Raw genomic sequence first — 41,937 nt, 5'->3', positions numbered from 1 at the left:
AGCGTGAGCCGGGGGCGGGGGGCGTCCGTCCGCCCACGGGCCGCACGGACGCCCCCCGCCCCCGGCTCACGCTGGACGTGTGAGAGGCGGCAGCCTCAGCCGAAGGCGGAGGTGTCGAGGGCGAACGCGAACGGCTCGGGGAGGTCGAGCTCCTTGCCGAACAGCACCCGGACGTCCTGGCGGTAGTCCTCGGCGTCCGGCTCGCTGTACAGGGTGACCGTGCCCTCGGTGCGGTCCACCAGCAGGTAGAACGGGATGCCGGCGGCGGCGTAGCCGCGTCGCTTCGGGCCGCGGTCCTTGTCCGGGCGGGAGGACTTCACCTCGACGGTCATCACGACGCCGTCCGCATCTGCCCACGAGTCGAGACCGCGGAAGAAGCGCCGGGGGGCCACGGATGCGTCGGGGACGAAGCGGCCGAGCGGGGTGATCAGCCCCTTCGTACCCACGCCGTACAGTTCTGCGGCGGACTTCCTGGCGATCTGCCAGAGCAGTTCGCCGACGGCGTCCTCGTGGTCTCCGTCGGGCGGCGGGGTCACGACGATCTCCCCCTCGATCAGCTCGGCGCGGTACCCCTCGGGCACCGTGAGGTCGAGGAAGGCGGCGAGCACGGCGTCGCCGCCGGGGCCCGAGCGTTCGGTCGCGGGCAGTGCCATCTCGCGTACCTCCTCGATCGTCGTGGTTCCGCTCCGATGTGGTCAGGTTATGCCCCGCCGGGTGGCGCGGGCGTACATCCTGCCGACGATCACCGGAGGAGGGCGGTCACGCCGTGGGGCCGGCGGACCGCGCGAACTCCGTCCCCGCGTCGTGCAGCCGCGCGTGCAGGCCCTCGAAGACGGCGGCGGCGCGGCCGCCGGGCCAGTCGGGCGGGAGGAGGGCGGGCGCCAGGCCCGGGTCGGCGTAGGGGAGGCGGCGCCAGGAGTCGAGGGCGCGCAGGTAGTCCGCGAAGGCCTCCTGCGGCGGGGTCGCCTCCCGGGCGGCCCAGGCGCGCAGCACGGGCTCGTGGGCGTCGAGGAAGGCGTGGTGGCGCTTGGCGACGGCGTCGAGGTCCCACCAGCGGCGCACGGCCGCGGCCGTCGGTTCGAAGCCGAGGTGGGTGCCGGTGAAGAGGTCGACGTAGGTGTCCAGGCCGAGCCGGCGCAGGGTGTGCAGGGCCTCCTCGTGGAGGCGGGCGGGCGCGATCCACACGCCCGGGGCGGCGGTGCCGAAGCCCAGCCGGGCCAGGCGCGAGCGGAGCAGGTGCCGCTTGTGGCGCTCGCTCTCCGGCACGGAGAAGACCGCGAGCACCCACTCCTGGTCGCCGGCTCCGCCGGCCGGGTGACCGTAGATGCGGCGATCGCCGTCGGCGAGCAGCTGCCGGGCGTCCTCGGACAGGGCGTAGCCCGCGGCGCCGGCGACGCGGTCCGGCTCCAGCAGCCCGCGGCGCTTGAGCCGGGAGACCGCCGAGCGTACCGACTGCGGGTCCACGTCCACGGCGCCCATCAGCCGGATCAGCCCGGCGACGGGTATCCGCCCGTCCCAGGCCTCGGCCCGGCCGTAGGCGCCGAAGAAGGTCACGATCAGCGAACTGGGGGTGTGCTCGGTCACGCGATCACTGTAGGTCGCGCAGCCGGAAGCGCTGCAGTTTCCCGGTGGGAGTGCGGGGCAGGGCGTCGAGGAAGGCGATCTCGCGCGGGCACTTGTAGCTCGCGATCTCCTCCCGGGTGAAGGCGCGCAGCGCCTCGACCGTGTGCTCGTCGCGCGGAGGGCCGTCCCGCAACACGACGAAGGCCCGGACGATCTGGCCGCGCTGGTCGTCCGGCACGCCGATGACCGCGGCCTCCCGTACGTCGGGGTGGCGCAGCAGCGCCTCCTCGACCTCGGGGCCCGCGATGTTGTACCCCGACGAGATGATCATGTCGTCGGCGCGGGCCACGTAGCGGAAGTAGCCGTCCGGCTCGCGCACGTAGGTGTCGCCGGTGAGGTTCCAGCCGTCGCGCACGTACTCCCGCTGCCGTTCGTCCGCCAGGTAGCGGCAGCCCGTGGGACCGCGCACCGCGAGCAGCCCCGGTTCGCCGTCCGGCACGGGGGACAGCGTCGAGGGGTCGACGACCCGGGCCTGGTAGCCCGGCACCGGCAGGCCCGTGGTGCCCGGCCGGATCACGTCGTCGGCGGCGGAGATGAAGATGTGCAGCAGCTCCGTGGCCCCTATGCCGTTGATGATCCGCAGCCCCGTCGACTCGTACCAGGCGTGCCAGGTCGCCTCGGGCAGGTTCTCGCCCGCCGACACGCAGCGCCGCAGCGAGGACAGGTCGCGGGTGCCGTGCGAGGCGAGTATGGCCCGGTAGGCGGTGGGCGCGGTGAACAGCACGGTCACCGCGTGCTCCGCGACGGCCCGGGCGAGCTGTTCGGGGCCGGCCTGCTCCAGCAGCAGCGCCGACGCCCCCACGCGCAGCGGGAAGACGACCAGGCCGCCCAGCCCGAAGGTGAAGCCCAGCGGCGGGCTGCCGGCGAACACGTCGGCGGAGGTCGGTCGCAGTATGTGCGCGGAGAAGGTGTCGGCGATCGCCAGCACGTCCCGGTGGAAGTGCATGCACCCCTTGGGCCGTCCGGTCGTCCCGGAGGTGAAGGCGATCAGCGCGACGTCGTCGGCCGAGGTCTCCACCGCGGGGAAGGGGTCCGGCCGGTCGGCTGCGAGCCGCAGCAGATCGTCCGGCGCCTCCCCGCCGTACGTGGCGATGCGCAGCCCGGGCGCCTCGCACTTGGCGAGGTCGTCGACCGCGCGGATGTCGCACAGTGCGTGCCGGACGGCGGCGATCTCGCAGATCGTCGCCAGCTCGTGCGGGCGGTGCGCCGCGAGCACGGTCACCGCGACCGCGCCCGCCTTCATGACGGCGAACCAGCACGCCACCAGCCACGGCGTGGTGGGGCCGCGCAGCAGCACGCGGTTGCCGGGCACCACCCCTAGCTCGTCGGTCAGCACGTGCGCGATGCGGTCGGAGGCGGCGCGCAGGTCCGCGTACGACCAGACCTCACCGTCCGGCATCCGCAGGCAGGGCGCCTCGGGCAGGCCGGCGGCGAGGAGTTCGGTGCCGCAGTTGAGCCGGCCGGGATAGGCCAGTTCGGGGAGGTCTTGGGTCAGGACGGGCCACTGGTCACGCGGCGGGAGATGATCCCGCGGGAAAGTGTCCACGTGTGCTGATGGCAGCAGGTCCATGGCGGGTTCGCCCCTCGTTGGCCCCTGGTTGCGGACGGATTCAGCGTAACGTGTTTGTGACGGCAGTCAACGGTACGCGATACGGGAGGTGCCGCGTGGCATCGTTCGCGCTGGACCCGGAACAGCTCAAGTGGTGTGCACAGGTCCGTGATTGGGCCGCCGAACGGCTCCGGCCGCTGGCGGGGTCCGGCGAACCCGGGCGGGTCAACCGGCCGCTGCTCGCGGCCCTCGGCGAACTCGGCCTGCTGGGGCGCCTCTTCCCCGGTACCGCCCTCGAGCTGTGCCTGCTCCGGGAGTCCCTGGCCCGGGAGTGCACCGAGGCGGAGACCGCACTCGCCCTGCAGGGCCTGGGCGCCCACCCCCTGCTGGAATCCCCCGAACTGGCCGCCCGCTGGATCCCGCGGGTCGTCTCCGGCGAGGCCGTCGCGGCCTTCGCGCTCACCGAGCCGGGCGCAGGTTCCGACGCGGCCGCCCTCGAACTGGCCGCGGAGCCCGCCCCGGACGGCGGCTGGCGGCTCACCGGCGAGAAGTGCTGGATCTCCAACGCCCCCGAGGCCGACCTCTACACGGTCTTCGCCCGGACCACCCCCGGCGCGGGGTCCCGCGGCGTCACCGCCTTCGCCGTCCCCGCCGACCGCCCCGGCCTCGGCGGCGAACACCTCGACATGCTCTCCCCGCACCCCATCGGCCGGCTGCGCTTCGACGCCGTACCGGTCGGGCGGCACGACGTGATCGGCGAGGTCGACCGCGGCTTCCGGGTCGCCATGACCACCCTCAACCGCTTCCGGCCCAGCGTCGGTGCCTTCGCGGTCGGCATGGCGCAGGCCGCCCTCGACGCCGCCACCGCCCACGCCGCCTCCCGCACCGCCTTCGGCGCGCCCCTGAAGGAGCTCCAGGCCGTCTCCCACGCCCTCGCCGAGATGGCCACCCGCACCGAGGCCGCCCGCCTGCTGGTCTACGCCGCCGCCGAGGCCTACGACTCCGGTGCCCCCGGCACCGCCCGCAGCTCCGCCATGGCCAAGCTCTTCGCCACCGAGACCGCCCAGTACGCCGTCGACGCCGCCGTCCAGATCCACGGGGCCCGCGCCCTGGAGCGCGGCCACGTCCTGGAACACCTCTACCGCGAGGTCCGCGCACCGCGTATCTACGAAGGTGCCACCGAAGTCCAGAGGTCGATCATCGCCAAGGAGCTCTTCGCATGACCCTGAACCGGATCAACCCGCCCGAGCTCTCCCCGCCCACCGGCTTCAGCCACGCCGTCACCGCCACCGGCCGCACCCTCGTCCTCCTCGCGGGCCAGACCGCGCTGGACTCCGGGGGCAAGGTCGTCGGGGACACCCTCCCCGCCCAGTTCGAGCACGCGCTGATCAACCTGCTCACCGCCCTCCAGGCCGCCGGCGGCACCCCCGCCGACCTCGCCCGCCTCACCGTCCACACCACCGACGTCGCCGCCTACCGCGACCACGCGCCCGAACTCGGCCGGATCTGGCGCGCCCTGGCCGGCCGGGACTACCCGGCGATGGCGGTCATCGGCATCACCCGCCTGTGGGACGAGGAGGCCATGGTCGAACTCGACGGCCTCGCCGTGCTCTCCTGACCCGAGGTCAGGAGGAACCCGGGATACGGGGGTGGCCCGGCACGTCGGTGGTGGCCGCTCGCCGTTGCCTGCGTCTGACGGCCGGGACTCGCCGAGGTGGCGGCCGCCGCGTGCCGGGGGCGGTGGCCGGCCGTCACGGTGTCCGCGACGCTTCGCGACGGTGGCTGTGGCGCGGCTCCGCGCGCCGCCGGGCGTACGTCAGGATGGCGCGGCCGCTGCCGGTACGCGACGAGCCCGGGTGGGTGCGTGAGGCCCGGGCCGGGACGCGAGGCGGTGTCACCACCGGTGATGCGGCCGCGGCGTCGTGCGGGGCCCGCGCAGTCGTTGCGGAGGTGGCACCGCTCCGCGCGCGTCCGCCCGGTTCCAAAGGCCCCGCACGGCGGTCAGGGCGGGCCGCCGAGCGCCTCACGCCTGCGCAGCAGGAAGTCCCGTTCGGCATCGTTCTCGGTGCGGGCGGCGGCTGCTCCGTACGCCTGCGCGGCCTCGGGCGTACGGCCCAGGCGGCGCAGGAGGTCGGCGCGGACGGCGTGGAAGGCGGGGTAGCCCTCCAGGGGGAGGCCGTCGACGGCGGCGAGCGCGGCGGCCGGACCCTCGACCTCGGCGAGGGCGACGGCGCGGTTGAGGGCGACCACGGGGCCCGGGGCGAGCGTCGTCAGCTGGTCGTAGAGCGCCAGGATCTGCCGCCAGTCCGTGGCGGCCGCGACCGGGGCGTCGCTGTGCACGGCGCTGATCGCCGCCTGGATCTGGTACGGCCCCGGCCGGCCGCGCCTCAGGCAGCGGCGGACCAGGGCCCGGCCCTCCGCGACCAGCGCCCGGTCCCACAGGGCGCGGTCCTGCTCGGCCAGCGGCACCGCTTCGCCGTCCGCGGCGGTGCGGGCCGGGCGGCGTGCCTGGACCAGCAGCATCAGGGCGAGCAGCCCCAGCACCTCGGGCTCGTCGGGCATGAGCCCGGCCAGCAGCCGGCCCAGGCGGATCGCCTCGGCGCACAGGTCCTCGCGGACCAGGCGGTCCCCGGAGCCGGGCAGGTACCCCTCGTTGAAGACCAGGTACACCACCGCGAGGACGGCGCCGAGCCGTTCGGGCAGGTCGGCCTCGTCCGGGACGCGGTACGGGATCCGGGCGTCGCGGATCTTGCGCTTCGCCCTGACCAGGCGCTGGGCCATGGTGCTCTCGGGGACGAGGAAGGCCCGGGCGATCTCGGCGGTGGTGAGCCCGCCCAGCAGCCGGAGCGTCAGCGCCACCCGTGAGGCCGGGGCGAGCGCGGGGTGGCAGCAGGTGAAGAGCAGACGGAGCCGTTCGTCCCGCACGGGGCCCTCCTCGCCGGGTTCCCGGACGTCCCGGGCGTCCTGCAGCAGGGCGGCCCGGGCGTGCCGGTCCTCGCGGGCCGCCTCCCGGCGCAGCCGGTCGATCGCGCGGTTGCGGGCGGTGGTGATGATCCACCCCGCGGGGCTCGGCGGCAGCCCGGTCCGCGGCCACCGCTGGACGGCCGTGGTGAAGGCGTCCTGGACCGCCTCCTCGGCGACGTCGATGTCGCCGAACCGGCGGACCAGGACGGCCACCGCGCGCCCGTACTCCTCGCGGAAGACCCGCTCGACCTCCGGTGCGCCCGGCTCCGGCACGCTGGCCGTCAGTCCTCGACCTCGTGCGCGAAGGGCCGGACCTCGATGGGCAGCGTGGTCACCCGGGCCAGCCGGCGGCCCCAGGCGAGCGCGGCGTCGAGGTCGGCCGCCTTGATGATCGTGAAGCCGCCGAGGTACTCCTTGCTCTCCGCGAACGGCCCGTCCGTGACGAGCACCTCCTCGCCCCGCGGCCGCAGCACGGTGGCTGTGTCCGGGGCGTTCAGTCCCGCGCCGAAGACCCAGGCCCCGGCCTCCTTCATCTCCCGGTTGAGGACGTCCAGGTCGGCCAGGACCCGGGCGAGGAACTCGGGCGGCGGCGGGGTCCCCTCGGGCTGGTACACGCTGAGCAGGTAGTGCTTCATGTCGGGCGTCCTCGCGGTCCGGGCCGGCCCTTCGCCGGCGTTCCACCCCCTACACGAACGGCGACCGCCCGGATCGACACCCCGCGCCCCCGGATGTCCGGGGGACGGGCGGCGCCGAGGGCGGTCGCCTCGTTCGTACCACGGGTGTCAGCTCCGGCGGCGCGACGACACCTCGTCCCGCACCCGGGAAAGGACCACGGCCGCGTGGTCGAGCCCCGCCGCCCGGCACCGGGTGATCGCGGCACCGAGACGGGACAGGGCCGCGTCCGGCCGGTCCAGGCCGTTCGCCTCGACGAGGGCGGCGACCCGGACGGCCTCGGCGCGCGGCGCCTCGCCCCGCGGCCCGCCCTCCTCGTAGGCGGCGATCGCCCGCTCCAGTTCGGCGAGCGCCTCGGGGAAGCGCTCGGCGCCGGCATAGGCCCGGCCGCGCTGGTAGTGCGTGGCGCCGCTCTCGTACCAGAGGGCGAAGTCCTCGTCGTCCGCGGGCACGGCCGCCAGCACCTCGTCGGCCTCGCGCAGGTGGTCCAGGGCGGTCTCCAGGCCCTCGGCGCCGTGTGCCGAGACGGCGGAGCCTGCGAAGTCCCGCATCATCTCCGCGACCGCGTGCGGGTTCGGCCCCTTCGCGTGCGAGGCGACGGCGCGGTCGTACGCGGAGCGCGCCGCGTCCTCGCGGCCGGCCTGCAGCAGGGCGACGGCGGCCTCGCAGGCGGCGAGCGTGTGCGTGAACTGCTCCTCCCACCCCTGGACGGCGTCGGCCAGCAGCAGGAACTGCTCGGCGCTCGCGCGGTGCTCCTCCAGTTCCCGCAGGCCCCGCGCCAGCAGCAGCCGGGCCTGGGCCAGGGCGCGTTCGTCCATGCCGGCCGCGGCCTCGTCGCAGACCAGCGACTCCAGCACGGCGACGGCGTCCGCCTGGCGGTCGGCGCGGGCGAGCACGTCCGCCAGCTCCACCCGCAGCTCGGCGGCGCCCGTGGCGTCGTCCTCGCGGTCCAGCCGCGCCGCGGCGTCGGACAGGTGGCGTACGGCGGCGTTCAGGTCGCCCGCGTGGTCGGCGGCGTGGCCGAGCAGCGCGTGGGTGCGCGCCACCGGGAACGCGGTGTCGTTATGGGCGGTGGCCGTGGCGAGCGCGCCGTGGAACTGCTCCATGGCCTCCTCGGGGCGGTGCTGCTGCAGCAGCACCTGGCCGAGCAGGCCCCGCGGGCGGGTGGCGCGCCAGGGCGTCCCGGCCGCCTCCACGACCCGCAGCGCGCTCCGCAGTTCCCGTTCGGCCCCGTCCAGGTCCCCGGAGCGCGCCGCGAGATCGGCGGCGGACATCCGGGTGTTGACCGTGCGCTCCGGGATGCCGAGCCGCTCCGACTCCGCCAGGGCCTCGGCCACGGCCGCCTCGAAGCGCTCGCGCAGTTCCGCCGGGACGTCCGGCAGCGTGGCCGCCGCCTCGGTGTGGGCGAGGTAGGCACGGCACTGCAGCACGACGCAGTAGGCGCGCCGGACCTCGGCGGAGCCCTCGCCGTCCACCAGTGCGCGGGCCTCGGTCCGCACCGCGTCCAGCTCCGCCCGGCCCGCGACGGCCTCCGGGCCGGGCTCCACGCCCACCGACGCCAGCCGCGCGCGGGAGGTCAGGACGCGCTCGGGCATGCCGGCCAGGGCGAACAGCTCCCGTGCCTCGGTGAGCGCGGCCCTGGCCGCCGTCCGGTCCTCGTCCTCCATGGCCGCGAAGGCGCGGTGCTCGGCCAGTTCGGCCCGCAGGCGCTCCTCCGGGCCCAGCCGGGGGTCGTGCACATGGCCTTCGGTGCCGGCGCGCTCGGCGATCCGGCGCCACAGCTCCTCGTCGCCGGGACGGCCGGCGTCCCCCATCTCGCGGGCCCTCTCCACCAGTTCGACGAAGTCCTCGGGCACCTCCCGCCCGGCCACGGCGACGGGCGGGGCCGTCGCCGCCGGCCCGGCCGCGGGTGACGGCACGGCCGCGGTGCGCAGACCGAGTGCCAGCGGCTCGGCGAGCGGCGGGCGCCGGGTCAGGCGTGCCCGGCGGCGCTCGCCGACGGCGGCGGTGCCGTTGCGCCGGTCGAACGCCGCGGCCAGGGTGTCGCCCTGCTCGCTCACGTGGTCCTGCAGTTCCCGCGCGGTCCAGGTGCGCCCCAGCGGTCCGGCGACGGGGGCCGCGTCGTACCCCTCGTCGACCAGGCGCCGGGTGAGGACCTCGACGCCGGTGAGGAAACCGAGCAGCGACAGCGGCGCGCCGGTGGTGCCGAACAGGGCGCGGTTCTCGGCGAGGATCTCCAGCGCCCGGCCCTCGTTGCCGGACAGCGCGCAGAACTCCACGTGCAGTCCGGTCTCCTCGGCCATGCCGATCCGGCCCCGGGCGTGCCGGTAGCCCGTCAGATGGTGGGAGCGGGCCTCGTCGGTGCGGCCGAGGCGCAGCAACGGCAGCAGGGCGTGGGCCTGGGTGACCCAGGGCTCCTCCTCGCAGGTCTGGACGCCGTCGAGGACCGGTTCCCAGGTCCGCAGGGCCCGCTCGTCGTCGCCCGCCGCGAGGTGGTGCAGTCCCTGGTGCCGGGTCTCGCAGGCCGGGCAGTCGCTGAGCCGCTCCTGGCGCCGGGTGACCCACAGGTCCCAGGCCGTCTCGCGGTCCGCGCCGGTGTGGGCGGCGATCCGGTGCCGCATGGCCGCCACCGGCTGCAGGCCCTCACCGGCCGCCCGGTAGCGCTCGCCCATCTGGCCGACCCACCCGTGGACCGTCGCCAGCGGGACGTCCGGCACCTGGAGCAGCGAGGTCGTCACCCACTTGTGGCGCCACAGCACCTGGTGGCCCTCCCACTCGCTGAAGGAGCCGGGCACCTCCTCCCACAGCTTGAGGATCCGGGCGAAGACGACCGGCGACTTGCGGTGCTCGGCGGCGTACTCGTACGCCGACATGAGTTCGAGCAGCGCCGTCACGAGGACGTCCTTCTCCTCGAACTGCTCGGCCGCCTCGACCAGTTCCTCGGCGGTCACGGTGCGGGGCGTTCCGTAGGGGCGCTCGTTGTTCTCGCGGAGCGCCTCGAACACGGCCTCGGGGGTGTCCAGCATCAGTGCTCCTTGGCGTCCGGCCCGGACGCGGGGGTGTCCTGGTCGTGCATGGCGTGGGTGAGCAGACCGATGAAGGCCCGGTTGAGCAGCGCGCTCTCCGAGGACTTCAGCGGCCGCCGGGTGAGCAGCAGCGCCTGCCCGTACAGGGCCTCGGCCGTGGTGAGGGCCAGTCCGCGCTCGGTGACGGTGGCGGCCCGGCGCACCAGCGGGTTGAGGTGGTTGAGGACGAGCTGCGCCCGCGGGGCCTGCGTGCGCAGCGAGCCGAGGATGTCCGCCCACAACCCGTCGCTGCTCTCCGCGAGGCCGGACCGGGTGCGCTCGTGGCGTGCCTCGCGGTCGTCCAGGAGCAGCGCGGGCGCCGTGACCGGCTGGAAGGCCCGCAGCACGACGTCGCAGTCGTACTGGCCGACGACCTCGCGGGCGACCGCGAGGAAGGAGGCGGCGGCGAGTTCGGCGGCCGAGTCGACCGGGTCGAGGTGCGCGGTCATGGTGGCCGGGTCCAGGTCGGTGACCGTGGTGCCGGGACGGATCTCCGGCAGCCGGTGCACCAGGTCCCGGTCGTAGGTATAGCCGCCGTTGACGACGCCGAGGCCGGCCGCCGCCGCGATCGGGGCGACCTGCCGGAACTCGTCGACGCTGCGGGTGACCAGCACCGTGGGGTGGGCGCGGGCGAACTCCTCCAGGGTGACGTTGCCGTCCGTGGTCTCGAAGGGCAGCCACGGCAGCAGCATCCGCAGCAGCGCGTCGTCGTAGCGGGCCAGCGCCTTGACGGCGAGGTGGTGGCTGTCGATGAAGCGCCGCAGGAGCGCCGGGTCGCTGGCGGCGAGCCCGGTCAGCCAGTCGCGGATGCGGGCGCCCAGCGCGTCGCGGACGGCGGCCAGGGTCTCGTCCTCGTACAGCGCCTCGCGGGAGGCCGTCGGGCGCAGGCTGGTGACGTCCACGACGCAGCGGACGAAGAACGCCCACTCCGGCAGGAGCTCGGCGGCCCGGTCCGAGAGCAGCATGCCCTTCAGGTGCACCCGGTGCCCGGCCCGCTCCGACGGGTTGACGGGGGTCGGCAGCACGTAGGCCACGCCGCGCAGCCCGGCGACGGGCAGGTCGAGGTCGATGGTGTCGAGCGGGGTGAAGCCGAACGACGCGCGGCAGTGCTCGGCCAGCGCCTCGGCGCGGGCCAGCGGGGAGCCGTGGCGGCGCTCCCACGGAGGGGTCTCGTTGATCAGGGTCGTCTCGCCGCGCGGGTCGACGACGGTGACCTCGTGCCGCAGCAGGCTGCCGTAGTGCCGGGCCAGCGACGCCACCCGGCCGGGCTCCGTCCACTCGCCGGCGTCCGCGCGCGGGGTCAGCGTCACGCGCGTGCCCGGCTCGGGCAGCGCGTCGGCGGGGAGCGTGCGCAGGGTGTAGCTGCCGTCGGAGCGGCCGCGCCATTCGACGGCCGGGGCGCCGGGGGCGGTCGCCGGGCGGCTGACGACCGTGATCTCGTCGGCCACCACGAAGCAGGCCAGCAGCCCGATGCCGAACTGGCCGATGAAGTCGCCGCGGGCGGCCTCGATCTCGCCGTCGGCGGCGCGCTTGGAGCTGCGCCCGATGGTGGCGAGGAAGGTGTGCACGTCGGCCTCGCTCAGCCCGACACCGGTGTCGGTGACGCTGAGCGTGTCACCGGTCCGCACGGTGATCCTGGCCGGTGCGCCCGGCTGGACCGCCTGCCGGGCGGTGATCGCGTCGACGGCGTTCTGCAGCAGCTCCCGCAGGTAGACGCGGGGGCTGGAGTAGAGGTGGTGGGAGAGCAGGTCGACCAGGCCGCGCAGGTCGACCTGGAACGTGTGCGCTGACGGGGACTGGGACACCGAAGGGGCCTTCCGGGCGGTGCGCGGACGGGGAACGGGGCGCGGGGCGGTCAGGGACGTCCGGCGCGGGACCGCAGGGTGCGGTAGGCCGCCACCGGGTCGTTGCCGTTGAGGTACTGCCACGGGAACTCGGTGACGACTCCGCCGGTGGCGGCGAAGGCCTCGGCCGCCGCCTTCTTCTCGCCGGCCAGCGCGAAGGCCATGGCGAAGGTGTTGAGCGTCCCGACCGGGTCGAAGGAGCCCTGGTACGCCGGGTTGCGGTAGGAGCGGTCCGCGGCCTCGTGCAGCTCCTTCTCGACCTGCAGGCGGAGCATGTACGCCGTGTCGTCGCCGCGGTCCAGGTCGCCCCAGTGCTCGAGGTGCGCGACCGCGACGAGCACGCCCATGTCGCTGCCCTCGGGGGCGGCCAGCATGGACTCCCGGGCGAAGGCGTGCATCTCCTCGTGCGAACCGCCCCACTTGCGGCACATCTGCTGCAACTGCTGCTGGTGCGCCCCCAGGTGCAGCGGGGAGCGCCGTACGGTGGCCTCGAAGCGCAGCCGCGCGAGGTCCGGGCCGACCTGCAGCCCCCGGCCGCTCATCTGCAGGAAGTACCAGGGGGACGCCCATGCTGGTTCGAGCTCCGCGGCCCGGTACAGCAGGTCCTCGGCCACCTCGAGGCGCTCGTGGAACACCTGGAACTGCTCACGCGAGACGTGCTGCGCGCGCAGTCCGGTCCGGGCCTCCCAGGCCCAGGTCACCTGGCGGGCGCCCGCCACCAGCCGGGCGAGCCCGGAGTCGGGCTCGGCCGCCACGACGGCCGGCATCCAGCGCTCCCAGCCGTCGACGTCCACGACGTTCGCCACGAGCCAGCTGCGCTCACGGTCGTCGGTCACCGCCGACAGCCGCTCCCGGATCGCGGGCCAGTCCGCCGCGGCGGCGGCCGCGCGCAGGCCCGCGAGCGCGGGGTTGCCGCGCGCCGGGTCGAGCCGGGGCGACGGGCGCGGCGCCCACCGCCTCAGTGAGAACGCGGAACTGCGCCGCGCATTGCCGTCCACCGTTCCGCCCGCGGTACCACCTCGGACCGCCACCATGAAGACCCCCTCCTGGCCTGGCCGTTCCTCCCCCATGGGCCATGATCCGCGGCCCGGAGCATGACTATCACGGCCACCTTGCGGGGGAGTAGCCGGTTCGCCGGCCAGGAGGGGCGGGACGGGTCAGATGTCGCGGAACGTCTCGATCTGCGCCCCGATGGAGTTGAGCCGCTCGGCCAGTTCCTCGTAGCCGCGGTTGATGACGTACACGTTCCGCAGCACCGAGGTGCCCTCGGCGGCGAGCATCGCCAGCAGCGTCACCACGGCGGGCCGCAGGGCCGGCGGGCACATCATCTCGGCGGTGCGCCAGCGGGTCGGGCCCTCGACCAGCACCCGGTGCGGGTCCAGCAGCTTGACGTTGGCGCCGAGCCGGGTCAGCTCGGTGAGGTAGATGGCGCGGTTGTCGTAGACCCAGTCGTGGATGAGGGTCGAACCCTGGGCCGTGGCGGCGATGGCCGCGAAGAAGGGCACGTTGTCGATGTTGAGGCCCGGGAAGGGCATGGGGTGGATCTTGTCGATGGGGGAGCGCAGCTTGGAGGGGCGCACGGTGAGGTCGATCAGCCGGGTGCGGCCGTTGTCGGCGGGGTACTCGGCGGAGCGCTCGTGGTCCAGGCCCATCTCCTCCAGGACCGCCAGCTCGATCTCCAGGAACTCCACCGGCACCCGCCGGATGGTCAGCTCGGACTCGGTGACCACGGCCGCGGCCAGCAGGCTCATGGCCTCCACCGGGTCCTCGGAGGGCGCGTAGTCCACGTCCCGGTCGATCTCGGTGACACCGTGCACGGTCAGCGTGGTGGTGCCGATGCCGTCCACCCGGACGCCCAGCTCCTCCAGGAAGAAGCACAGGTCCTGGACCATGTAGTTCGAGCTGGCGTTGCGGATGACGGTCACCCCGTCGTGCCGGGCGGCCGCCAGGAGCGCGTTCTCGGTCACGGTGTCGCCGCGCTCGGTCAGCACGATCGGCCGCCGCGGGGCCACCGAGGGGGCGACCCGGGCGTGGTACATCCCGCTGGTGGCGGTCACCTCCAGCCCGAAGTGCCGCAGGGCGGTCATGTGCGGCTGGACGGTACGGGTGCCGAGGTCGCAGCCGCCCGCGTACGGGATGCGGAAGCGGTCGGTGCGGTGCATCAGGGGGCCGAGGAACATGATCACGCTGCGGGTTCGGCGGGCGGCGTCGGTGTCCATGGCGTCCAGCTCCAGCCGCGCCGGCGGGACGACCTCCAGGTCGTTGCCGTCGTTGATCCAGCGGGTCCGCACGCCGATGCTGTTCAGCACCTCCAGGATGCGGTAGACCTCCTCGATCCGCGCGACGCGGCGCAGGGTGGTCCGCCCGGAGTTCAGCAGCGTGGCGCACAGCAGCGCCACGCACGCGTTCTTGCTGGTCTTGACGTCGATGGAGCCGGAGAGCCGGCGCCCGCCCACGACACGCAGGTGCATGGGACCCGCGTAGCCGAGGGAGACGATCTCGCTGTCGAGCGCTTCACCGATTCGGGCGATCATCTCAAGGCTGATGTTCTGGTTCCCGCGTTCAATACGGTTCACCGCGCTCTGGCTGGTCCCGAGCGCCTCCGCCAGTTGGGACTGGGTCCAGCCCCGGTGCTGGCGGGCGTCACGGATGAGCTTGCCGATGCGTGCGAGGTAGTCGTCTCCCATGCGGAGAGACTATCTCACATATGAGATGGCAACCCGAGCTCCAGGTCCAGCAGGTACCGCTTGCGCTCCAGTCCGCCCCCGTATCCGGTGAGGCTGCCGGAGGCCCCGACCACACGGTGGCAGGGCACGATGATGCCGACCGGGTTGCGTCCGCCTGCGAGTCCGACGGCGCGCGACGCGCCGGGGCTGCCGAGCTCCTCCGCCAGCTGACCGTACGTCATCACGGTGCCGTACGGGATGGCCCGCAGACCCGCCCAGACTCGCTGCTGGAAGGCGGTGCCGCGCAGGTCCAGCGGCAGGTCGAAGGCGGTCAACTCGCCCGCGAAGTACGCCCGCAGCTGCTCGGCGGCCCGCGCGAACGGCGACGTCACCGGGTCGCGGCGCGCGCCGAAGGACTCCTCCGGCGGACGGTGACGCTGCGCGGGCATGTAGAGACCTGACAGGACGCCGTCGGTCGCGACCAGGGTCAGCGGCCCGACGGGGCTGTCGATCACGGCGTGCGTGCGAAGGGACATGATCATTCCTCAGGCCGGTTCGGCGGGCAGGACGTTGACGGGGTGGTCGCCGGTCGCCCACAGGTGCTGCACGGCGTACGCGCGCCACGGCCGCCAGGCCGCGGCCCGCCGGACGAGGGCCGCGGGGGTCGTGGGGAGGCCCAGTTTTTCCGCGGCCGCCCGTACGCCCAAATCGGTGGCGGGGAAGGCGTCCGGGTCGCCGAGCGCCCGCATCGCGACCACCTCGACCGACCACGGGCCGAAGCCCGGCAGCGCGGCGAGCTGCCGCCGGGCCTTCCCCCAGTCGCTGCCGACGTCCAGGTCCAGGCCCCCCTCGGTGAGCGCGGCGACCAGGGAGGTCAGCGTGGCCCGCCGGGTGCCCGGCATCGCCAGGGACCCCGGGTCCAGGGCCGTCAGCGCCCACGGCGAGGGGAACAGGTGGGTCAGCCCGCCCCCGGGGTCGGCGACGGGCTCTCCGTGCGCCGCCACCAGCCTGCCGGCCAGCGTGCGCGCCGCGGCGGTCGACACCTGCTGGCCGAGCACCACGCGCACCGCGAACTCGGGCCCGTCCACGGTGCGCGGCACCCGGCGCCCGGGGTCCTTGTCCACGTAAGGGGCGAGCAGCGGGTCCTGCCGGAGCAGCCCGTCGACGGCGACCGGGTCGGCGTCCAGGTCGAGCAGCCACCGGCAGCGGCTGGTCGCATGCGACAGGTCCCGCCAGTCGGTGAGGGAGAGTCGGCAGGCGACGTGGTCGGGCTCGGGCCGCAGGGCCACGATCCCGTGGCCGTGGGGCAGCCGCAGTGTGCGGCGGTACGCACCCTCCCGCCACTCCTCCACGCCCGGCACGGCGGTCGCGGCCAGGTGCCCGAAGAGGTTGCCGGGGCACAACGGTGCCCTGAAGGGCAGCCGCAGCGCCAGCGAGCCCGCCACGTCGGCGGCGGGGGCGCGGTGCCGCCCCCGTGCCGCCCGCGTCCGCAGCTCGCTCGGGGTGAGCGCGAAGACCTCGCGCACGGTGTCGTTGAAGGTGCGGATGCTGCTGAAGCCGGCGGCGAAGGCGACGTCGGCCATGGGCAGCGCCGAGGTCTCGACCAGCAGGCGGGCCGTCTGCGCCCGCTGCGCACGGGCGAGGGCAAGCGGCCCGGCCCCGAGCTCGGCCCGCAGCTGCCGCTCCACCTGCCGGGTGCTGTAGCCGAGACGTGCCGCGAGCCCGGGTACGCCGTCCCGGTCGACGACCCCGTCCGCGATCAGGCGCATGGCGCGGGCCACCAGGTCCGCCCGCTCGTTCCACCGCGGGGAACCGGGGGCGGCGTCGGGGCGGCAGCGCTTGCAGGCGCGGAACCCGGCCTGCTGGGCGGCGGCCGCGCTCGGGTAGAAGGTCATGTTCCGCGGCTTCGGCGGCACCGCGGGGCAGCCGGGCCGGCAGTAGATGCGGGTGGTCAGCACCGCGGTGAAGAACCACCCGTCGAAACGGGAGTCCTTCGACTGCACGGCGCGCACACAGCGCTCGAAGTCCTCATGCACATCCCCCAGCATCCGTGGCCCGCGCGGGCCGGGGCTAGCGAGAATCCGACGTGGACGTACGGGGAGGCGGCGCGGGACGTACGTGTCGGAAATCCGCCGGACCCGGGCCCCGGCCGGTGATGGACTGCGGTCCGTGATCAGCGAACTCAAGGCCAAGGCCGAACTCTTCCGCTCCCTCCACGTCCCCGGGCGCCCGTTGCTCCTGGCCAACGCCTGGGACGCCGCCAGTGCCCGCGTCGCCGAGCGCGCCGGGGCCGCCGCCGTCGCCACCACCAGTTCCGGGGTCTCCTGGACCCTGGGCACCGCGGACGGCGACCACGTCGACCGCGGCCTCGCGCTGGAACTGACCGCGCGGGTCGCCGCGGCCGTCTCCGTCCCGGTCAGCGCCGACGTCGAGGGCGGCTACGCGGCCGACCCCGAGGGCGTCGCGGAGACGGTGCGGGCGGTGCTGGCCGCGGGCGCGGTCGGGATCAACATCGAAGACTCCCACGACGGCGGCCCCGCGCCGCTGCGCACGGCCGACGGACAGGCCGCCCGCATCGCCGCCGCCCGCCGCGCCGCCGACGAGGCCGGGGTGCCGTTGTTCGTCCACGCCCGCACCGACACCTTCCTGCGGGGCGCGGGCGACCTGGGGGAGACCCTGGAGCGTGCCGCCGGCTACCTCGCGGCGGGCGCCGACGGCATCTTCGTGCCCGGCGTGACCGACCCGGCCGTCGTCGCCGCCCTGGCCGAGGGCATCGACGCCCCCGTCGGCATCCTCGCGGGGCCCGGCGCGCCGCCGGTGTCCGTGCTGGCCTCCGCCGGCGCCGCGCGCGTCAGCCTCGGCAGCGCGGTCGCCGAGGCCGCCTACGCCCTCGTCGACCGCGCCGCCCGCGAGCTCCTCGCCACCGGCACGTACGCCGCCGCCGCGGGCGGCATCCCCTGGGGCGAGCTCAACGCACTGATGCTCCCGCAGGCCTGAGCGCGGGGCCTCACGGCGGCACCCAGGCGGGGCGGGACGGACCCCCGGGGACATGGGAAAGGGCGTGATGCCGCATACGGGCGGCCCAGCGCATGACCCGGCAGCGGTGATGTATTAGAGTTATCTCGACATCGAGATATCTGCCAAGGCGCACCGCTGCCGCCAGAGGTAAGGCTCACCTTACTTAGCCTTACCTTAGCGGATCGGCCAGGGGTCGAAGCGGCAGCATTGCGGTGGTACGCGCAAAGTTACGAAGGAGACTGTCGTGTCGGCGAACAGCTTCGACGCCCGCAGCACCCTGCAGGTGGGCGACGAGTCGTACGAGATCTTCCGGCTGGACAAGGTCGAGGGCTCCGCGCGCCTCCCTTACAGCCTGAAGGTGCTGCTGGAGAACCTGCTCCGCACCGAGGACGGCGCCAACATCACGGCCGACCACATCCGTGCGCTCGGCGGCTGGGACTCCCAGGCCCAGCCGAGCCAGGAGATCCAGTTCACGCCGGCCCGCGTGATCATGCAGGACTTCACCGGCGTGCCCTGCGTGGTGGACCTCGCCACCATGCGCGAGGCCGTCAAGGAGCTGGGCGGCGACCCGTCCCGCATCAACCCGCTGGCCCCGGCCGAGCTGGTCATCGACCACTCGGTCATCGCCGACAAGTTCGGCACCCCGGACTCCTTCGCGCAGAACGTGGAACTGGAGTACGGCCGCAACAAGGAGCGCTACCAGTTCCTGCGCTGGGGCCAGACCGCGTTCGACGAGTTCAAGGTCGTCCCGCCGGGCACCGGCATCGTCCACCAGGTGAACATCGAGCACCTGGCCCGCACCGTCATGGTCCGGAACGGCCAGGCCTACCCCGACACCCTCGTCGGCACCGACTCGCACACCACCATGGTCAACGGCCTCGGCGTGCTGGGCTGGGGCGTCGGCGGCATCGAGGCCGAGGCCGCCATGCTCGGCCAGCCGGTCTCCATGCTGATCCCGCGCGTCGTCGGCTTCAAGCTGACCGGCGAGCTCCCCACCGGCACCACCGCGACCGACCTCGTGCTGACCATCACCGAGATGCTGCGCAAGCACGGTGTCGTCGGCAAGTTCGTCGAGTTCTACGGCGAGGGCGTCTCCGCCACCTCGCTCGCCAACCGCGCCACCATCGGCAACATGTCGCCGGAGTTCGGCTCCACCGCGGCGATCTTCCCGATCGATGCGGAGACCATTAACTACCTGAAGCTGACCGGCCGTTCGGAGCAGCAGCTCGCGCTCGTCGAGGCGTACGCCAAGGAGCAGGGCCTGTGGCTGGACCCGGCCGCCGAGCCGGACTTCTCCGAGAAGCTGGAGCTGGACCTCTCCACGGTCGTACCCTCCATCGCCGGCCCCAAGCGCCCGCAGGACCGCATCGTCCTCGCAAACGCCGCCGAGCAGTTCAAGAGCGACGTGCGCAACTACGTCGACACCGCGGACGAGTCCGGGAAGGAGTCCTTCCCGGCCTCCGACTCCCCGGCCGCCACCAACGGCGTCCCGACCCGCCCGACCCTGGTGACGGCTCCCGACGGGTCCACGTACGAGATCGACCACGGCGCCGTCACCGTCGCCGCGATCACCTCCTGCACCAACACCTCGAACCCGTACGTCATGGTCGCCGCCGCCCTGGTGGCCAAGAAGGCGGTCGAGAAGGGCCTGACCCGCAAGCCGTGGGTGAAGACCACGCTCGCCCCGGGTTCCAAGGTCGTCATGGACTACTACGACCGCGCCGGCCTCACCCCGTACCTGGACAAGATGGGCTTCAACCTGGTCGGGTACGGCTGCACCACCTGCATCGGCAACTCCGGCCCGCTGCCGGACGAGGTCTCCAAGGCCGTCAACGAGCACGACCTGGCCGTCACCTCGGTGCTGTCGGGCAACCGCAACTTCGAGGGCCGGATCAACCCGGACGTCAAGATGAACTACCTGGCGTCCCCGCCGCTGGTCGTCGCGTACGCCATCGCCGGCTCCATGAAGGTCGACATCACCAGGGACGCCATCGGCACCGACACCGAGGGCAAGCCGGTCCACCTGCAGGACATCTGGCCCTCCGAGCAGGAGGTCAACGAGGTCGTCGCCGCCGCGATCGGCCAGGACATGTTCGCCTCGTCCTACCAGGACGTCTTCGCCGGCGACGCCCAGTGGCAGTCGCTGCCGATCCCGACCGGCAACACCTTCGAGTGGGACCCGCAGTCGACCTACGTCCGCAAGCCCCCGTACTTCGAGGGCATGAAGGACCAGCCGGACCCGGTCACCGACATCTCCGGCGCCCGCGTGCTGGCCAAGCTGGGCGACTCGGTCACCACCGACCACATCTCCCCGGCCGGTGCGATCAAGGCCGACACCCCGGCCGGCAAGTACCTCACCGAGCACGGTGTGGAGCGTCGTGACTTCAACTCCTACGGCTCCCGCCGCGGCAACCACGAGGTCATGATCCGCGGCACCTTCGCCAACATCCGCCTGCGCAACCAGATCGCGCCGGGCACCGAGGGCGGCTACACCCGCGACTTCACCGCCGACGGCGGCCCGATGTCGTTCATCTACGACGCCTCCCAGAACTACCAGGCCGCCGGCATCCCGCTGGTCGTCCTGGCGGGCAAGGAGTACGGCTCCGGCTCCTCCCGCGACTGGGCCGCGAAGGGCACCGCGCTGCTGGGCGTCAAGGCCGTCATCGCCGAGTCGTACGAGCGCATCCACCGCTCGAACCTGATCGGCATGGGCGTCCTGCCGCTGCAGTTCCCCGAGGGCGCCTCGGCGGCCTCGCTGGGCCTGACCGGTGAGGAGACCTTCTCGTTCACCGGCATCACCGAGCTCAACGACGGCACCACGCCGCGCACCGTCAAGGTGACGACCGACACCGGCGTCGAGTTCGACGCCGTGGTCCGCATCGACACCCCCGGTGAGGCGGACTACTACCGCAACGGCGGCATCATGCAGTACGTCCTGCGCTCCCTGATCCGCAAGTAGGGATCACCGCGTCCGGACCCGACGAACGGGCCCGCACCCCTGCCGGGGGTGCGGGCCCGTTCGCGTTACCGGCAGGTCTCAACTAGGGAAAGCTGTCCGTCAAAAGCGCGCATGACCTTGCCCACCTCGCGGGAAGTGGACTATACCTGTCGGCGTCCAGGAGGCCCGCTGAACGCGGGCTTGCGCGGGGGGAACAACGGGTGCGTGGCCCGTGCACAGATTCAACTCCGCACCGCATGGGTCCTGGAGAAGGTGAGGACTTGAGCATGAGATCCGACGTCAACCGGCGCGATCTGATCAAGCGGGCTGCAGCGGTGGGCCTGTTGGCCGCTCCGGCCGCGGGTCTGCTGAGTGCCTGTGCGTCCAGCGGCAGCGGCAACAACAAGGCCACCGAGAAGGGCGAGAAGTCCAAGGACAACCCCTTCGGCGTGGCCAACGACGCCCCTCTGGACGTCGTGATCTTCAAGGGCGGCTACGGCGACGACTACGCCAAGGCGTTCGAGAAGCTCTACGGGAAGAAGTTCGACGGGGCGAAGATCAGCCACCTGGGCACCCAGGAGATCACCGGCAAGCTCCAGCCCCGTTTCAACGCCGGCAACCCGCCGGACGTCGTCGACGACTCGGGCGCGCAGCAGATCAAGCTGGACGTGCTCTACAAGAGCGGCCAGCTCACCGACCTCACCCCGCTCCTCGACGCGCCCTACATCGACGACCCGAGCAAGAAGGTCAGGGACGTCCTGCAGCCCGGCACCATCGAGACGGGCAGCTTCGACGACGGCAAGATGTACCAGCTGTCCTACATCTACACCGTCTGGGGCCTGTGGTACTCCGGCAAGCTCTTCAAGGAGAAGGGCTGGACCGCGCCCAAGACCTGGGCCGACTTCATGTCGCTCTGCGCGGAGATCAAGAAGTCCGGCATGGCGCCCTTCTGCCACCAGGGCAAGTACCCCTACTACATCAACATCGTGGTCATGGACCTCATCGCCAAGCAGGGCGGTCCCGACCTGGTGAAGCGGATCGACAGCCTCGACCCGACGGTGTGGGACGAGCCCGCCGCCAAGGCGGCCGTCGAGGCGGTCTACGAGATCGCCGACAAGGGCTACCTGCTCCCCGGCACCAACGGCATGACCCACATCGAGTCGCAGACAGCCTGGAACGAGTACAAGGCGGCCTTCATCCCCTGCGGTTCGTGGCTGGAGAACGAGCAGCTGAAGGCCACCCCCGCGGACTTCGAGATGACCTTCCTGCCGATCCCCTCCCTGGACGGCGACAAGCTGCCCTTCGAGGCGATCCGGGCCGGCGCCGGTGAGCCCTTCATCGTCCCGAAGAAGGCCAAGAACCAGGCCGGCGGCCTGGAGTTCCTGCGGATCATGCTCACCAAGGAAGCGTCGAGCCAGTTCGCCCAGACGGCCAACTCGCTGACCGTGCTCAAGGACGGCGTCGGCTCCGACGTCCAGCTGCGCCCGGGCACCAAGTCCACCGTCACCGCGCTCAGCGCGGCCGGGAGCAACGTCTTCAACTACAACTACCCCAACACGCAGAGCGCCTTCGACACGGACGTGCAGAACGCCAGTGCCGAGCTGATGGCCAAGCGCATCAAGCCCGCCGACTGGCTCAAGCGGGTCAAGGCGGCGGCCGAGAAGGCCAAGAAGGGCTAAACGTTCCCACCGGCCCTTGCGCACCGGGGCCCCGGTGCCCCCTGATGGTCCAGGGGGCGTTCGGGGCCCCGGTGCGACGGTCTACCCGATGGCAGGAGCAGCGCCATGCGATACCGCAAGTACCCGTTCATCGCGGGATTCCTCTTCATTCCGGTCGTGCTCTACGTCGTCTTCGTGATCTGGCCGTACCTGCAGACGTTCGGGTATTCCCTGACGGACTGGTCCGGGCAGTCCCAGGAGATGCATTTCGTCGGTCTGAAGAATTACACGACGCTCTTCGGGGACCACGTCTTCCTGCAGGCGCTCCAGCACAACGTGCTGCTTCTGGTGTTCCTTCCGGTGATCACGATCCTGCTGGCGCTCTTCTTCGCCTTCATGCTCAACGTGGGCGGCCGCGGCGGCACCACGGGTGTCCGCGGGGTGCACGGATCCGCCTTCTACAAGGTGATCTTCTTCTTCCCCCAGGTGCTTTCCGTCGCCATTCTCATCGTGCTCTTCCAGGCGGTCTACCGAAGTGACGGAAGCGGCCTGCTGAACGGCATCCTGATCAAACTGCACCTCGAGGATCCTCAGGCCCCGATCGAATGGCTGAACAGTCCCAACCTGGTGATGTGGTGCCTGCTCGGCGTGCAGATCTGGGCCGGTGTGGGTTTCTACCTGGTGCTGTTCTCCGCGGCCATGCAGTCCGTTCCCAAGGACATCTACGAGGCCGCCCTGCTGGACGGCGCCGGCCGCCTGCAGACCTTCTTCAAGGTGACCCTCCCGCTCCTGTGGGACAGCGTGCAGACGGCCTGGGTGTACCTCGCCATCGCCGCGATGGACTTCTTCGCCCTGGCCTCGGTCCTCACTCCGGGATCGAACTTCGGCGGCGGTCCCGACTACCACGGTGAGGTCATGGCGACCTACCTGATGCGCAACTTCCTCACCTTCGGAAAGAGCGGCTACGCCTGTGCGATGGGCGTCGTCATCCTCTTCCTCACCCTGATCCTTTCCGCCATCGCGCTGCGGGTCTCCCGCCGCGATCGCATCGAGTACTGAGCGGGGAGCGCATCCCATGGCCACTCCCATCAAGCAGCCCACTCCGGTACCGGTCTTCAAGGGGCAGCCCACCACCATCGGCAGCAAGAAGACGGAACGGGAACGCTTCGCCGACGGCGGCGCGTCGCTGAACGTCTTCTCGCACGGTTTCCTGGTCCTGTGGGGCGTGCTGATCCTCCTGCCCCTGGGCTGGATCATCCTCGGATCCTTCAAGAACAATTCCGAGATCGGCGCGAGCGCCTGGTCCTGGCCCTCGCACTGGTCCTTCGACGCGTTCTCCCGGGCCTGGGAGAAGGGCATCGGCGACTTCTTCGTGAACACGGTGATCGTGCTGGTGTTCTCGGTGCCGCTGACGATGCTGCTCGGGTCGATGACGGCGTACGTGCTGGCGCGCTACGAGTTCCCCGGCAACCGGATCATCTTCTACCTGTTCGTCGGCGGCGCGATGTTCCCGGTGTACCTCGCCCTCGTGCCGCTGTTCTTCATGGTCAGCAACCTGGGCATGCTCAACACCTACCAGGGCCTGATCCTGGTCTACGTCGCGTACTCGCTGCCCTTCACCGTCTTCTTCATGCACTCCTTCTTCAGGACCCTGCCCACGGCGGTGCACGAGGCGGCCATGATCGACGGCTGCTCCCACTCCCGGGCCTTCTTCCAGGTGATGCTGCCGATGGCGAAGCCGGGCCTGATCAGCGTGGGCATCTTCAACGTGCTCGGCCAGTGGAACCAGTACATCCTGCCGATGACCCTGCAGCAGCAGCAGTCCAGCAGCGACCCGGACCGCTCGATGCTGGCCCAGGGCCTGGTGAACCTGGCGCAGCAGCAGGGGTACTCCGGTGACTACCCGGCGCTCTTCGCGGGCATGACCATCGCGATGCTGCCGGTGCTCGTGGTCTACCTGTCCTTCCAGCGGCAGGTGCAGGCGGGTCTGACGGCCGGCACCTTGAAGTAACCGGAAGGTCACTCCACGTGGCCCGCCGTCCGTTCGCCCGGACGCCGGAGCGGAAGCGGTCCCGCCGTATGCGGGGCCGCTTCTGGATTTTTCGGGCATTACGTCAGCGGTCTGGTTCTGCCCCTTGACGGGAAGCGAGCCTAAAGGCTTGCTTAGAGTTCACATGTTGTAGACGACGGGGTCTCATCGGCGTGGCTCCCGTCCGGTTCGGCAGGAGTGGAATGGTCGTGGAGACTCCGGGGTCCCAGTCGTCGCTGCACCGGGCCAACCTCGAGCGGGTGGTCCGGGCCGTACGGCTGGCGGGTTCGCTGACGCAGGCGGAGATCGCCCGTACGACGGGGCTGTCCGCGGCGACGGTCTCCAACATCGTCCGCGAATTGCGCGACAACGGGACCGTACAGGTCACGCCCACCTCCTCGGGAGGCCGCCGGGCCCGTGCGGTGGCGCTGTCCGGCGACGCGGGCGTCGTCGTGGGCGTCGACTTCGGGCACTCCCACCTGCGCGTCGCGGTCGGCAACCTGGCCCACCAGGTGCTGGCCGAGCAGTCGGAGCCGATCGACGTGGACGCCTCGGCCTCCGAGGGCTTCGACCGGGCCGAGCAGCTCGTCGCGCGGCTGATCGAGTCGAGCGGCATCGACGCCGACAAGGTGATCGGCGTCGGCCTCGGCGTCCCGGGCCCGATCGACGTGGAGACCGGCGCGCTCGGGTCCACCGCCATCCTGCCGGGGTGGGGCGGCATCAACCCGCGCCAGGAACTGGCCGAGCGGCTGCGCATGCCCGTCCAGGTGGACAACGACGCGAACCTCGGTGCCCTCGGGGAGCTGGTCTGGGGCGGCGGCCGGGGCGTGAAGGACCTGGCGTACATCAAGGTGGCCAGCGGTGTCGGCGCCGGGCTGGTGATCGACGGCCGCATCTACCGCGGCCCCGGCGGCACCGCGGGCGAGATCGGCCACATCACGCTGGACGAGTCCGGCCCGGTCTGCCGCTGCGGCAACCGCGGCTGCCTGGAGACCTTCACCGCCGCCCGTTACGTGCTGGACCTGCTGCGCGGCAGCCACGGGCCCGACCTGACCCTGGCGCGCATGGTGCAGCTCGCGAGGGAGGGCGACCCCGGCTGCCGCCGGGTGATCGCGGACGTCGGCCGGCACATCGGCATGGGTGTCGCCAGCCTCGCCAACCTCTTGAACCCGAGCCGGGTGGTGCTCGGCGGCGATCTCGCGGAGGCCGGGGAGCTGGTCCTGGCGCCCATCAGGGAGTCGGTGGCGCGGTACGCGATCCCCAGCGCGGCCCGTAGGCTTTCGGTGGTCTCAGGGGGCCTCGGGGCCCGTGCGGAGGTCCTGGGCGCCCTGGCGCTGGCCCTCAGCGAAGTGGGCGATTCGTCCCTTTTGGATGCTAACGTTCCCGCAGCGGTTGCTGTGCCGTAGAGATCACTCTGCGTTCATCTAGATAACGAAACGCACCGTTGCCATCTCGTTAAGTATTTACTTCTTGACGTCAAGGCTGTTGCCGAGTTGACTCACGCTCACCTCGGCCGCAGTCTTTTGCGGCCCTGTCAGGGAGGCAACCCCACATGAACGCAATGATGCGTCGCGTCGTGATCGGCACCGCGGCCGTCTCCATGGCCCTTTCCGTTGCTGCGTGCGGCAAGGCCGGTGACGACAAGGCGGACGGCGGCAGCAGCAGCGCCGGCAGCAAGAGCAAGACCATCGGTCTGCTGCTCCCCGACAGCGTCACCGCGCGCTACGACAAGTTCGACAAGCCGCTGTTCGAGGCCAAGGTCAAGGAACTGTGCGCGGACTGCGACGTTCAGTACGCGAACGCCGCGGGTGACTCCGGCAAGCAGGCCCAGCAGGTCAGCACCATGATCACCAAGGGTGTCAAGGTGATCGTGATCAGCGCCCAGGACGCCGCTGCCATCAAGTCCTCCGTCCAGGCCGCCGTCGACAAGGGCATCAAGGTCATCGCGTACGACCGTCTGGCCCAGGGCCCGGTCTCCGCGTACGTCTCCTTCGACAACGAGAAGGTCGGCGAGCTGCAGGGCCAGGCGCTCCTCGACGCGCTGGGCGACAAGGCGAAGCCCTCGGCGAACGTCGTCATGATCAACGGTGACGACGCCGACCCGAACGCCGCGCTGTTCAAGGCCGGTGCCCACAAGGTCCTCGACGGCAAGGTCAAGATCGCCTACGAGCAGAGCGGTCTGTGGAAGGACACCGTCGCCAACCAGAAGGTGACGGCGGCCATCACCCAGATCGGCGCCAAGAAGATCGCGGGCGTCTACGCCGCGAACGACGGCATGGCCGGCGGTATCGCCACTGCCCTCAAGGGCGCCGGCATCAGCGGCATCCCGCTGACCGGTCAGGACGCCGAACTCGCGGGCATCCAGCGGATCATCGCGGGCAGCCAGTCCAGCACGGTCTACAAGGCGTTCAAGCCCGAGGCCGACGCCGCCGCCCAGCTCGCGGTGAACCTGGTCGAGGGCAAGGCGATCGACTCGCTGGCCACCACCTCGCTGACCAGCGGCTCCGGCGACAAGGTCCCGTCCCAGCTGCTGACCCCGGTCTCGGTCACCAAGGCCAACGTCAAGGACACGGTCGTCGCCGACAAGCTGTGGTCCGTCGCGGAGATCTGCACGGCCGAGTTCGCCGAGGCCTGCAAGGCCGCCGGCCTCCAGTAACACGGCAGGCCCTCCCCCCGGAGGCCGCCACGCGAACCTGTCCGGCGCCCGCCCCGTCCAACAGACCCCGCTGACGGGGCGGGCGCCGGACAGACAGTCCGTTCCAGTTCACGCAAAGCTGTGCAGCTTGCACAAAACTCCGCGCCCCTCCAAGCGCGGCATCCCCGCCGGTCAGGCGGCGAAGGAGATGGTTCACGTGTCCGCTACGCCCGTGCTGGCGTTGCGCGGAGTCTCCAAGCGATTCGGTGCGGTCCAGGCACTCACCGATGTCGACCTGGAGGTTCACGCCGGAGAAGTCGTCGCGCTCGTAGGCGACAACGGCGCAGGGAAGTCGACCCTGGTCAAGACGATCGCCGGTGTGCACCCCATCGATGACGGCGTCATCGAGTGGGAAGGCAAGCCGGTCAACATCAACCGGCCGCACGACGCCCAGGGTTTGGGCGTCGCCACCGTCTACCAGGACCTCGCGCTGTGCGACAACCTCGACGTCGTCGCCAACCTCTACCTCGGCAGCGAGATCAAGCGCGCCGGCGTGATCGACGAGGTCATGATGGAGAAGCGGTCCCGGGAGCTGCTCAGCACGCTGTCGATCCGCATCCCCAGCGTCCGCATCCCGATCGCCAGCCTCTCCGGTGGTCAGCGTCAGGTCGTCGCGATCGCGCGCGCCCTGATCGGTGACCCCAAGCTGGTCATCCTCGACGAGCCCACCGCCGCCCTCGGTGTCGAGCAGACCGCCCAGGTGCTCGACCTGGTCGAGCGGCTGCGCGAGCGCGGCCTCGCCGTCATCCTCATCAGCCACAACATGGTCGACGTCAAGGCCGTCGCCGACAAGGTGGCGGTACTGCGGCTCGGCCGCAACAACGGCGTCTTCGACGTCAAGAGCACGTCCCAGGAAGACATCATCTCCGCCATCACCGGTGCCACGGACAATGCCGTGACCCGCCGTCAGGGGCGGCGCACGGAGGCTGCAAAGTGAGCGACACGTCGAAGACCGTAAAGCAGGACGTGGTGGCAGCGTCGGTCGAGGACGCGTCCTCGGCGGCGGTGCCCGTGGTCGACCCGCGGCTGCTCGTGCGTGAAGAGGGCCTCAAGGGCTACCTCACCGAGTTCAAGCGCAAGGTGCGCGGTGGTGAGCTCGGTTCGCTGCCGGTCATCATCGGCCTGATCATCATCTGGACCATCTTCCAGACCCAGTCGAGCAACTTCCTGAGTGCCGGCAACCTGGCCAACATCGGCTTCTTCCTGGCCGCCACGGGCATGCTCGCCATTGGTCTGGTCTTCGTGCTGCTGCTCGGTGAGATCGACCTGTCGGTCGGCTCGGTCAGCGGTCTGGCCTCCGCCGTCTTCGCCATCTTCGTGACCAATCACGGGATGAACCCGTGGCTGGCCATGATCCTGGCCATCGTCACCGGCATCCTCATCGGTGCCCTGCACGGCTGGTTCTTCGCGAAGATCGGCGTCCCCGCGTTCGTCGTCACCCTGGCCGGCTTCCTCGGCTGGAACGGCCTGATGCTGCAGCTGCTCGGCGACAGCGGAAGCCTCTCGATCCCGGACGACGGCCCGCTGCACATCCTGGGCCAGCGTTCCTTCTTCATGGACCAGGACATCTCCGGCGCCTACCTGCTGGCCGGCCTCGGCACCGTGGCCATGCTGGCGGGCTCGCTGATCGAGCAGCGGCGGCGTCGTGCGGCCGGCGTCCCGTTCCGGCCCACCGGCGAGATCGCCTTCCGCGTGGGCGCCCTGGCGGTCGTCTCCTTCGTCGCCGCGTACGTCCTGAACCAGGCGAGCGGCGTGCCCAACGCGCTGGTGGTCTTCCTGGCGGCCCTGGTCGTCACGGACTTCGTGCTGCGGCGTACCTCCTACGGCCGCAAGGTGTTCGCGGTCGGTGGTGGCATCGAGGCCGCCCGTCGCGCCGGCATCAACGTCGCCATGGTCCGCATCTCGGTGTTCGCCATCTCCGGCGGCTTCGCGGCGCTCGGCGGTCTGTTCTTCGCCGCGCAGACCTTCACGGCGACCCTGGGCGCCGGCGGCGGCAACACCCTGATGCTGGCCATCGCTGCCGCGGTCATCGGTGGCACCAGCCTCTTCGGCGGCCGCGGAAACGTTTGGTCCGCGCTGCTCGGCATGCTGGTCATCCAGTCCATCCAGACCGGCCTGGACCTGCTCAACATGAACACCGCGCTCCAGTACATGATCACCGCCGCGGTGCTGCTCGCCGCCGTGGTCATCGACTCGGTGTCCCGCAAGAGCCAGAAGGCCTCGGGTCGCGGCTGAGGTTCCGCACCGCACCAGTGGCGTGACGTGCCCGGCGCAGGGAAGATCATCCCAGCGCCGGGCACGGGTGTGTGCGGAGCTGAAAACGCGAACACATACACTCGGGAAACCGGAAAGCGACAACAAGGAGGCACGGGTGGCTCTGCTGACCCGTATCAAGGGACCGCGCGACCTCGACCGGCTCAGCCCGGAGCAGCTGGTCGAGCTGGCAGGCGAGATCCGTACCTTCCTGGTCGACGAGGTCTCCAAGACGGGCGGGCACCTGGGGCCGAACCTGGGTGTCGTCGAACTGACCATCGCGCTCCACCGTGTCTTCGACTCGCCGCGGGACAAGGTGCTGTGGGACACCGGGCACCAGTCCTACGTCCACAAGCTGCTCACCGGCCGTCAGGACTTCTCCAAGCTCAAGAGCAAGGGGGGCCTGTCCGGCTACCCCTCGCGCGCCGAGTCCGAGCACGACGTGATCGAGAACAGCCACGCCTCCACGGTGCTCGGCTGGGCCGACGGCCTTGCCAAGGCCAACGAGCAGCTGGGCAAGCGCGACCACACCGTCGCCGTCATCGGTGACGGCGCGCTGACCGGCGGCATGGCCTGGGAGGCGCTGAACAACATCGCCACCGCCAAGGACCGCCCGCTGGTCATCGTCGTCAACGACAACGAGCGCTCCTACGCGCCGACCATCGGCGGCCTCGCCAACCACCTCGCCACGCTGCGCACCACCGACGGCTACGAGCGCTTCCTCACCCGCACCAAGGAACTGCTGGAGCGCACCCCGGTCATCGGCCAGCCGCTGTACGAGACCCTGCACGGCGCCAAGAAGGGCTTCAAGGACTTCATCGCCCCCCAGGGCATGTTCGAGGACCTGGGCCTGAAGTACGTCGGCCCGATCGACGGCCACGACGTCGCCGCCCTGGAGTCCGCGCTGCAGCGCGCCAAGCGCTTCGGCGGCCCGGTCATCGTCCACTGCCTGACGGAGAAGGGCCGCGGCTACACCCCCGCCCTGCAGGACGAGGCCGACCGCTTCCACGCCGTCGGCAAGATCCACCCCGACACCGGCCTGCCGATCGCGGCCTCCGGCGCCGACTGGACCTCGGTCTTCGGTGAGGAGATGGTCAAGCTCGGCAGGGAGCGCAAGGACATCGTGGCCATCACCGCCGCGATGCTCCAGCCCGTGGGCCTGGACAAGTTCGCCAAGGCGTTCCCCGACCGCGTCTACGACGTCGGCATCGCCGAGCAGCACGCGGTGGTGTCCGCGGCGGGCCTGGCGACCGGCGGCCTGCACCCGGTCGTCGCCGTCTACGCGACCTTCCTCAACCGCGCCTTCGACCAGGTCCTGATGGACGTCGCGCTGCACAAGTGCGGCGTCACCTTCGTGCTGGACCGGGCCGGCATCACCGGCACCGACGGCGCCTCGCACAACGGCATGTGGGACATGTCGATCCTGCAGGTCGTCCCGGGCGTGCGGATCGCCGCCCCGCGCGACGCCGACCAGGTGCGCGCCCAGCTCCGCGAGGCCGTCGAGGTACCGGACGCCCCGACCGTGGTCCGCTACTCCAAGGGCGCGGTCGGTCCGGCGGTCAAGGCCGTCGGCACGGTCGGCGGCATGGACGTGCTACGTCGGGCCGAGCCCCAGGGCGAGGACGCCAAGCCGGACGTGCTGCTGGTCTCCGTCGGCGCGCTCGCCCCGATGTGCCTGGAGATCGCCGACCTGCTCGACGCCCAGGGCATCACCACCACCGTCGTCGACCCCCGCTGGGTCGTGCCCGTCGACCCGGCCCTGCCCGGTCTCGCGGCCGGCCACCGGGTCGTCGTCACCGTCGAGGACAACGGGCGCGTCGGCGGTGTCGGCTCCGCCGTCGCCCAGGCGCTGCGCGACGCCGGCGTGGACGTGCCGCTGCGTGACTTCGGCATCCCGCAGGAGTTCCTCGACCACGCCAGCCGCAAGGAGGTCATGGCCGAGATCGGGCTGACCGCCCCGGACGTCGCGCGCCAGGTGACCGGCCTCGTCAGCCGGCTCGGGGGCCGCTACGCCGACGAGCCCGCGCCCCAGGTCGCGGGCGACTGACGGCCGCTCCCCGTCCTTGGCACCACCGGGCCGGGCGACACCCCAATGGGTGATCGCCCGGCCCTTCTGTTGATGTGTAGGCGCGCCAGATCCGGTCACAAGCATCTGCGGGTGCTGTGATGCAGGAACAACTGTGGAGGTGCGCCGGTGGACGTGGGCGGTAACGCTGCGAAGGGTCGGAGCGGTTTCTTCCGTACCAAATCGGTCGAGGACTCCCTGCGGGACACCCAGGAGCCCGAGCACGCGCTCAAGAAGTCGCTGTCCGCCCTCGACCTCACGGTCTTCGGCGTCGGCGTCGTCATCGGCACCGGCATCTTCGTCCTCACGGGCAAGGTGGCGAAGGAGAACGCGGGCCCGGCCGTCGCGCTGTCCTTCGTCGCCGCGGGCGTCGTGTGCGCGCTCGCCGCCCTGTGCTACGCGGAGTTCGCCTCCACGGTGCCGGTGGCCGGATCCGCGTACACCTTCTCCTTCGCCACCCTCGGCGAACTGCCCGCCTGGATCATCGGCTGGGACCTCGTGCTGGAACTGGCGCTGGGCTGCGCCGTGGTCGCCGTCGGATGGTCCGGTTACCTGCGCTCGATCATGGACAACTGGGGCTGGCACCTGCCGTCCGTGCTGTCCGGCGGCGAACAGAGCGGCTTCCACTTCGACCTGCTGGCCTTCTTGCTGGTGGCCGTGCTCACCGCCGTCCTGGTCGCCGGGATGAAGCTGTCGGCCCGGGTCACCTCCGTGGTGGTCGCCATCAAGGTCACCGTGGTGCTGATCGTCATCATCGTGGGCGCGTTCTTCATCAAGGCCCACAACTACACCCCGTTCGTCCCGCCCGCCGTGCCGTCCGAGGGGGCGCAGGCAGGCATCAAGGCCCCGCTCATCCAGCTGATCTCGGGCTTCACGCCGTCCCAGTTCGGCGTCATGGGCATCTTCACCGCGGCGGCTGTGGTCTTCTTCGCGTACATCGGCTTCGACATCGTCGCCACCGCCGCCGAGGAGACCAGGAACCCGCAGCGGGACGTGCCGCGCGGCATCCTCGGCTCGCTGATCATCTGCACCGTGCTCTACGTCGCCGTCTCCATCGTCGTCACCGGCATGCAGCACTACACCCGGCTGACGGTGGACGCGCCGCTGGCCGACGCCTTCAAGGCGGTGGGCCACCCCTTCTGGGCCGGGCTGATCGCCTTCGGCGCGGTGGTGGGCCTGACGACGGTCTGCATGATCCTGCTGCTCGGGCAGAGCCGGGTCTTCTTCGCGATGAGCCGCGACGGGCTGCTGCCGCGCTTCTTCTCCCGGGTGCACCCCACCCGGGGCACGCCCTACCGCTCGACGATCCTGCTCGGCGGCATCGTGGCGATCGTCGCGGGCTTCACGACCATCGAGGAACTGGCCGAGCTGGTGAACATCGGCACCCTCTTCGCGTTCATCGTCGTCGCCATCGGCGTCGTGGTGCTGCGCCGTACCCGCCCCGACCTGCCGCGTGCCTTCCGTACCCCGCTGGTGCCGTGGCTGCCCGCGGTGTCGGTGCTCGCCACGCTGTGGCTGATGCTCAACCTCCCCGCCGAGACCTGGCTGCGGTTCGCCATCTGGATGGCCCTCGGCTTCCTCGTCTACTTCCTCTACGGCTACCGGCACAGCCGGGTCCGCACACCGTCCCGGCAGAGGTGAGCTGACGCACCCGGAGGGCGCCCGGTACCTTGGGCGCGTGCCGACCCGCCCCGAGACCGCCCGCGCCGCCGCGCCCGCGCTCCCGGACCGGCGGGCGGACGGCGCCCCGTCCCGGGCGCCCTCGCCGTTCACCCGGTTCTCGTGGCCCGTGCTGCTCCCGCTGCTGACGCTGGTGGCGGCGCTGGTCCATCTGCCCTCCTTCGTACGTCCCGTCTGGAACCCCGACGAGGGGTTCCTCGCGACCCAGGCACGCGTGCTCGCCTCCGGAGGCGTCCTCTACGACACCGTCGTGGACCGCAAGCCCCCGCTGCTGCCGTGGCTCTACGAGGGGGCGTTCGCGCTCTTCGGCGACGGCTCGCTCCGGCCCCTGCGGGCGGCGGCCGTCGTCGCGCACGTGGTGACCGCGGCGCTGCTCGTCGCCATCGCCCGGCGGCGCTGGGGCGACCGGTGGGGCGCGGCCGCCGGGTTCGGCTACCTGCTGCTGTCGGTGGGGCTGGCGCCCGAGGACACACAGGCGGCCTCCTTCGAGGTCTTCACCCTGCCGTGGACGGTCGCCGCCGTGCTGTTGGCCGACCGCGGGCGCTGGGGCGCGGCCGGGGTGGCGGTGGCCGGGGCGGCGCTGACCAAGCAGACCGGCGCGGTGGTGCTCCTCCCGGTGCTCTGGATGCTGTGGCGGGCCCGGCGGGGGAGTGCGGCCGGGTCCGTCTCCGTGTCCGCCGGAGCGTGGGCCCGGCTGACGGCGGGGTGCGCGCTGCCCGTCGTGGCCGTGGCCCTGGCGACCGGTGCGGGGCGCTTCGTCTTCTGGACGGTCACCGGCTCTGGGGCCTACATCTCGCCCGAGGGAGCCTGGCTGCTCGCGGCCGGGCGGGGGCTCGGCAACGCCGCGATCATCACGGCGGCCGGGGCGGGGGTGGTGCTGCCGGCCGTCTGGCTCGCCGTGCGCCGGAGGGCCGGCGCCGGAGCCGAGCTGTGGATCTGGCTCGGCGCGGCCGCCGTCGCCGTCGTGGCGGGCTTCCAGTTCTACGGTCACTACTACCTGCAACTGCTGCCCCCGCTCACGCTCGTCGGGGTGGCCGCGCTGCGCCGGCTGCCCGCGCGCGGTCCGGCCCGAAGGGCCGCCGCGGTCTGGACGGTGCTGGCGGCGGCCGTGTTCACCGGCTGGGGCTTCGCGGCACCGCGCGCCGAACTCGACCACGCCCGGACCGTCGCCGCCGCGATCCGCGCCCACACCGGCGCGGACGGGACCGTCCTGGTGTGGGGCATGCACCCGGAGCAGTACTGGCTCTCCGGGCGCGCACCGGCCGGCCGGTTCCTCACCGCGGGATTCCTCACCAACTTCAGCGGTGGCCGCGGCGGGGCCCGGGTCGGCGAGGAGTACGCCGTACCGGGCGCCTGGGCGGCCTTCCGCCGGGAGTTCTCCGCCGCGCCGCCGGCCGTCGTGGTCGACGACTCGCGGGGCGCCCCCTACGGCGCGGCGCACGTGCCCGGTCTGCGCCGCCTGCTCGACGGGGGCGGCTACGAGCGCGTCGCCACCGCCGACGGCGCGGTGCTGTACGCCCGGCCGCCCGGCCGGTAGTCAGGGACGCACCGACCGCGGCCCCGCGACGGCCGCGCCGTGGGCGGTCACGCGGCGGCGCAGCTCGCGGTCGGCCGTCACGACCAGGCACGGCAGTTCCGGCGGACGGGCCGCGACGAGTTCGGCGATGAGGTCGTCACCGCTGCCGGGCGCCGCCTCGACCCGTACCCCCGGCACGGGTGCCACCCCCCGGGCCGCGCCCTCCACGACGAGCACGACGTCGAGCGGCGCCCGCCGGGCCCATTCCGGCACGTCCGCCCGTTCCGGGAGCCCGGTAGCGGCCAGCCCGGCGAGGGCGTCCCGCAGGCGCTCCGTCGCCCCGTGCCGGTCCCGCCACCACCCGTCGGGGACGGACCCCACGGTGTTGGCGGCGTCGACCACGACCAGGGGCGCTGTCCCACCGTTCACCGGCCCACCCTGTCACAACCGGGCCGGGGCCGGTCGTCCTGCCCGGTGACCGGCCGGCAGGACAGGTGCACGGGGCGGAGGCCGTACCCTCCCACGGGGCGTGTTCGTACGCGGTGGTAGAAAGTCCCGGTGAAGCAGACGAAGTCCAAGCGCTGGCGGTCCTACGCCGGGACGGTGATCGTCCTGGGCGTGGTGTTCGGGGGTTCGGCCGTCCTCGGGGCGCATGTGCGCAGTGAGAAGCAGCACGAGGTCAAGGCACCGGCCGGTGCCTCGGGCGAGGAACAGCTGGCGGTGCCGGTCAAGCCGACCAAGCTGCCGGTGACGCTGACCGTGTACGAGGACCTGCGCAGCCCGGAGTCGAAGGCCTTCGCCGCCGAGTACGGGGACACCCTCGCGAAGCTGGTCGCCACCGGCCAGGTGGGGATCGACTACCGCCTGGTGACGCCGACCGACACCGCGGACGGTGGCACCGGCTCCCTGGCCGCCGCCAACGCGGCCGCGTGCGCCCAGGACGTGGGCCGGTTCCAGGAGTTCGTCGCGCAGGTGTGGGACGCCCAGCCCGCCGACGCCTCGGACGACCCGTTCACCAGTGACACCTTTCTGAAGGGCCTGGCCAAGAAGGCCGGCGACGTGGACGAGACGCACTTCGTCCCGTGCGTCCAGGGCGGGGACCACGACGGGTGGGTGCGGCGCTCCCAGGAGGAGTTCGCCGCGGCCGGGTTCACCTCCGCGCCGGTCGTACAGGTGAACGGCGAGACCGTCACCGATCCTTCGGGCGGCGCGTCAGGGCTCACTCCCGAGGGACTGACGCAGCTGGTCGACAAGGCCGTTGCCGAGGTCGTGAAGAGCACCACCGCGACAGGCTGACCACATCACCCGCTGTCATTCCATCAGATTTATGTGGAAATCGGGTAATAAGGGCATGTGGCACTCGATCGCGAGGAGTGGTGGTGCGCATGTCCACACCGGTGTTCGACGAGGTCGGGCCGCAGCCGGGCTGCGTCTGTGAGGACTGCGCACGGCGGCGGCTGATCCGGGCGGCGACCCGCGCCACGCCCCCGTGCGCGCCACCGGTCGCCGCTCCCGCCGCGCTGGTCCTCCTGGCCACGGCGGGCGCGGCCGTCATGGCGCCCGCCGCCGTGGCGGCCCCCGCGGAGGACGCCGGCCAGGCCGCGTCCACCGGCCTGACCGAGCAGGCGCAGCCCGACCGGATCGGCGCCGTGGCCCCGCTCCGGCTGACCCGCGACCAGATCCTGGAGCGGGCCCAGCGCTGGGTCGACGCCCGTGTCCCGTACGACATGCGCCGCCGCTGGCGGGACGGCTACCGGCAGGACTGCTCCGGATTCGTCTCCATGGCCTGGGGCCTGGGCAGCAGCCAGTGGACCGGCACGCTGCCGCGCTTCGCGGAACGGATCGGCCGCAGTGATCTCGAACCCGGCGACATCCTGCTCTTCCACAACCCCCGCGACCCCGTCGACGGCTCCCACGTCACGATCTTCGGGGGCTGGGCGAACGCCGCGCACAACCGCTACGTGGCCTACGAGGAGACCCGGCCGCGCGCCCGGGTGCGCACGACCCCGTACGCCTACTGGGACCATTCCAAGCGCTACGTCCCCTACCGCTACAAGTACCTGAGCGACGAGGGCTACGACGACTTCTACGACGACCTGTACGGGGACCTCGACCTCGGCGACCTGGCCTCCGGCTACCCGGGGAGCGTGTCCTTCGGCCCCGGCGCCTCCAACGGCTACGTCACCCGGCTCGGCCGGATGCTGCGGCAGCGGGGCGCGGGCGCGTTCTACCACGACGGTCCGGGACCCCGCTGGAGCGACGCCGACCGCGAGGCCACCCGCGCCTTCCAGCGCGCCCAGGGCTGGAAGGGCGACCAGGCCGACGGCTTCCCGGGCCCCCTGACGTGGCGTTACCTGACCGAGGGCGCCGGGGCCGACGTCGGCGGCGGCCGCCCGACGGCGCCCCCGGCCCGAACGGCCCACCTGGCCAGGCCGGCCTACCCGGGCATCGGGGGCTTCCGGCCCGGCCAGTCGGGCCCGCACGTGCTCGCGCTGGGACGGCGGCTGGCCGTCAAGGGCTTCGGCCGGTTCTACGCGAAGGGGCCCGGCCCGCGCTGGGGCGAGGCCGACCGGCGCGCGGTGGAGGCCTTCCAGCGGTCCCAGGGCTGGTCGGGCAGCCAGGCGGACGGCTACCCGGGTCCCGAGACGTGGAGGCGGCTCTTCTCATGACGATCACCCCCCAGGGGAGCCGGGCCGAACGTCCCGTCCCCGCCCAGGCCCCCATTGCCTACGGCACCCCCGGCCAGGCCGGCGTGGTGCCGCTGCCCGAGATCGCCGAGCGTCCGGGACGCTGCCTTCCCGGCGGCCTCGCCGTGCTCACGGCCCTGGCGGCGGCCGGAGGCACGGCAGCGCTGTTGCTCGGCCCCATCGGGACCTCCCCCGCCGTCCGCGGCGGCGCCGTGGCCGTCCTCGTGGCGCTCACCGCTCTGACCGCGCTGGGCCTCGCCCGGGGCCGACCCGGCTCCGTGTGGATGCTCACCCGGCACGGCGCCTACCACGGCACCGTCCGCCGCACCGGACTGCTGTGGATCAGCCCGCTGCTCGTCCGCCGCCGTGTCGACACCAGCCTGCGCCACTGGCGCAGCAGCCCCATCGAGGCCACCGACGCGGGCGGCACCCCGCTGCAGATCACGGTCCTGGTGGTGTGGCGGGTCCGCGACACCGCGCGGGCCGCCTTCGGCGTCCACGACCACGTCCGCTACCTGCGCGAACAGGTCGAGGCCGCGGTCGTCCGCTGCGTGTCGCGGCTGCCCGCCGACGACTTCCACGGCCCCGGTCCCACGCTCCGCGCCACCGACCGCCTCGCGGACGACCTCACCCGGATCATCGTCCAGGACCTGCGGCCCGTCGGCGTCGAGGTGTTCTCCGCCCAGCCCGTCCGCGTCGACTACGCCCCCGCCGTGGCCTCCGCCATGCGCCGCGCCCAGCTGGCGGCGCTCGACGCCCGCCACCGCCGGGCCGCCCTCGACGACGCCCTCACCGCCGTCGGCGAGACCGTACGGGGCCTGCTCGAGCGCGGCCTGGTCGACCTCGACGACTACGAACGCAAGGCCCTCGTACGGGACCTGACGGTCGCCTACTGCACCGCGCACGTCCCCGACGGCGGCGCGCAGGCCTCCTGAGCCGCGCACGCGGAAGGGGCCCCCGCCGGACGGCGGGGGCCCCTTCCGCGTACGCAGCCGGAGTTACGCCGGGACGGAGGCCACGCCCGGGGCCAGGAACGGCTTGCCGTTCACCCGCTCCGAGACGCCCTCACGGTCCAGGTACGGCGTGATGCCGCCCAGGTGGAAGGGCCAGCCGGCACCGGTGATCAGGCACAGGTCGATGTCCTGCGCCTCGGCGACGACGCCCTCCTCCAGCATGATCCCGATCTCCTGTGCGACGGCGTCCAGGACGCGGGCGCGCACCTGCTCCTGCGTCAGGACGCTGTCGCCCTGCATCAGGAGCGCGGCGACCTCGGGGTCCAGCTCCGGCTTGAAGCCGTTCTCGGCGGAGTAGACGTAGAAGCCGCGCTTGCCCGCCTTGACGACGGCCGCGAGGTTCGGGGAGACCGTGAAGCGGTCCGGGAAGGCGCGGTTGAGCGTCTCAGAGACGTGCAGACCGATCGCCGGGCCGACCAGCTCCAGCAGCACCAGCGGGGACATCGGCAGGCCGAGCGGCTCGATGGCCTTCTCCGCCGTCTCCACTGGGGTGCCCTCGTCGATGACGTTCTGGATCTCGCCCATGAAGCGGGTGAGGATGCGGTTGACGACGAACGCCGGGGCGTCCTTGGTCAGCACTGCGGTCTTCTTCAGCTTCTTCGCCACGGCGAACGCGGTGGCCAGCGACGCGTCGTCGGTCTGCTCGCCGCGCACGATCTCCAGCAGTGGCAGCACCGCGACCGGGTTGAAGAAGTGGAAGCCGACGACCCGCTCGGGGTGCTTCAGCTTCGAGGCCATCTCGGAGACCGAGAGGGAGGAGGTGTTGGTGGCGAGGATCGTCTCCGGCTTCACCACCGCCTCGACCTCGGCGAACACCTGCTGCTTGACGCCGATCTCCTCGAAGACCGCCTCGATGACGAAGTCCGCGTCGCCGAAGGCGGCGGCCTTGTCGAGGGAGCCGGACACCAGGCCCTTGAGGCGGTTCGCCTTGTCCTGGTTGACCCGGCCCTTGAGCAGCAGCTTGTCGATCTCGCCGTGGACGTAGCCGACGCCCTTGTCCACGCGCTCCTGGTCGATGTCGGTGAGGACCACCGGCACCTCCAGGCGGCGTGCGAAGAGCAGCGCCAGCTGCGAGGCCATCAGACCGGCGCCGACGACGCCCACCTTGGTGACCGGACGGGCCAGGTTCTTGTCCGGGGCACCGGCCGGGCGCTTGCCGCGCTTCTGCACCAGGTTGAAGGCGTAGATGCCGGAGCGCAGCTCGCCGCCCATGATGAGGTCCGCGAGGGCCTCGTCCTCGGCGTCGAAGCCGGCGGACAGGTCTCCGTCCTTGGCGGCGGCGATGATGTCCAGCGCGCGGTACGCGGCCGGGGCGGCGCCGTGCACCTTGGAGTCGGCGAAGGCGCGGCCCTTGGCGACGGCCTCGTCCCACGCCGCGCCGCGGTCCACCTCGGGGCGGACGACCTGGATCTCGCCCTTGAGGACGGCGGCCGTCCAGGACAGCGACTGCTCCAGGAAGTCCGCACCGTCGAACAGCGCGTCGGCGATGCCCAGGTCGTAGACCTGACCACCCTTCAGCTGCTTGTTCTGGTTGAGCGAGTTCTCGATGATGACGCTCACCGCGCGCTCGGCGCCGATGAGGTTCGGCAGCAGCGCGCAGCCGCCCCAGCCCGGGACCAGGCCCAGGAAGACCTCGGGGAGGGAGAACGCCGGGATGGCCGAGGAGACGGTGCGGTAGCTGCAGTGCAGGCCGACCTCGACGCCGCCGCCCATGGCCGCGCCGTTGTAGTACGCGAAGGTCGGGACCGCGAGGGACTGCAGACGGCGGAAGACGTCGTGGCCGCCCTTGCCGATCGCCAGCGCGTCCTCACGCCGCTTCAGCAGCTCGACGCCCTTCAGGTCGGCGCCGACCGCGAAGATGAACGGCTTGCCGGTGATGCCGACACCGGCGATCCCGCCGTCCGCGGCCTCCTTCTCGACCTGGTCGAGGGCGGCGCTCAGGTTCGCCAGCGACTGCGGTCCGAAGGTGGTCGGCTTGGTGTGGTCCAGGCCGTTGTCCAGGGTGATGAGCGCGAAACGCCCGGCGCCCTGGGGGAGGTCGAGGTGGCGCACCTGCGCCTGCGTCACGACCTCGTCCGGGAACAGCTCGGCCGCTCCCTTGAGGAGCTCGGCGGTGGTGGTCACTTGCTGCCTCCGTCGAAGTGCGGGTTCTCCCAGATCACGGTGCCGCCCATGCCGAAGCCGACGCACATGGTGGTCAGGCCGTAGCGGACGTGCGGCTGCTCCTCGAACTGGCGGGCCAGCTGCGTCATCAGACGGACGCCGGAGGAAGCGAGCGGGTGGCCGAACGCGATGGCGCCACCGTACTGGTTGACGCGCGCGTCGTCGTCGGCGATGCCGTAGTGGTCGAGGAACGACAGCACCTGCACGGCGAACGCCTCGTTGACCTCGAACAGGCCGATGTCGGAGATCGACAGGCCCGCCTTGGCGAGTGCCTTCTCCGTCGCCGGGACCGGGCCGATGCCCATCACCTCGGGCTCGACGCCCACGAAGGCGTAGGAGACCAGACGCATCTTCACCGGGAGCTCCAGCTCCCGGGCGACGTCCTCGGCGGCGATCAGGGAGGCGGTGGCACCGTCGTTCAGACCCGCCGAGTTGCCCGCCGTCACGTTGCCGTGGGCGCGGAACGGGGTCTTGAGGCCCGCCAGGTTCTCCAGCGTGGTGCCCGGGCGCATCGGCTCGTCGGCCGTGGCCAGGCCCCAGCCGGTCTCGCCGCCCTCGGGGGAGGTGCGGCGCACCGAGATCGGCACCAGGTCCTGCTGGATCTTGCCGTTCGCGTACGCCTTCGCCGCCTTCTCCTGGCTGCGCACCGCGTATTCGTCGGCGCGCTGCTTGGTGAGGTGCGGGAAGCGGTCGTGCAGGTTCTCCGCCGTCATGCCCATGAACAGCGCGGACTCGTCGACCAGCTTCTCCGACACGAAGCGCGGGTTGGGGTCCACGCCCTCGCCCATCGGGTGCCGGCCCATGTGCTCCACGCCGCCCGCGAGCGCCACGTCGTACGCGCCGAAGGCGATGCCCCCGGCGACGCTGGTGACCGCGGTCATCGCGCCCGCGCACATGCGGTCGATGGAGAAACCGGGCACCGACTTGGGCAGTCCCGCCAGGATCGCGGCCGTACGGCCCAGGGTCAGGCCCTGGTCGCCGATCTGGGTGGTCGCGGCGATGGCGACCTCGTCGATGAGCTCCGGGGAGAGCGCGGGGTTGCGCCGCAGCAGCTCCCGGATGGACTTGATGACCAGGTCGTCGGCACGGGTCTCGTGGTAGATGCCCTTCGGGCCCGCCTTGCCGAACGGGGTGCGGACGCCGTCGACGAAGACGACGTCCCTAGCGGTACGAGGCACGTTGGCTCTCCTCAAGAGCGGTACGAGGCACGTTGGCTCTCCTCAAGATGCGGGTTCGCTTGCCGCGGGCAGAAGACGGCGGCTCCGCCGTACATGCTACTCGCGGGTAACCGATGTGCACAGTGCGGGTGTGCGGGGTCACACGTTCGGTCTCCCCCCGGGTTCCCGCGTGCGGCCGTTCCTGCTTTCCGTGGGGTTTCTCCCCACCCTCCCGCCCTCCCCCAGCCGAAGGCTGGGGGAGGGCGGGAGGGTGGGGAAACCCCAAAGCGCAACCACAACGGTGCCGCACACGACGACGGGCCGCGAGGGGCACCCCCTGGGTCACACCGCCGGCGTTGCCGCGAGCGCCGCCGTGAGGATGGGCGTGGTGAGCTCGACCTGCCAGGGGCGCGCGCCGGCGTCCTGGAGGAAGGCCGACACCGACTCGGGGCTGCGGTCCCGCGGGGGCGCCCAGCACAGGCGGCGGACGGTGTCCGGGGTGATGAGGTTCTCCTGGGGGAGGTTCAGCTGCTCCGCCAGTGCCGAGACCGCCGCGCGGGCCGCGGAGAGCCGGGCCCAGGCGCGGAGTCGGGCCTGGGGGACCGCTGAAACCTCCCCCCAGAGACTGTCTCTTCTACACATTTCCCAGCCCCCGAGACCCCCTCACATCCCTAATAACAAT

The 41,937-nt window shown here is 72.1% G+C and carries 31 protein-coding genes and 1 pseudogene; 17 read left to right on the top strand and 15 right to left on the bottom strand.

Annotation, left to right across the window (positions count from 1 at the left end; all coding sequences use genetic code 11):
* Window positions 1–95: 95 nt before the first annotated feature.
* From PV341_RS15315 to PV341_RS15305, 3 genes are all read right to left on the bottom strand, one after another.
* Window positions 96–653 (bottom strand): Uma2 family endonuclease, encoded by a 558-nt coding sequence (locus PV341_RS15315; RefSeq protein WP_500321848.1) that lies wholly within the window; start codon window positions 651–653, stop codon window positions 96–98.
* Between the two features lie 106 nt (window positions 654–759).
* Window positions 760–1,584 (bottom strand): PaaX family transcriptional regulator, encoded by an 825-nt coding sequence (locus PV341_RS15310; protein ID WP_500321847.1) that lies wholly within the window; start codon window positions 1,582–1,584, stop codon window positions 760–762.
* A gap of 4 nt (window positions 1,585–1,588) precedes the next feature.
* The gene (locus PV341_RS15305) at window positions 1,589–3,193 is read right to left on the bottom strand and encodes an AMP-binding protein (RefSeq protein WP_500321846.1); all 1,605 of its coding nucleotides are present in this window, start codon (window positions 3,191–3,193) and stop codon (window positions 1,589–1,591) included.
* A 95-nt stretch (window positions 3,194–3,288) separates the two neighbouring features.
* Here PV341_RS15305 and PV341_RS15300 point away from each other — a divergent pair, with 95 nt between their 5' ends.
* Together PV341_RS15300 and PV341_RS15295 are read left to right on the top strand one after the other, a co-directional pair.
* A complete protein-coding gene (locus tag PV341_RS15300; protein ID WP_500321845.1) occupies window positions 3,289–4,395 on the top strand; it encodes an acyl-CoA dehydrogenase family protein in 1,107 nt (368 codons plus the stop codon).
* Window positions 4,392–4,790 (top strand): RidA family protein, encoded by a 399-nt coding sequence (locus tag PV341_RS15295; RefSeq protein ID WP_500321844.1) that lies wholly within the window; start codon window positions 4,392–4,394, stop codon window positions 4,788–4,790. The genes PV341_RS15300 and PV341_RS15295 overlap by 4 nt, the downstream gene beginning before the upstream one ends.
* 383 nt (window positions 4,791–5,173) lie before the next feature.
* Here the strand turns inward: PV341_RS15295 and PV341_RS15290 are convergent, their stop codons facing one another.
* From PV341_RS15290 to PV341_RS15255, 8 genes are all read right to left on the bottom strand, one after another.
* Window positions 5,174–6,409, bottom strand: a complete 1,236-nt coding sequence (locus PV341_RS15290; protein WP_500321843.1) for an RNA polymerase sigma factor — start codon at window positions 6,407–6,409, stop codon at window positions 5,174–5,176.
* A gap of 8 nt (window positions 6,410–6,417) precedes the next feature.
* Window positions 6,418–6,771 (bottom strand): YciI family protein, encoded by a 354-nt coding sequence (locus tag PV341_RS15285; RefSeq protein WP_499514568.1) that lies wholly within the window; start codon window positions 6,769–6,771, stop codon window positions 6,418–6,420.
* Between the two features lie 147 nt (window positions 6,772–6,918).
* Window positions 6,919–9,834 carry a hypothetical protein gene (locus PV341_RS15280; protein ID WP_500358074.1) on the bottom strand — a complete coding sequence of 972 codons (2,916 nt, stop codon included), beginning with the start codon at window positions 9,832–9,834 and terminating at the stop codon, window positions 6,919–6,921.
* Window positions 9,834–11,678 carry an HSP90 family protein gene (locus PV341_RS15275; RefSeq protein WP_500321839.1) on the bottom strand — a complete coding sequence of 615 codons (1,845 nt, stop codon included), beginning with the start codon at window positions 11,676–11,678 and terminating at the stop codon, window positions 9,834–9,836. The genes PV341_RS15280 and PV341_RS15275 overlap by 1 nt, the downstream gene beginning before the upstream one ends.
* 50 nt (window positions 11,679–11,728) lie before the next feature.
* Window positions 11,729–12,751: a hypothetical protein gene (locus PV341_RS15270; protein WP_500358072.1), complete on the bottom strand. Its 1,023-nt coding sequence runs from the start codon at window positions 12,749–12,751 to the stop codon at window positions 11,729–11,731.
* Between the two features lie 123 nt (window positions 12,752–12,874).
* Complete coding sequence (locus PV341_RS15265) at window positions 12,875–14,404, bottom strand: helix-turn-helix domain-containing protein (RefSeq protein WP_500358070.1); 1,530 nt, start codon at window positions 14,402–14,404, stop codon at window positions 12,875–12,877.
* 14 nt (window positions 14,405–14,418) lie between these two features.
* Complete coding sequence (locus tag PV341_RS15260; protein WP_500358068.1) at window positions 14,419–14,925, bottom strand: methylated-DNA--[protein]-cysteine S-methyltransferase; 507 nt, start codon at window positions 14,923–14,925, stop codon at window positions 14,419–14,421.
* A 3-nt stretch (window positions 14,926–14,928) separates the two neighbouring features.
* Window positions 14,929–16,419 carry an AlkA N-terminal domain-containing protein gene (locus tag PV341_RS15255; RefSeq protein ID WP_500358066.1) on the bottom strand — a complete coding sequence of 497 codons (1,491 nt, stop codon included), beginning with the start codon at window positions 16,417–16,419 and terminating at the stop codon, window positions 14,929–14,931.
* Window positions 16,420–16,552: 133 nt separating this feature from the next.
* Between PV341_RS15255 and PV341_RS15250 the strand changes: the two genes are divergently transcribed.
* The 12 genes from PV341_RS15250 (at window position 16,553) to PV341_RS15195 (ending at window position 34,256) form a co-directional block, all read left to right on the top strand.
* On the top strand, window positions 16,553–17,380 hold the full coding sequence (locus PV341_RS15250; protein ID WP_500321834.1) for an isocitrate lyase/PEP mutase family protein: 828 nt from the start codon (window positions 16,553–16,555) through the stop codon (window positions 17,378–17,380).
* A 265-nt stretch (window positions 17,381–17,645) separates the two neighbouring features.
* A complete protein-coding gene (gene acnA / locus PV341_RS15245) occupies window positions 17,646–20,360 on the top strand; it encodes an aconitate hydratase AcnA (protein WP_500358065.1) in 2,715 nt (904 codons plus the stop codon).
* 266 nt (window positions 20,361–20,626) lie between these two features.
* A complete protein-coding gene (gene ngcE, locus PV341_RS15240) occupies window positions 20,627–22,018 on the top strand; it encodes an N-acetylglucosamine/diacetylchitobiose ABC transporter substrate-binding protein (RefSeq protein ID WP_499514577.1) in 1,392 nt (463 codons plus the stop codon).
* A 105-nt stretch (window positions 22,019–22,123) separates the two neighbouring features.
* Window positions 22,124–23,056 carry a carbohydrate ABC transporter permease gene (locus tag PV341_RS15235; protein WP_500321831.1) on the top strand — a complete coding sequence of 311 codons (933 nt, stop codon included), beginning with the start codon at window positions 22,124–22,126 and terminating at the stop codon, window positions 23,054–23,056.
* A 16-nt stretch (window positions 23,057–23,072) separates the two neighbouring features.
* Window positions 23,073–24,008: a carbohydrate ABC transporter permease gene (locus PV341_RS15230; RefSeq protein ID WP_500321830.1), complete on the top strand. Its 936-nt coding sequence runs from the start codon at window positions 23,073–23,075 to the stop codon at window positions 24,006–24,008.
* Window positions 24,009–24,235: 227 nt separating this feature from the next.
* On the top strand, window positions 24,236–25,432 hold the full coding sequence (locus PV341_RS15225; RefSeq protein WP_499514580.1) for an ROK family transcriptional regulator: 1,197 nt from the start codon (window positions 24,236–24,238) through the stop codon (window positions 25,430–25,432).
* Between the two features lie 146 nt (window positions 25,433–25,578).
* Entirely contained in the window at window positions 25,579–26,682 is a 1,104-nt protein-coding gene (locus PV341_RS15220) for a sugar ABC transporter substrate-binding protein (protein WP_500321829.1), read from the top strand.
* A 187-nt stretch (window positions 26,683–26,869) separates the two neighbouring features.
* The gene (locus PV341_RS15215; protein WP_499514582.1) at window positions 26,870–27,658 is read left to right on the top strand and encodes a sugar ABC transporter ATP-binding protein; all 789 of its coding nucleotides are present in this window, start codon (window positions 26,870–26,872) and stop codon (window positions 27,656–27,658) included.
* Complete coding sequence (locus tag PV341_RS15210; protein ID WP_500321828.1) at window positions 27,655–28,956, top strand: sugar ABC transporter permease; 1,302 nt, start codon at window positions 27,655–27,657, stop codon at window positions 28,954–28,956. Before PV341_RS15215 ends, PV341_RS15210 begins: the two co-directional genes overlap by 4 nt.
* 136 nt (window positions 28,957–29,092) lie before the next feature.
* Window positions 29,093–31,021 carry a 1-deoxy-D-xylulose-5-phosphate synthase gene (dxs, locus tag PV341_RS15205; RefSeq protein ID WP_500321827.1) on the top strand — a complete coding sequence of 643 codons (1,929 nt, stop codon included), beginning with the start codon at window positions 29,093–29,095 and terminating at the stop codon, window positions 31,019–31,021.
* 147 nt (window positions 31,022–31,168) lie between these two features.
* Window positions 31,169–32,680 carry an amino acid permease gene (locus PV341_RS15200; RefSeq protein ID WP_500321825.1) on the top strand — a complete coding sequence of 504 codons (1,512 nt, stop codon included), beginning with the start codon at window positions 31,169–31,171 and terminating at the stop codon, window positions 32,678–32,680.
* Window positions 32,681–32,717: 37 nt separating this feature from the next.
* On the top strand, window positions 32,718–34,256 hold the full coding sequence (locus tag PV341_RS15195; RefSeq protein ID WP_500358063.1) for a glycosyltransferase family 39 protein: 1,539 nt from the start codon (window positions 32,718–32,720) through the stop codon (window positions 34,254–34,256).
* On the opposite strand, the gene PV341_RS15190 is transcribed toward PV341_RS15195, so the two are convergent.
* A complete protein-coding gene (locus PV341_RS15190) occupies window positions 34,257–34,664 on the bottom strand; it encodes an NTP pyrophosphohydrolase (RefSeq protein WP_500358062.1) in 408 nt (135 codons plus the stop codon).
* A 129-nt stretch (window positions 34,665–34,793) separates the two neighbouring features.
* Here PV341_RS15190 and PV341_RS15185 point away from each other — a divergent pair, with 129 nt between their 5' ends.
* From PV341_RS15185 to PV341_RS15175, 3 genes are all read left to right on the top strand, one after another.
* Window positions 34,794–35,531: a DsbA family protein gene (locus PV341_RS15185; RefSeq protein ID WP_500321822.1), complete on the top strand. Its 738-nt coding sequence runs from the start codon at window positions 34,794–34,796 to the stop codon at window positions 35,529–35,531.
* A gap of 89 nt (window positions 35,532–35,620) precedes the next feature.
* The gene (locus tag PV341_RS15180) at window positions 35,621–36,904 is read left to right on the top strand and encodes a peptidoglycan-binding protein (RefSeq protein ID WP_500321820.1); all 1,284 of its coding nucleotides are present in this window, start codon (window positions 35,621–35,623) and stop codon (window positions 36,902–36,904) included.
* Window positions 36,901–37,857 (top strand): SPFH domain-containing protein, encoded by a 957-nt coding sequence (locus PV341_RS15175; RefSeq protein WP_500321819.1) that lies wholly within the window; start codon window positions 36,901–36,903, stop codon window positions 37,855–37,857. Before PV341_RS15180 ends, PV341_RS15175 begins: the two co-directional genes overlap by 4 nt.
* A 63-nt stretch (window positions 37,858–37,920) precedes the next feature.
* On the opposite strand, the gene PV341_RS15170 is transcribed toward PV341_RS15175, so the two are convergent.
* The 3 genes and pseudogenes from PV341_RS15170 to PV341_RS15160 all read right to left on the bottom strand — a co-directional run.
* Window positions 37,921–40,059 carry a 3-hydroxyacyl-CoA dehydrogenase NAD-binding domain-containing protein gene (locus tag PV341_RS15170; protein WP_500321817.1) on the bottom strand — a complete coding sequence of 713 codons (2,139 nt, stop codon included), beginning with the start codon at window positions 40,057–40,059 and terminating at the stop codon, window positions 37,921–37,923.
* A complete protein-coding gene (locus PV341_RS15165; protein WP_500321816.1) occupies window positions 40,056–41,276 on the bottom strand; it encodes a thiolase family protein in 1,221 nt (406 codons plus the stop codon). The genes PV341_RS15170 and PV341_RS15165 overlap by 4 nt, the downstream gene beginning before the upstream one ends.
* 321 nt (window positions 41,277–41,597) lie before the next feature.
* Window positions 41,598–41,837 (bottom strand): annotated as a pseudogene (locus tag PV341_RS15160) (ribonuclease D); the annotation flags it as partial.
* Window positions 41,838–41,937 lie beyond the last annotated feature (100 nt).

It is taken from the genome of Streptomyces sp. PA03-1a (genome assembly GCF_033792805.1).
In the GTDB taxonomy this organism is placed as follows: domain Bacteria; phylum Actinomycetota; class Actinomycetes; order Streptomycetales; family Streptomycetaceae; genus Actinacidiphila.
The sequence above is the reverse complement of the archived record's forward strand: the minus strand, read 5'-3'. Positions and strand labels throughout refer to the sequence as shown.

Bases quoted from the DNA above. Each gene is read 5' to 3' on its own strand.
- PV341_RS15230 (WP_500321830.1), top strand. From the start codon at position 23,073: ATGGCCACTCCCATCAAGCAGCCCACTCCGGTACCGGTCTTCAAGGGG.
- PV341_RS15265 (WP_500358070.1), bottom strand. From the start codon at position 14,404: ATGGGAGACGACTACCTCGCACGCATCGGCAAGCTCATCCGTGACGCC.
- PV341_RS15215 (WP_499514582.1), top strand. From the start codon at position 26,870: ATGGTTCACGTGTCCGCTACGCCCGTGCTGGCGTTGCGCGGAGTCTCC.
- ngcE (WP_499514577.1), top strand. From the start codon at position 20,627: ATGAGATCCGACGTCAACCGGCGCGATCTGATCAAGCGGGCTGCAGCG.
- PV341_RS15285 (WP_499514568.1), bottom strand. From the start codon at position 6,771: ATGAAGCACTACCTGCTCAGCGTGTACCAGCCCGAGGGGACCCCGCCG.
- PV341_RS15315 (WP_500321848.1), bottom strand. From the start codon at position 653: ATGGCACTGCCCGCGACCGAACGCTCGGGCCCCGGCGGCGACGCCGTG.
- PV341_RS15295 (WP_500321844.1), top strand. From the start codon at position 4,392: ATGACCCTGAACCGGATCAACCCGCCCGAGCTCTCCCCGCCCACCGGC.
- PV341_RS15235 (WP_500321831.1), top strand. From the start codon at position 22,124: ATGCGATACCGCAAGTACCCGTTCATCGCGGGATTCCTCTTCATTCCG.
- PV341_RS15175 (WP_500321819.1), top strand. From the start codon at position 36,901: ATGACGATCACCCCCCAGGGGAGCCGGGCCGAACGTCCCGTCCCCGCC.
- PV341_RS15305 (WP_500321846.1), bottom strand. From the start codon at position 3,193: ATGGACCTGCTGCCATCAGCACACGTGGACACTTTCCCGCGGGATCAT.
- PV341_RS15180 (WP_500321820.1), top strand. From the start codon at position 35,621: ATGTCCACACCGGTGTTCGACGAGGTCGGGCCGCAGCCGGGCTGCGTC.
- PV341_RS15220 (WP_500321829.1), top strand. From the start codon at position 25,579: ATGAACGCAATGATGCGTCGCGTCGTGATCGGCACCGCGGCCGTCTCC.
- PV341_RS15280 (WP_500358074.1), bottom strand. From the start codon at position 9,834: ATGCTGGACACCCCCGAGGCCGTGTTCGAGGCGCTCCGCGAGAACAAC.
- PV341_RS15270 (WP_500358072.1), bottom strand. From the start codon at position 12,751: ATGGTGGCGGTCCGAGGTGGTACCGCGGGCGGAACGGTGGACGGCAAT.
- PV341_RS15260 (WP_500358068.1), bottom strand. From the start codon at position 14,925: ATGATCATGTCCCTTCGCACGCACGCCGTGATCGACAGCCCCGTCGGG.